Origin of the sequence: Saccharothrix sp. (assembly GCF_031180885.1) — a bacterium.
Classification (GTDB): Bacteria; Actinomycetota; Actinomycetes; order Mycobacteriales; family Pseudonocardiaceae; genus Actinosynnema.
The window spans coordinates 1-57,671 of sequence record NZ_JAPSLK010000010.1 but is presented as its reverse complement, the minus strand read 5'-3'; the positions used below and the strand labels follow the sequence as shown (position 1 = coordinate 57,671).

General features: G+C 69.5%; 47 protein-coding genes and 2 pseudogenes (1 of these 49 running past the window's edge). 29 read left to right on the top strand and 20 right to left on the bottom strand.

Features of this window, described 5'->3' with window-relative positions; genetic code table 11:
- A protein-coding gene (locus tag RIN75_RS15245) for a class I SAM-dependent methyltransferase (RefSeq protein ID WP_309112564.1) crosses the window boundary here: on the bottom strand, positions 1-209 show its start. The gene continues 529 nt to the left of window position 1, outside the view; only the first 209 of its 738 coding nucleotides appear in the window; the start codon lies at positions 207-209; its stop codon lies off the left edge, out of view.
- 153 nt (positions 210-362) lie between these two features.
- On the opposite strand from RIN75_RS15245, the gene RIN75_RS15240 reads away from it, so the two are divergent.
- A complete protein-coding gene (locus tag RIN75_RS15240) occupies positions 363-1,562 on the top strand; it encodes a cytochrome P450 (protein ID WP_309112563.1) in 1,200 nt (399 codons plus the stop codon).
- Here RIN75_RS15240 and RIN75_RS15235 read toward each other — a convergent pair.
- Complete coding sequence (locus RIN75_RS15235; protein WP_309112562.1) at positions 1,552-2,244, bottom strand: (2Fe-2S)-binding protein; 693 nt, start codon at positions 2,242-2,244, stop codon at positions 1,552-1,554. The two genes, RIN75_RS15240 and RIN75_RS15235, sit on opposite strands and share 11 nt — an antisense overlap.
- 215 nt (positions 2,245-2,459) lie before the next feature.
- Here RIN75_RS15235 and RIN75_RS15230 point away from each other — a divergent pair, with 215 nt between their 5' ends.
- Positions 2,460-4,343: a cytochrome c oxidase assembly protein gene (locus RIN75_RS15230; RefSeq protein ID WP_309112561.1), complete on the top strand. Its 1,884-nt coding sequence runs from the start codon at positions 2,460-2,462 to the stop codon at positions 4,341-4,343.
- Positions 4,340-6,580, top strand: a complete 2,241-nt coding sequence (locus RIN75_RS15225) for a heavy metal translocating P-type ATPase (protein ID WP_309112560.1) — start codon at positions 4,340-4,342, stop codon at positions 6,578-6,580. Before RIN75_RS15230 ends, RIN75_RS15225 begins: the two co-directional genes overlap by 4 nt.
- A 220-nt stretch (positions 6,581-6,800) precedes the next feature.
- Here the strand turns inward: RIN75_RS15225 and RIN75_RS15220 are convergent, their stop codons facing one another.
- Positions 6,801-8,006, bottom strand: coding sequence for a S8 family peptidase (locus tag RIN75_RS15220; protein WP_309112559.1), 1,206 nt, complete (start codon positions 8,004-8,006; stop codon positions 6,801-6,803).
- A gap of 154 nt (positions 8,007-8,160) precedes the next feature.
- A complete protein-coding gene (locus RIN75_RS15215) occupies positions 8,161-8,841 on the bottom strand; it encodes a triacylglycerol lipase (RefSeq protein ID WP_309112558.1) in 681 nt (226 codons plus the stop codon).
- A gap of 327 nt (positions 8,842-9,168) precedes the next feature.
- On the opposite strand from RIN75_RS15215, the gene RIN75_RS15210 reads away from it, so the two are divergent.
- The 3 genes from RIN75_RS15210 (at position 9,169) to RIN75_RS15200 (ending at position 14,048) form a co-directional block, all read left to right on the top strand.
- Positions 9,169-10,734, top strand: a complete 1,566-nt coding sequence (locus RIN75_RS15210; RefSeq protein WP_309112557.1) for a S8 family serine peptidase — start codon at positions 9,169-9,171, stop codon at positions 10,732-10,734.
- A gap of 295 nt (positions 10,735-11,029) precedes the next feature.
- Positions 11,030-12,181, top strand: coding sequence for an alkaline phosphatase PhoX (locus RIN75_RS15205; protein ID WP_309112556.1), 1,152 nt, complete (start codon positions 11,030-11,032; stop codon positions 12,179-12,181).
- 46 nt (positions 12,182-12,227) lie between these two features.
- On the top strand, positions 12,228-14,048 hold the full coding sequence (locus RIN75_RS15200) for an endonuclease/exonuclease/phosphatase family protein (protein ID WP_309112555.1): 1,821 nt from the start codon (positions 12,228-12,230) through the stop codon (positions 14,046-14,048).
- Between the two features lie 65 nt (positions 14,049-14,113).
- Here RIN75_RS15200 and RIN75_RS15195 read toward each other — a convergent pair whose 3' ends face one another.
- From RIN75_RS15195 to RIN75_RS15180, 4 genes are all read right to left on the bottom strand, one after another.
- Positions 14,114-14,923: an SAM-dependent methyltransferase gene (locus RIN75_RS15195; RefSeq protein WP_309112554.1), complete on the bottom strand. Its 810-nt coding sequence runs from the start codon at positions 14,921-14,923 to the stop codon at positions 14,114-14,116.
- 258 nt (positions 14,924-15,181) lie between these two features.
- Positions 15,182-16,198, bottom strand: coding sequence for a sporulation protein (locus RIN75_RS15190; protein WP_309112553.1), 1,017 nt, complete (start codon positions 16,196-16,198; stop codon positions 15,182-15,184).
- Positions 16,199-16,233: 35 nt separating this feature from the next.
- A complete protein-coding gene (locus tag RIN75_RS15185) occupies positions 16,234-17,277 on the bottom strand; it encodes a hemolysin family protein (protein ID WP_309112552.1) in 1,044 nt (347 codons plus the stop codon).
- On the bottom strand, positions 17,274-18,587 hold the full coding sequence (locus RIN75_RS15180; protein ID WP_309112551.1) for a hemolysin family protein: 1,314 nt from the start codon (positions 18,585-18,587) through the stop codon (positions 17,274-17,276). The genes RIN75_RS15185 and RIN75_RS15180 overlap by 4 nt, the downstream gene beginning before the upstream one ends.
- 144 nt (positions 18,588-18,731) lie before the next feature.
- On the opposite strand from RIN75_RS15180, the gene RIN75_RS15175 reads away from it, so the two are divergent.
- A complete protein-coding gene (locus RIN75_RS15175; protein ID WP_309112550.1) occupies positions 18,732-19,130 on the top strand; it encodes a MerR family transcriptional regulator in 399 nt (132 codons plus the stop codon).
- A gap of 19 nt (positions 19,131-19,149) precedes the next feature.
- Here the strand turns inward: RIN75_RS15175 and RIN75_RS15170 are convergent, their stop codons facing one another.
- From RIN75_RS15170 to RIN75_RS15150, 5 genes are all read right to left on the bottom strand, one after another.
- A complete protein-coding gene (locus RIN75_RS15170; protein ID WP_309112549.1) occupies positions 19,150-19,302 on the bottom strand; it encodes a hypothetical protein in 153 nt (50 codons plus the stop codon).
- On the bottom strand, positions 19,299-19,937 hold the full coding sequence (locus RIN75_RS15165) for a cellulose binding domain-containing protein (RefSeq protein ID WP_309112548.1): 639 nt from the start codon (positions 19,935-19,937) through the stop codon (positions 19,299-19,301). Before RIN75_RS15165 ends, RIN75_RS15170 begins: the two co-directional genes overlap by 4 nt.
- Positions 19,938-20,243: 306 nt before the next feature.
- Complete coding sequence (locus tag RIN75_RS15160; protein WP_309112679.1) at positions 20,244-20,477, bottom strand: hypothetical protein; 234 nt, start codon at positions 20,475-20,477, stop codon at positions 20,244-20,246.
- Positions 20,478-20,501: 24 nt separating this feature from the next.
- Complete coding sequence (locus RIN75_RS15155; RefSeq protein WP_309112547.1) at positions 20,502-21,950, bottom strand: non-reducing end alpha-L-arabinofuranosidase family hydrolase; 1,449 nt, start codon at positions 21,948-21,950, stop codon at positions 20,502-20,504.
- Between the two features lie 988 nt (positions 21,951-22,938).
- Positions 22,939-23,484 (bottom strand): N-acetyltransferase family protein, encoded by a 546-nt coding sequence (locus RIN75_RS15150; RefSeq protein ID WP_309112546.1) that lies wholly within the window; start codon positions 23,482-23,484, stop codon positions 22,939-22,941.
- Between the two features lie 17 nt (positions 23,485-23,501).
- Between RIN75_RS15150 and RIN75_RS15145 the strand changes: the two genes are divergently transcribed.
- Positions 23,502-24,062, top strand: coding sequence for an XRE family transcriptional regulator (locus RIN75_RS15145; RefSeq protein ID WP_309112545.1), 561 nt, complete (start codon positions 23,502-23,504; stop codon positions 24,060-24,062).
- A gap of 599 nt (positions 24,063-24,661) precedes the next feature.
- Here the strand turns inward: RIN75_RS15145 and RIN75_RS15140 are convergent.
- The 5 genes from RIN75_RS15140 to RIN75_RS15125 form a co-directional block, all read right to left on the bottom strand.
- On the bottom strand, positions 24,662-25,324 hold the full coding sequence (locus RIN75_RS15140; protein ID WP_309112544.1) for an endo-1,4-beta-xylanase: 663 nt from the start codon (positions 25,322-25,324) through the stop codon (positions 24,662-24,664).
- The gene (locus RIN75_RS44095) at positions 25,315-25,728 is read right to left on the bottom strand and encodes an alkaline phosphatase family protein (protein WP_375295970.1); all 414 of its coding nucleotides are present in this window, start codon (positions 25,726-25,728) and stop codon (positions 25,315-25,317) included. Before RIN75_RS44095 ends, RIN75_RS15140 begins: the two co-directional genes overlap by 10 nt.
- Positions 25,729-25,736: 8 nt before the next feature.
- Positions 25,737-25,862 (bottom strand): hypothetical protein, encoded by a 126-nt coding sequence (locus RIN75_RS44090; protein WP_375295962.1) that lies wholly within the window; start codon positions 25,860-25,862, stop codon positions 25,737-25,739.
- A 177-nt stretch (positions 25,863-26,039) separates the two neighbouring features.
- Positions 26,040-27,716, bottom strand: a complete 1,677-nt coding sequence (locus RIN75_RS15130; RefSeq protein WP_309112543.1) for an RICIN domain-containing protein — start codon at positions 27,714-27,716, stop codon at positions 26,040-26,042.
- Between the two features lie 827 nt (positions 27,717-28,543).
- Entirely contained in the window at positions 28,544-31,447 is a 2,904-nt protein-coding gene (locus RIN75_RS15125) for a BTAD domain-containing putative transcriptional regulator (RefSeq protein WP_309112542.1), read from the bottom strand.
- Between the two features lie 210 nt (positions 31,448-31,657).
- Here RIN75_RS15125 and RIN75_RS15120 point away from each other — a divergent pair, with 210 nt between their 5' ends.
- From RIN75_RS15120 to RIN75_RS15100, 5 genes and pseudogenes are all read left to right on the top strand, one after another.
- A complete protein-coding gene (locus RIN75_RS15120) occupies positions 31,658-36,322 on the top strand; it encodes a glycosyl hydrolase family 18 protein (protein WP_309112541.1) in 4,665 nt (1,554 codons plus the stop codon).
- Positions 36,323-36,451: 129 nt separating this feature from the next.
- Positions 36,452-36,723 (top strand): annotated as a pseudogene (locus tag RIN75_RS15115) (IS1380 family transposase); the annotation flags it as partial.
- A gap of 193 nt (positions 36,724-36,916) precedes the next feature.
- Complete coding sequence (locus RIN75_RS15110; protein WP_309112688.1) at positions 36,917-37,441, top strand: hypothetical protein; 525 nt, start codon at positions 36,917-36,919, stop codon at positions 37,439-37,441.
- A gap of 709 nt (positions 37,442-38,150) precedes the next feature.
- Positions 38,151-38,408 (top strand): hypothetical protein, encoded by a 258-nt coding sequence (locus RIN75_RS15105; protein WP_375295961.1) that lies wholly within the window; start codon positions 38,151-38,153, stop codon positions 38,406-38,408.
- 177 nt (positions 38,409-38,585) lie between these two features.
- Entirely contained in the window at positions 38,586-39,914 is a 1,329-nt protein-coding gene (locus RIN75_RS15100) for a hemolysin family protein (RefSeq protein ID WP_309112540.1), read from the top strand.
- Here the strand turns inward: RIN75_RS15100 and RIN75_RS15095 are convergent.
- Positions 39,864-40,262 carry a MerR family transcriptional regulator gene (locus RIN75_RS15095; protein ID WP_309112539.1) on the bottom strand — a complete coding sequence of 133 codons (399 nt, stop codon included), beginning with the start codon at positions 40,260-40,262 and terminating at the stop codon, positions 39,864-39,866. The two genes, RIN75_RS15100 and RIN75_RS15095, sit on opposite strands and share 51 nt — an antisense overlap.
- A 154-nt stretch (positions 40,263-40,416) precedes the next feature.
- Between RIN75_RS15095 and RIN75_RS15090 the strand changes: the two genes are divergently transcribed.
- The 13 genes and pseudogenes from RIN75_RS15090 to RIN75_RS15030 all read left to right on the top strand — a co-directional run bounded on the left by RIN75_RS15090 (position 40,417) and on the right by RIN75_RS15030 (position 53,116).
- A complete protein-coding gene (locus RIN75_RS15090; protein WP_309112538.1) occupies positions 40,417-41,730 on the top strand; it encodes a hemolysin family protein in 1,314 nt (437 codons plus the stop codon).
- Positions 41,727-42,803 carry a hemolysin family protein gene (locus RIN75_RS15085; RefSeq protein WP_309112537.1) on the top strand — a complete coding sequence of 359 codons (1,077 nt, stop codon included), beginning with the start codon at positions 41,727-41,729 and terminating at the stop codon, positions 42,801-42,803. The genes RIN75_RS15090 and RIN75_RS15085 overlap by 4 nt, the downstream gene beginning before the upstream one ends.
- On the top strand, positions 42,803-43,906 hold the full coding sequence (locus tag RIN75_RS15080; protein ID WP_309112536.1) for a sporulation protein: 1,104 nt from the start codon (positions 42,803-42,805) through the stop codon (positions 43,904-43,906). The genes RIN75_RS15085 and RIN75_RS15080 overlap by 1 nt, the downstream gene beginning before the upstream one ends.
- Before the next feature lie 54 nt (positions 43,907-43,960).
- A complete protein-coding gene (locus tag RIN75_RS15075) occupies positions 43,961-44,230 on the top strand; it encodes a GlsB/YeaQ/YmgE family stress response membrane protein (protein ID WP_309112535.1) in 270 nt (89 codons plus the stop codon).
- 287 nt (positions 44,231-44,517) lie between these two features.
- Positions 44,518-44,755, top strand: a pseudogene (locus RIN75_RS15070) (neutral zinc metallopeptidase); the annotation flags it as partial.
- A gap of 86 nt (positions 44,756-44,841) precedes the next feature.
- Positions 44,842-45,027, top strand: coding sequence for a PspC domain-containing protein (locus RIN75_RS15065; protein WP_309112534.1), 186 nt, complete (start codon positions 44,842-44,844; stop codon positions 45,025-45,027).
- A gap of 432 nt (positions 45,028-45,459) precedes the next feature.
- The gene (locus tag RIN75_RS15060; protein WP_309112533.1) at positions 45,460-46,719 is read left to right on the top strand and encodes a tyrosine-type recombinase/integrase; all 1,260 of its coding nucleotides are present in this window, start codon (positions 45,460-45,462) and stop codon (positions 46,717-46,719) included.
- Positions 46,716-48,683 (top strand): site-specific integrase, encoded by a 1,968-nt coding sequence (locus tag RIN75_RS15055; RefSeq protein ID WP_309112532.1) that lies wholly within the window; start codon positions 46,716-46,718, stop codon positions 48,681-48,683. Before RIN75_RS15060 ends, RIN75_RS15055 begins: the two co-directional genes overlap by 4 nt.
- Complete coding sequence (locus RIN75_RS15050; RefSeq protein WP_309112531.1) at positions 48,680-48,937, top strand: hypothetical protein; 258 nt, start codon at positions 48,680-48,682, stop codon at positions 48,935-48,937. The genes RIN75_RS15055 and RIN75_RS15050 overlap by 4 nt, the downstream gene beginning before the upstream one ends.
- Before the next feature lie 55 nt (positions 48,938-48,992).
- Complete coding sequence (locus RIN75_RS15045) at positions 48,993-49,202, top strand: hypothetical protein (protein WP_309112530.1); 210 nt, start codon at positions 48,993-48,995, stop codon at positions 49,200-49,202.
- A 217-nt stretch (positions 49,203-49,419) separates the two neighbouring features.
- Positions 49,420-50,685, top strand: a complete 1,266-nt coding sequence (gene fxlM, locus RIN75_RS15040) for a methyltransferase, FxLD system (RefSeq protein WP_309112529.1) — start codon at positions 49,420-49,422, stop codon at positions 50,683-50,685.
- Between the two features lie 9 nt (positions 50,686-50,694).
- Positions 50,695-50,901, top strand: coding sequence for an FxLD family lanthipeptide (locus RIN75_RS15035; protein WP_309112528.1), 207 nt, complete (start codon positions 50,695-50,697; stop codon positions 50,899-50,901).
- A gap of 79 nt (positions 50,902-50,980) precedes the next feature.
- Positions 50,981-53,116 (top strand): lantibiotic dehydratase family protein, encoded by a 2,136-nt coding sequence (locus RIN75_RS15030; protein ID WP_309112527.1) that lies wholly within the window; start codon positions 50,981-50,983, stop codon positions 53,114-53,116.
- A gap of 87 nt (positions 53,117-53,203) precedes the next feature.
- On the opposite strand, the gene RIN75_RS15025 is transcribed toward RIN75_RS15030, so the two are convergent.
- Entirely contained in the window at positions 53,204-53,647 is a 444-nt protein-coding gene (locus RIN75_RS15025) for a hypothetical protein (RefSeq protein ID WP_309112526.1), read from the bottom strand.
- A gap of 606 nt (positions 53,648-54,253) precedes the next feature.
- Here RIN75_RS15025 and RIN75_RS15020 point away from each other — a divergent pair.
- The 3 genes from RIN75_RS15020 to RIN75_RS15010 are packed head-to-tail and all read left to right on the top strand — an operon-like array spanning position 54,254 to position 57,550.
- Positions 54,254-55,105: a sugar transferase gene (locus tag RIN75_RS15020; RefSeq protein ID WP_309112525.1), complete on the top strand. Its 852-nt coding sequence runs from the start codon at positions 54,254-54,256 to the stop codon at positions 55,103-55,105.
- Positions 55,098-56,669, top strand: coding sequence for an oligosaccharide flippase family protein (locus tag RIN75_RS15015; RefSeq protein WP_309112524.1), 1,572 nt, complete (start codon positions 55,098-55,100; stop codon positions 56,667-56,669). Before RIN75_RS15020 ends, RIN75_RS15015 begins: the two co-directional genes overlap by 8 nt.
- Positions 56,666-57,550, top strand: a complete 885-nt coding sequence (locus tag RIN75_RS15010) for a class I SAM-dependent methyltransferase (protein WP_309112523.1) — start codon at positions 56,666-56,668, stop codon at positions 57,548-57,550. Before RIN75_RS15015 ends, RIN75_RS15010 begins: the two co-directional genes overlap by 4 nt.
- Positions 57,551-57,671: the final 121 nt, after the last annotated feature.

The following is a 57,671-nucleotide window of genomic DNA, read 5'->3' as shown; positions in this document are numbered from 1 at the left end:
AGGTCCACCCCCGTGACCGAAGCCCCCTGGCGGGCCAACGGCACGACGTGGGTCCCCGGCCCGCACGCGAGATCGAGCACCCGGTCACCCGGGGCGATCTTGAGCAACGGCGACGTGGCCGCCAAACGCTCCGCTTCCGCCGCCCGACGCGGCGGGAACATCACTTCGGCGAACCCCACCCAGACATCGTCGTCCTCGTACCAGTCCATGCCGCTCCAGCCGCGTCCTCGTGTGGGAATCGTCCTTATGGTCGGCTGCCGACGCTTGCTGGTTCCCGCGGCTCGGCCGGATCGGCGGGAACTTCCCGAGCCGCCGAGCCGACCAGTGGTGGTGGCAGGCCGGCTATCGGATGGGGGACACCGATGCGACCCACGCAGGCAGCACGCAGCTACCCGTTCCGCGAGCCGACCGCGCTGGAGCTGGAACCGGAGTACGCGCACCTGCGCGACCACGAACCGCTCAGCCGGATCACGCTGCCCTACGGCGGGGACGCCTGGCTGGCCGTGCGGCACGACGACGTGCGCACGGTTCTCAGCGACCCCCGTTTCAGCCGGGCCGCGCTGCTGGACCGCGACGTGCCCCGCGCCTCACCCCGCCGGCACACCGACGCCACCCTGCACACCGTGGACCCGCCCGAGCACACCCGCCTGCGCCGCCTGGTCGCCGCCGCGTTCAGCCCCCGACGCGTCGAGCACCTGGCCGAGCACGCCCAACGGGTCACCGACGAATTGCTCGACCGCATCGAGGACCAGGGACCGCCCGCCGACCTGATCGCGGGCTTCGCGGTCCCGGTGCCCGTCGCGGTCATCTGCCAGATGCTGGGCGTGCCGGTCGCCGACCGCGAGGAGTTCGCCGGCTGGATCGACGTCGCGCTGGCCACCACCGCGTTCTCCAGCGACGAGATCCACGCCGCGTTCGCGCGGCTGAAGGACTACGTGGCCGGTCTCGTGGCCGCTCGCCGCCGCGAACCGAGCGACGACCTGCTCGGTGCCCTGGTCCAGGCCCGGGACACCGGGGACCGGCTCAGCGAGGACGAGTTGGTCGTGCTCGGCGTGACCCTGCTCTACGCGGGCCTGGAGACCACGACCGGCGAACTCGGCAACGGCATCCACACCCTGCTCACCCACCCCGACCAGCTCGCCGCGCTGCGCGCCGACCCGACGCTGATCGACCGGGCGGTGGACGAACTGCTGCGCTTCAACCCCCTGGTGACCTCGGCGGGGTTCACCCGCATCGCCCTGGAGGACGTCGAACTCGGCGGCGTGCTGGTCCGCGCCGGCGACGCGGTGATGGTCCACCCCGACGCCGCCAACCGCGACGACCGCGTCTTCGACCACCCCGACGAACTGGACCTCACCCGCACACCCAACCCCCACCTGGCGTTCGGGTTCGGCGTGCACTACTGCGTCGCCGCACAGCTGGCCAAAGCGGAACTGCGCGTGGCCATCGGGACGCTGGTGCGCCGATTCCCCACCCTGCGGCTCGCCGTCGCCGAGGAGGAGTTGTCCTGGCGACGCGGCCGAATGGCACGCGGCCTGGACCGGCTGCCCGTCACCTGGTGACCGCTTGTCCCTCGCGTCGCGTCACGACGGCACCGGCGAGCGGGCAGGCACGGCACGTGTGGCCGCCGCGCGTGCGGTAGAACAGGCAGCAACTGCGGCGGATGCCGTCAGGGGACAGCGTTCCGCGCAACGGCGGAACAGCCGACAGGCGGTCACCGAGATCGCCCAGGCCGGGCAACGGTTTCAGCGCGCTACGCAGAGCCGCGGCGACGTTGCCCCACAACAACCCGTCGGCAACCTTCACCACCGCACGCAATCCGGTGTGAAAGGGCACCAACTGCTCCTCGACCACCATGCGCAGCAACAGCGGCACGGGGTCACCGGTGACGACCCACCCGCCGGGCTCGGGCAGCGACAGCCGCACACGGGCGTCCTCGTCGACCCGGTACCGAAGCCCGTCCAGGTCGGGCACCACACCGCCCACGGCCAGCGACCCCAGCGAGACCGACCACAACCCCAGCGCCACCAGGAACTGCGAGGTCGACGCGGCCACCCGCGCTTCGGCCGCCTCGAACTTCGCGCCGACCCGCCGCACAGCCTCCGCCATGGCACCGGAATCGAGGTGCAGCGACCCGCCGGCACCACCCCAGTCGACCGCCCAGTACGGGCTGATGACCACCTTCGACAACGCGGCGGCGACCTCGGCGGGCTCAGCGCGCCGGATCACTCCGATGGGCGTCACAGCTGCCTCCGGGATGGGGGGTGACCTCGTCCGGCGGCGACTGGTCGTTGGCTCTGCACAAGTGGTCGTGCGAGACCACGCACCAGTTCCTGTGACCCGCGCCACTCGGCCCGTGCGATGGGATTCCCTCAGGCGACCGTCACGGTGAGCGCGGCCGAGCGTTAGCCCGATGACATCCGGGAACCGCGCGCCGGTTCGATCCGACTCGGACTCACGTGAAGGGTGACAGGGCCGCCGCGCCGGCGCTCGCCGCCGCCGTGGCGTGCGTCGTGGCGACGGTGTTGGCGGCGGGTGATGTCCACGAACCGTTGGGTGACACCGACCCGGGCCGGGTGGCGTCGCTGGTGTTCGGCCTCGTGCGGCTGGTCGCCGACGGCGCCGGGTCGGTGGCGGTGGGCGCGCTGGCGTTCGCGGTGCTGGTGGTGCCCTCGGGGCGGGACGGCCGGTTGACCGCCGACGCGTACGCGGCGGTGCGCCTGGCGGCGGTGGCGGCGATGGCCTGGGCGGTGGCGGCGGTGTGCGCGGCGCCGCTGTCGGCGGGGGACGCCTCCGGGCAGCGGCCCGCGGTGGTGTGGGCGAACCTGGTCGAGCTGGTGTCGGCCACCGAAGAGCCCAAGGCGTGGCTGGCGGTGGTGGTCGCCGCCACCGTGGTCGCCGTCGGCGCCCGGGCGACGTTGACGTGGCGGGTCGCGGTGCTGTGGTCGGCCGTCGCGGTGGTGGGGCTGCTGCCCCCGGTGGTGTTCGGCCACGTGTCCGTCGGCGCCGGGCACGACGTGGCGACCAACGCGATGGTCTGGCACGTGCCGGCCGCGGCGGTGTGGGTCGGCGCGTTGGTGGCGTTGCGCGGTTTCCTGCGCCGGCCCACCGCTGCGCACCGGGACCGCGTGCTGCGGCGCTACCGCCTGCTGACCACGACGTGCCTGGTGGTGTTGGTGGTCAGCGGTGCGATCACCGGTGTGCTCCTGGGCGGCTTGGCGTCCGGGTACGGGTTCCTGCTGCTGGTCAAGCTCGCGGTGTGCGCGGTGGTGCCCTTGTGCCGGCGGTTCGGCACGCGGTGGCCGTTCGGAACCGAACTGGTGGCGCTCGGGGTCGGCGTGGGCGCGTCGGTCGGCTTGACCCACCTCGTGCCACCGGCGTGGCTCGCCGACCGGGCATCGGTCCAGGAAACGGTGCTGGGTTACGAACTCCCGTCGCCGCCTTCCTGGTCGGAACTGCTGTGGGGCTGGCGGCCGGACCTCGTGTTCGGGTTGGGCGCGGTGCTGGCGGCGTTGGCCTATGCGTCGGGTGTGCGCACCTTGCGGCGGCGTGGTGACACGTGGCCGGTCGGCCGGACCGTGGCGTGGCTCGCGGGGTGCGCCGTGGTGCTGGTCGTGACGTCGTCGGGTGTCGGCCGGTACGCGGCCGGGATGTTCAGCGTGCACATGGTGGCGCACATGGCGTTGAACATGCTCGCGCCCGTGCTGCTGGTGCTCGGCGGACCCGTCACCCTCGCCCTGCGCACCCTGCCGCGCGGTCCGCGGGAGTGGGTCGTGGCCCTGGTGCACAGCCGCGCCGCCGGGATCGTCGCGCACCCGGCGGTCGCCGCGATCGTCTTCGTCGCCTCCTTCTACGTCCTGTACTTCTCGGGGCTGTTCGGCGAGGCGATGCGCTACCACTGGGCGCACCAGGTGATGAACCTGCACTTCCTGGTGTCCGGGTACGTGTTCTACTGGCTGGTGATCGGGGTGGACCGGCCGCCGCGCCCGCTGCCGCACCTGGCCCGGCTCGGGCTGCTGTTCGCGGTGATGCCGTTCCACGCCTTCTTCGGCGTGATCCTGATGAACACCCAGACCGTGATCGCCGAGACGTTCTACCGCCACGTCTCGCTGACCTGGTTGCCCGACCTGCTCACCGACCAGCGGCTCGGTGGCGGCATCGCCTGGGCGGCGGGCGAGGTGCCGATGCTGGTCGTGGTGATCGCGCTGCTGCGGCAGTGGGCCGCCGCCGACCGCCGCGAGGCCGCCCGCCTCGACCGCGTCGATGACGACCGCCTGGCCGCCTACAACGCCATGCTCGCCGACCTGAGCGACCGAACCGACCTGCGGGGAACGACAAGATGACGACAACGGCGACCGAGCCGGTGGAACTGGCCGTGTCCGGCATGACGTGCGCGGCGTGCGCGTCGCGCATCGAGCGCAAGCTCAACAAGCTCGACGGCGTGCGGGCTTCGGTCAACTACGCCACCGAGCGCGCCACCGTCCACATCGGACCCGACGTGGACGCGCAGGACGTGATCGCGGCCGTCCGCAAGGCGGGCTACGACGCCGAGGTCCGCGACCGCGCCGAGTGGGACCACTCGGCGGCGGTCGCCGACCTGCGGCGGCGCCTCGTGGTCGCCGCGGTGCTCGCGATCCCGCTGGGCAACCTGTCGATCAGCCTGGCCCTGGTGCCCGCGCTGCGCTTCCCCGGCTGGCAAGCGCTGTGCGCGCTGCTGGCGCTGCCCGTCGTGGCGTACTCGGCGTGGCCGTTCCACCGGGCCGCGCTGCGCAACCTCCGGCACGGCTCGACCAGCATGGACACCCTGGTCTCGCTGGGCGTGCTGGCCTCGTTCGGCTGGGCCGTGTGGGCCCTGGTCCTCGGCTCCTCCGCGCCGGGCTATTGGCTGGGGTTCGGCGTCACCGCCGAGGGCGCGGACGCGGTCTACCTCGACGTCGCCGCGGGCGTCACCACGTTCCTGCTGGCGGGCCGCTACTTCGAGACCCGGTCACGCCGCAACGCCGTCGGGATGCTCACCGCGCTGGCCGACCTCGCCGCCAAGGACGCCCGCGTCCTGCGCGACGGCGTCGAACACCTCGTGCCCGCCGCGACGCTGCGGGTCGGCGACCTGTTCGTGGTCCGGCCCGGTGACGCGCTGCCCGCCGACGGCGTCGTCACCGAGGGCGCCTCCGCGGTCGACACCGCCACCATCACCGGCGAGCCCGTGCCGCACGACATCCGCCCCGGCGACCGCGTCGTGGGCGGCACGGTCAACCTCACCGGCCGTCTCGTGGTGCGCGCCACGCAGGTCGGCGCGCACACCCAGCTCGCGCAGATGAGCGCGTTGGCCGAGCAGGCCGCCCAGCGCAAGGCCGCCGTGCAGCGGCTGGTCGACCGGGTGTGCGGGGTGTTCGTGCCCGTCGTGCTCGTACTGGCCGCGCTGACCCTGGCGGGGTGGCTGGCCACCGGCCACGACACCCGGTCCGCGTTCACCGCCGCCGTGGCCGTGCTGATCATCGCCTGCCCGTGCGCCCTAGGGCTGGCCACGCCCACGGCGCTGATGGTCGGCGTCGCCCGCGCGGCGTCCCTGGGGGTGCTGGTCAAGGGTCCCGAAGCGCTGGAGGCCACGCGGGCGGTGGACACCGTGGTGTTCGACAAGACCGGAACGATCACCACCGGCCGCATGACCGTCGTGTCCACCACGGCGTTCGACGGCACCGAGCAGGACGTGCTGCGGTGGGCCGCGGCCGTCGAGTCGGCGTCCGAACACCCCGTCGCGCGGGCCATCGTGACCGCCGCGCCCGATGTGCCTCCCGCCGACGACTTCCACGCCGTGGTCGGCGGCGGAGCGCGCGGGGTGGTCGACGGCGTCGAGGTGGTGGTGGGCTCCGCGCGCCTGATGACCGACCTCGGCATCACCGTCCCGCCCGCCGCGCACCACTGGCAGGCCGACCTCGGCCCCGTGACCGCCGTGCTCGTCGCCCGAGCCGGCGTCGTCGTGGGCGCGATCGGCGTCCGCGACACCGTGCGGCCCTCCGCCGCGACCGCCGTCGCACGACTGCACAAGCTCGGTTTGCGCACCGTCCTGCTCACCGGGGACACGCGCGCCGTCGCCCATGCCGTCGCCACCGAGGTCGGCATCACCGACGTGGTGGCCGACGTGCGCCCCGCCGACAAGGTCGCCGCCGTCGAGGACCTGCGCGCCCGGGGTCACCGCGTCGCGATGGTCGGCGACGGCGTCAACGACGGCCCGGCGCTGGCCACCGCCGACCTGGGCATGGCCATCGCCCGCGGCAGCGACGTCGCCGCGCACGCCGCCGACGTGATCCTCGTCCGCGAGGACCTCGACGCCGTGCCCGACGCCGTCGAACTGGCCAACCGCACCCTGGCCACCATCCGCGGCAACCTCGCCTGGGCCTTCGCCTACAACACCGCCGCGATCCCCCTGGCGGCTCTCGGCCTGCTCAACCCCCTCATCGCCGGCGCCGCCATGTCGCTGTCGTCGGTCCTGGTCGTCACCAACAGCATGAGGCTGCGCGGCTACCGCCCCGGCGGCGCGACCATCCCGGGAACCGACAGCGCATCGCATCCGACCACCTGAGTACCGGTCACCGCTCCTGGGACCGGAGGGATGGAACCCGAGGGCGGCCTACAGGGGCGCCGCCCTCGGACCAACCTCCCGGTTCCCACGTCGGCAGCCGGGCCCGACTGACCCGCGGGCGTGCCGGTCGGCGAAGTCGCCCGGCGACGTGGGCTTCGAACTGGTGGCAGACCGCCCCGACGGCGGTGGGGGCGGTCTGCCGGCTCTTGGCCCTTCCGGATCAGAAGGTGGCGACGTTGAGCAGCGGTTCGTGCGTGGAGTCCGGGTCGGTCGCGGTGTTCCACTGGCTGGTGCCGGCCGCCTGGAGGGCGGACTTCACGGTGCCGGGCGAGGCGCTGGGGTGCGTGGCCTTGTAGAGGGCCGCGCCGCCGGCGACGTGCGGGCTGGCCATCGAGGTGCCGGAGATCGTGTCGTAGCCGCCACCCTTCCAAGTGGACAGGATGCACACGCCGAGCGCGATCAGGTCGACATCGGCTCCGTAGTTGGAGAAGTCGGCGAAGGTGTCGTCCACATCGGACCGGCAGGTGGCCGCGGCGCCGCCGCCGGGTTGGCCGTTGAAGTCGGCCAGGGCGCTGACCGTGATCACCTCGTCGTAGGCGGCGGGCACGAAGGTCGACGAATCGGCGGCGCTGTTGCCGGCGGCCACGACGTAGGTGACACCGGCGGCGACGGAGCGGCAGATCGCTTCGTGCATGGCATCCTTGTTGGTGCCGCAGGCGCTGTCGGTGCCGGACCCGCCCAGGCTCATGTTCGCGACCTCGATCTCGGCGGCGTGCGCGGTGACGTAGTCGATGCCGCAGATGACGTCCGACCACGAGCCGCTGCCGCTGTTGCTGAGCACGCGCACCGGCCAGATGCGCGCGCCCGGCGCGACACCGACGACGCCGTCTCCGTTGTCCAGCGCGCCGATCGTGCCGGCGACGTGGGTGCCGTGGCCGTTGCCGTCGTCGGCGGTCCTGCCGGTGGAGCAGTTCTTGGCTCCGGCGGTGTAGACGTTGAGGTCGGGGTGGTCGAGGTCGACGCCGGTGTCGATGACGGCGACGTCCACGGAGACGCGCTGGTCACCGCCGTCGATGCGGGCGGTGGGGCTGAGTTCGGCGTCCACGCGGTCGATGCCGGTGGGCATGGTCTGCGCGGCGGTGGTCGCGACACCGTCCGGTTGGACGAGGGCGACGCGCGGGTCGCGGGCCAGGCGGGCCGCGGCGGCGGCGGTCATGCGGCCCGAGTAGCCGCGCACGGCGCTGTCGTAGACGTGGTGGACGGTGGTGCCGTGGTCGGCGGCCACCGAGGACACGGACGAGGCGTGGACGCCGTCGGCGAGCAGGACGATGTAGGCGTTCGTCGGTGTGTCGGCGCCGGCCGGGGCAGGGAGGACGGCGGAGACCAGGAGGGCAGCGAACAAGGACGTGCCGAAGACGCGTGGCATGACGCTCCTACAGGGCGGCGGGTTGCAGGGACCCCGATCGTCGCACCAGTCGGTACACCATCGCACTGCGCCGATCAGGCGACATCAACGGGCGGTCCTTTGTGGACACGCGATGGGCGGCCGTCCCTGCCGAGGGAGACGGCCGCCCTTGGGGTCAGGCGTTGACGAAGTCGCGTGTCTGCGCGTATACCTTGGCGTCGGTCAGCAGCGCGCTGTGGCTGATGCACGCCGTCTTGGTGTTCTGGGCCCCGGACAGCACGGTGCTGTCCTGCGGGTCGATGACGGTGTCGCAGGGCGACCACCAGGTGCCGTAGCCGGGGCTGCCCGGTGTCTCGTCACCGGAGTTGAGCGCGTTCAGGAAGTCCGAGCCGATCCGCATCTCCACGCACGAGGTCTGGAAGCAGCTGTTCGCCGTCGTCGTGCCGTGGTTGGGGCCGCCGAGGGACACCCAGCGGTCGACCTCCCCGGTGCCACCGAGGTTCTTGAGGTAGTAGCGGGACGACAGCCCGCCCATCGAGTGGGTGATCACGTCGACCTGGCTAGCGCCGGTTTCGGCGCGCAGCCGATCGGCTTCCTGGTTGACGAGGTCGGCCGTGGTGGCGTTGGACTTGCTGGTGTCGTAGGAGAAGGCGCGCAGGTGGCCGGCCGGCCAGCCGTCGGCCTTGAAGCGGTCGATCATGGTGTTCCAGGCCGAGGCGCTGGAGTTCCAGCCGTGGACGAACAGGATCGGGTTGCTGGACGGGGTGAAGCCGGAGGCCGCCCCGGCGGGGGCGGGCGCCAGCACGGCGACGGTTACGGCGGCGGCAAGCGCGCACCGCTGGCGGAGTGACTTCACAGGCGGACCTTCCGACGTACGAGGCGGGGTCGAACGCGGGCGGACCGGATCCGGTTGCAGGGCGGTGACCAGGATGCTACCCGCGGGTAACGCCCTGCCGTCAACACTCGGCGCTGGTCGTTTCGGGTGGACCGGGGCCGTGTCCTCGGTGCTGTACCGATTCTTTTGACACCTCCGGCAATTCTGTGGAGAAGCCGCGGGACTCCCTTTCACGATCAGGGATTGCGGCGTGCGTGCGCGGACAACTATCAACAGTCGTAGCGCGCACGACCCGGCGTCAGCCGCGACGCCGGTGCGGGCGCGTCCCTGCGATAGGAGATCCCTGCCATGCGAAACGTTCGCGAAACCTGGAAGAAGCGGCTGACCCGCATAGGGTTGGCCACCGGGACGGTCTTCGCCGTGTCCGCGGCGACGACCACGCTCGGCGCCGCCGCCGCGGCCGAGGGCGACATCCGCGGCCAAGGGGCGAGCAACGCGATCAAGGATAGCTACATCGTGGTGCTCAAGGACGCGAGCACCGCCGGTGTGGCCGCCTTGAGCAACAAGTACGACGCGAAGGTCAAGCACACCTACAGCCACGCGCTGCGCGGCTTCTCCGCCACCATGAGCGAGGCGCAGGCGCGCAGGATCGCGGCCGACCCGGCGGTGGCCTACGTCGAGCAGGACGGCGTGGTCTCGATCTCGGGCACGCAGTCCCCCGTCCCGTCATGGGGTCTGGACCGGATCGACCAGGCCGCGCTGCCGCTGGACAACTCCTACACCTACCCGAACGAGGGCTCGGGGGTGAACGCCTACATCATCGACACGGGCATCCGGGTCACGCACACCGACTTCGGCGGTCGTGCGGTGCACGGCCGGGACACGGTGGACAACGACAACGACGCCACCGACTGCAACGGCCACGGCACGCACGTCGCCGGCACGACCGGCGGCACCGCGTACGGCGTGGCCAAGAAGGTCAAGCTGATCGGCGTCCGCGTGCTCGACTGCGCCGGTTCCGGCAGCTACGCCGGTGTCATCGCGGGCGTGGACTGGGTCACCGCGAACGCCGTCAAGCCCGCCGTGGCCAACATGAGCCTCGGCGGAGGCGCATCCTCCACTGTGGACGATGCGGTGCGCAGGTCGATCGCGTCGGGCGTGACCTACGCCGTCGCGGCGGGCAACAGCAACGCCGACGCGTGCAACTACTCACCGGCGCGCACGGCCGAGGCGATCACGGTCGGCGCGACCACGAGCAGCGACGCCCGCGCCTCGTACTCGAACTACGGCACCTGCCTGGACATCTTCGCGCCGGGTTCGAGCATCACCTCCGCCTGGCACACCAGCGACACGGCCACCAACACCATCAGCGGCACGTCGATGGCCTCGCCGCACGTGGCGGGCGCGGCGGCGGTCTACCTGGCCGCCAACACCTCCGCCACCCCGCAGCAGGTCCGCGACGCGCTGGTCAACGCCGCGACCTCGGGCGTGGTCACCAGCCCGGGCACCGGTTCGCCGAACAAGCTGCTGCGGGTGACCGGGGGCGGCACCACGCCGCCGCCCAGCGGGTGCGCGGCCGTGACCAACGGCACCGACGTGGCCATCCCCGACGGGGGCACCGCCACCAGCACGATCTCCATCGCCGACTGCACGGGCTACGCCGGCTCCACGGCCACGGTCGAGGTGCACATCAAGCACACCTACCGCGGCGACCTGGTGATCGACCTGCTCGCGCCGGACGGCTCGGCGTACCGGCTGAAGAACTCCTCCTCCAGCGACTCGGCGGACAACGTGGACGCCACCTACACGGTGAACCTGTCCGCCGAGACCGCCGCCGGCTCCTGGAAGCTCCAGGTGCGCGACGTCTACAGCTACGACACCGGCTACATCGACAGCTGGACGCTCGACCTGTGACCTCCGGCTGACACGCTCCTCGCACGACGGTGGCCCCCACCAACCCGGTGGGGGCCACCCGGCGCACACCTGTCCACAGTGGACTATCAGTGGCGAATGCGTGTCAACCGGGGAAAATTCCTGTCCTTGAAGGAATTTCGCGTCATCCCGGCCACCACGGTTGGGCATCTGTTGGGGATTGGTTCACGAACGGCCCCGCCCGGAGTTCACCTCCGCCCGCTTCCCTGTCCCGACACGTCGAGTGGAGCAACGCCGGTTCCGCCGCGGACCACTCCCTCGACGGGAAGGAGCAGTCGTGGAACGTCGTACCTTCCTGCGCGCCGCCGTCGCCGGCGGCGGTTCGATGGCCTTCGGCTTCACGCTGTGGAGCGAGGCCCTGGCCTACCCGGCACAGACCGGCCCCAGCCCCTACGGCAGCCTCCAGACCGCCGACGCCAACGGCATCCAACTGCCGTCCGGGTTCACCAGCCGGGTGATCGCCCGCTCCACCCAGACCGTGCCGGGCACGAGCTTCACCTGGCACAGCGCCCCGGACGGCGGTGCGTGCTTCGCCGACGGCACCGGCTGGATCTACGTGTCCAACGCCGAGATGGGCAGCGGCGCGGGTGGCGCGAGCGCGATCCGGTTCAACTCCAGCGGCGGCATCACCGGCGCGTACAGCATCCTGACCGGCACCAACCGCAACTGCGCCGGCGGCGACACCCCGTGGAACACCTGGCTGTCCTGCGAGGAGGTCGACCTCGGCTACGTCTACGAGACCTACCCGTTCGGCGGCCAGGCCGCGGTCCGCCGGGCCGCGATGGGCCGGTTCAAGCACGAGGCCGCCGCGTGCGACCCGGACCGGAAGGTGATCTACCTGACCGAGGACGAGTCCGACGGCTGCTTCTACCGGTTCGTCCCCACCACCTGGGGCGACCTGTCGTCCGGAACGTTGCAGGTGCTCAAGGAGGTCAGCGGCGTGCTGTCCTGGGCCAACGTGCCCGACCCGGACGGCAGCCCGACCCGCACCCGCAAGCAGGTCTCCGGCGCGAAGGTGTTCAACGGCGGCGAAGGCGCCTACTACCGCAACGGAACCTGCTTCTTCACCACCAAGGGCGACAACCGCGTCTGGGCCTACAACGCGGTCAACAACACGATCGCCATCGCCTACGACGACAACCTGACCAGCAACCCGCCGCTGACCGGCGTCGACAACATCACCGGGGCCACTGTCGGCGACCTTTACGTCGCCGAGGACGGCGGCAACATGGAGATCTGCATCATCACCCCGGACGACATTGTCGCCCCCTTCCTGCGCGTCACCAACCAAAGCTCCTCCGAGCTGTGCGGCGTCGCGTTCAATCCCGCCGGCAACCGCCTGTACTTCTCCTCCCAGCGCGGCACCAGCGGCTCCAGCAGCGGCGGCATCACCTACGAGGTCACCGGACCGTTCCGCACGTCGCTGTGACGCCACACCGCTCTTCCTCGAATCCCGCCCATTCCAGGAGTGCCCGGTGAACCGCTCCACCACGGTGATCCTCACCGCCCTGCTCGCCACCACCGCAGGCGTCGTGGTCGCGCCCACCGCCTCGGCCGACACCTGCGCCTACCCCTCCACCCGCATCCGCCAGATCCAGGGCGCGGCCCACCTCTCCCCGCTCTCCGGCGCCTCGGTCACCGACGTCCGCGGTGTCGTCACCGCCGTCGCGACCACCGGGTTCCGGTTCCAGGACCCGTGCCCGGACACCAACCCCGCCACCTCCGAAGGCTTGTTCGTCTACACCTCCAGCGCCCCGACCGTGAAGGTGGGCGAGGAGATCTCCGTCCGGGGCAAGGTCACCGAATACCGCCCCGGCGGCAGCAGCACCGCGAACCTCACCACCACCGAGATCACCTCACCCCGCATCACCAAGCTCGGCACCAAGCCCGTGCCCACCGCCACCGTGATCGGCTCCGCCGGTCGCGTCCCACCGGCCGCGGTCATCGACGACGACGCCACCGGCAGCGTCGAGACCTCCGGCACGTTCGACGCCGCCACCGACGGCATCGACTTCTACGAGTCCCTGGAAGGGATGCGCGTCCAACTGGACAAGCCGGTCGCCGTCGCACCCACCAACGCCTACGGCGAGATCGCCGTGCTCGGCGACGACGGCGCCACCGCGTCGGTGCGCACCGCGCGCGGCGGCATCGTCCTGCGGCAGGGCGACGCCAACCCCGAACGCGTCCTGCTCGACAACGCCGTCACCCCCGGCACCACCCCGACCGTCGACACCGGCGACCACTTCTCCGCCCCGGCGGTCGGCGTCCTGGACTACAGCTTCGGCAACTTCAAGCTCCAGCTCACCGCACCGCTGTCCCGGGTCTCCGGCTCCCTCGCCCCGGAGAGCACCACCGCACCCGCCTCCGGCCAACTCGCCGTGGCCACCATGAACGTGCACAACCTCGACGCCAAGGACCCGCAAGCCACCTTCGACGCCCTCGCCCGGCAGATCGTCACCAACCTCGCCGCGCCCGGGATCGTCGCCCTGCAAGAGGTCCAGGACGACAACGGCCCCGACACCGGCACCACCTCCGCCAGCCAGACCTGGGCCAAGCTGATCGCCGCGATCAGCGCCGCCGGCGGCCCCGCCTACGACTACCGGCAGATCGACCCGGTGAACAACGCCGACGGCGGCGAACCCAACGGCAACATCCGGGTCGGCTTCCTGTTCCGCACCGACCGGGTCTCCTTCGCCCCGGGCACCCACGGCGACGCCACCACCGCCGTCCAGGCCCACGACAGCGGCGTGACCGGCGACCGCGTCGCCCTCACCCTCAACCCCGGCCGCATCGACCCGAACAACACCGCGTTCGACAACAGCCGCAAACCGCTGATCGGCAAGTTCCACGTCGACGGCAAACCTCTGTTCGTCATCGCCAACCACTTCAACTCCAAAGGCGGCGACGACCCCCTGTTCGGCCGCCACCAACCGCCCCGCTACCCCAGCGAAACCCAACGCACCCAGCAGGCCCGCACCGTCGCCGACTTCCACCGCGCCATCACCGCCATCGACCCCAACGCCCGCGTCGTCGTCGCCGGCGACCTCAACGACTTCGAGTTCTCCACCGCGCTCGGCGAACTGACCGCCGCCGGCCTGCGCGACCTCCCCGCCGAACTACCCGACACCGACCGGTACAGCTACGTCTACGACGGCAACTCCCAGATCCTCGACCACCTGCTCCTCTCACCCGCGCTCGTCGCCACCGGCTACGAGTTCGACGTCATCCACGCCAACAGCGAGTTCGCCACCCGCCCCACCGACCACGACCCGCAGGTCGTCCGCCTACGACCCTGACCGCGCGCGACGTGCCGCCAGCCCGACCGGCGGCACGTCACCGCCTGCACGTCACCGCCTGCACGTCACCGCCTGCGCGCCACCGCCGCAAGACCGGTGAACCGCTCCGGGTGCTCGTCGACCTCGTCCAGCGACTCCGGCCGCCACAGCGGCAGGTACACCACACCGGGATCGACCACGTCGAACCCGTCTAGCAGACCGCGCACCTCGGCCTTGGACCGCATCGTCATCGGGGTGGCGGTGCGTCGGTACAGCTCCCGGTGCTCGTCGGCCTTGTCCGGACGCCCTTCGTGGGTGGCGTGCGAGAGCACCAAGAAGCTGCCGGGCGCCATGGCGTCCCGGTAGCCGGCGAGGACCTTCGCGGGCTCGTCGGTGTCGGGCACGAAGTGCAGCACCGCGACCATCATCACCGCGACCGGCTGGTCGAAGTCCAGCAGCGACCGCACCTCGGGCCGGTCCAGCAGCAGGTCCGGGCGGCGCAGGTCGGCCTGGACGACTCTGGTCAGCGGGTCGTCGCCGAGGATCATCCGGCTGTGCGTCACCGCGACCGGGTCCATGTCGACGTAGACCACACGGGCGTCCGGAGCGGCGTTGCGGGCCACCTCGTGCACGTTGCCGACCGTGGGGATGCCCGAGCCGAGGTCGAGGAACTGCCGCACCCCCGCGGCCACGCAGTACCGCACCGCCCGCCGCAGGAACGCCCGGTTGGCCTGCATGATCAACGGCAGGTCCGGCCACATCGCCACGGCCCGCTCGGCCATCTCCCGGTCGACGGCGAAGTTGTGCGCGCCACCGAGGTAGTAGTCGTAGACCCGCGCGGCACTGGGCCGGGTCAGGTCGATCTCGTCCGGCACACCCTCAGACCGCTCGACCATGCCGTGCCCCTCTCCGTACTGGCGTCGCGCGACTGCGCGGAGCGTAACGCCGCCGAGAGATCGTGGGACGCGGGGTCGATGTGCCGCCTCCGACGGGGCACAGGCGGTTGAACCCCGCGGATCGCGCCGTCCGGTGCGGATCGTGGGTCATTCAACGCGGCAACGGGCGTGGCCCGGCGGGGAAGCGCGGCGGACGGTGGGGTTGTGGACGTCCGCCGCGCCGATCCGGGAGGTGTCAGCCGAGCTGTTCGCGGGGGCTCACTCCTCGAAGGCGAAGTCCTCGCCGCCGCCGTCGTCCTCGAAGACCTCTTCGACGACCTCGCCGAGGATCATGCCGCCGACGACGCCGGCCGCCGCGCCCGCCACAACGCCACCGACGCCGGAACCCCGGTGGTGGTCGTGGTGGTCGTACCCGTGCTGGCCGTAGCCGGGCTGGTGCCCGTACTGGTGCTGGCCGTACGCGGGCTGGCCGCCGAAGGCCGGATTGCCATAGGCCGCGTGGCCGCCGCGTTCGGCGACCTGGGCCAGCCACTGGTTGATCGCCGAGGCCCAGTCGGTGTTCAGCGCGTCCTGGTGGGACACGTGGAAACGGCCGAACGCGTCGCCGCCGGAGCTGAACAGCCCGCCGCGCTTGTCCGCCTCCAGCACCACGACCAGTTCGTGCGGGTTGGTGACGAACGTCAACTCGACCTGGTTGATCCGACCCGCGTACTGGCCCGGCGGGAAGAACTCGATCTCCTGGTAGAAGCCGAGTTCCTGGTGCACGCCGGCGATGCGGCCGGCTTCCACGTCCACGGAGCGGAACTGGAACCCCAGCTGCCCGAACGCGTCGAGCACGCGGTCCTGCGAGGGCAGCGGGCCGACCAGGACCGGGTCCAGGTCGCCCTTGTCGGGCGCGCCGGAGATCACCAGTTCCGTGCGCACGCCGACGGTCATGCCGGGCAGCGGCTGCCCGCCCACGGCGGTGATCGGGGTCTCCCACGGCAGCGGGAGCTGGAACGGCACCGACACCGGCTGCCCGGCGGCCACCCGCACGGCCTGTGCCACCGACAGGCGCAGGAACTCCGAGACACCGCCGAACTCGTGGTCGCCGTGCTCGACCTCGACGCGCGTGACGAGGGACAGCACGATCTGGTCGATGTGGGCGTCGGCGCTGCCGCCCTGGATGCGGACCTGGCCGGTGATCACCTGGCCGGGCGTGGCGTGCGGTGAGTCCAGGACGGTGTCGACGGAGGGTCCGCCGACGCCGAAGGCGCTGAGCATCCGCTTGAACATCAGGTCTCTTCCTCCGGGAAGGGGTGTGGGGATTCTCAGGAGGTGCGAACTACCGGGTCGGTCTCGTCCTCGAAGTCGCCGATCAGCTCTTCGAGGAGGTCTTCCAGCGCCGCGATGCCCACGACGTGGTCGCTGTCGGCCACGAGTGCGAGTTGGGCGCGGCTGCCGCGCATGGCGGTCACCGCCTGGGCGACGGGCAGGTCCACGGGCAGGGTAAGCGGGGTGGTCATCAGGTCGCGGGCCTTCCTCGGCTCGCCGGCCGCGATTGCCCGCACGGCTTCCCGGATGTGCACCAGGCCGACGTAACGGCCGTGCATGTCCATCACGGGGAAGCGCGACCGCCCGGACTCGCGGCTGCGCCGCTCGACCGCCGCCGCGCCGGTGTGCTCGGTGACGCTGACGGCCTGCTCGATCGGCACCATCACCTGGGCCACGGTGGTCTGCTGGAGCTGCAACATGCGGGTCAACAGCTTCTGCTGGCCCTCGGGGATCAGGCCGTGCTCGGCGGACTGGCGGACCAGCATCCGCAGGTCCTCCGGCCGGTGCGCCTGCGCCAGCTCGTCCTGCGGCTGCACCTTCAGCAGCCGCAGCAAGCCGTTCGTGGTGTGGTTCAGTCCACTGAGGACCCACCGCACCGACCGGGCGAACCCGCGGAACGGCAGCGCCAGCAACAGCGCCGACCGCTCGGGGTGCGAGATCGCCCAGGATTTCGGCGCCATTTCGCCGACCACCATGTGCAGGAACACCACCAGCATCAGGCTCAACGCGAACGCGATCCCGTACGCCACGCCGTCCGGCAGCCCCGTCGCCCGCAACAACGGGTCGAACAGATCGGCCACGGCGGGCTTGGCCAACGCGCCCAAACCCAGCGTGCACAGGGTGATGCCCAACTGCGCACCGGCCAGCATCAACGACAGCTCACGCACACCGGCCACCGCCGCCCGCGCGGCCCGGCTGTCCTCGGCCGCCGCCTCCAAGCGGTGCCGCTTGGCCGCGACCAGCGCGAATTCGGCGGCGACGAAGAAGGCGTTGGCCACCAACAGGAACACCGACACCAGGAGGGACCAGGTCGTGCTCATCGGGCTTCCTCCCGGTCCCGCGCCCGCTCGGTCAGCACAACCGCCGCGGGCACGTTGCGGGCGACCTCCACGACCCGGATCGACACGCCGTCCAGCTCCAGCTGGTCACCGACGGACGCGGTGCGGCCCAGTTGGTGCAGCACGAGCCCGGAGACGGTGTCGTAGCTGTCGTGGGCGGGCAGCTCGACGTCGGTGGCGTCGGCGACCTCGTCCACCCGCATCCGCCCCGGCACCCGCCACACGTGCTCGCTCAGCGGCTCGATGGCGTCCTGCACCAGATCGTCCTCGTCGTGGATCTCCCCGACCAGCTCCTCGGCCAGGTCTTCCAGCGACACCACGCCGGCGAACCCGCCGAACTCGTCCACCACGCACGCCAACTGCCGGTGCTCGGCGCGCAGCCGCTCCAGCACGGCCGGCAACGGCAACGTCGTCGGCACCACCAGCGCCGGCGAGGCGATGTCGCCGACCGGGGTGTCCGCACGCTTGTCCGGTTCGACGGTCAGCACTTCGGCCAACCCGACCACGCCACGCAGGTCGTCCAGGTCGTCGCCCACCACCGGAAAGCGGGAGTGCCCGGTGTCCAACAGCTCGACCACGCGCGACACCGGCTCCCCGGCCTGGATCGTGTGCACCGAGACCCGCGGCGTCATGGCCTGCTCGGCCACCAACTCGCGGAACCCCAGCCCGCGCTCCAACAACTGCGACAACTCGGGATCAAGGTGCCCCTGCTCGTTCGCGTCACCGATGATCTGCCTCAGGTCCTCGGAAGTGGCGCCCTGCGGCAGCTCCTCGACCGGCTCGATGCCCACCGACCGCAGCAACTTGTTCGCCGCCGCGTCGAACAGCCGGATCAACGGCCCCGCGACCTTCAAGTACACCAACGTGGACGAACTGAGCGCCGTGGCCAGGACCTCCGGCTTGGCGATCGCGAAGTTCTTGGGGAACAACTCACCCAGCACCATCTGCACCACGGTCGCGAACACCAGCGCCAACGCCATCGACAGCGACACCGCAACCGCCGTCGGCAGCCCGGTCACGCCCAACACGCCCGCCAACCCCGTACCCAGCAACGGCTCGGCCACGTACCCGGCCAACAACGCGGTCACGGTGATGCCGAACTGCGCGCCGGAGAGCATGAACGACAGGCGCTGCGTGACCCGGTAGGCCCGCTCGGCGCCCTTGTCGCCCGCCTCCGCCATCTGCCGCAGCCGGCCCCGGTCCACGGCCATGTAGGCGAACTCCTGGGCCACGAAGTACCCGGTGGCCGCGGTGAGGGCCACGATCGCCAACAACCCGGAAAAGATCAACACGGCGCAACCGCCGTGGAAGAGGAGTTCAGCCGGGCCCCACCCGGCCGACTACTGCAACCGTCTATGTCGGTTCCATCAGGCACACTTCATACTAACACGTACAACTGTACGGTTCACTGTGAGTGTTCGACGGAGGGGGCCTGTGTGACCGACGTCCTGCTCAAGATCGGCGAACTCGCCGCACGCGCCCAGGTCAGCCCGCGCACCGTGGACTACTACACCACCCTGGGCCTGCTCACGCCCGCCAAGCGCACCGCCGGCAACTACCGGCTCTACCACCCCACCGACGTCGACCGCATCCACCTCGTCCAACGCCTGGAGGTCCAGGGAGTTCCTCTAGAGGAGATTTCCACCGCACTCACCGCCGGCCGGACCGACATCACCGAGATCATGGAGCGCATCGACGAGGACCTGCGCACCCTCCAGGCCGCCGCCGAGACCGCCTCCCCGGAGATGCACGGCCTGCTCGCCGCGATCGCCACCCGCATCCACTCACTGATCACCGTCGCACTCCAGATCCCGCCGGATCTCCCCCTCCCCTGACCGCATCTGACCACGCAGGTCATCGAACGTCGCCGAGCCCGTGTCGGGCACGCCGGGTGACGGGACTGTCGTCGGCACAGGCGGCGATCACGACACCGGAGGCCAGCCCCAGCAGCTCCGCCCCGCCCGCCCCGCACAGGCAGACCAGCACGAGCCACAGCAGCAACCTCATGGACCCAAGCTAGCCACCAAAGGCGAGACTACGTCGGGTTCGGCACGACCCGGCCGCCACCTTCGCCGGAACACCGCACGCCTGCTCACGAAGGGACGATCGTGGCCCGCGGGCGCGTCGATGATCACGTTCTCGATCGTGCCGCCGTTGGCCACCACGAACATCGGGTCCTGGCTCTCACCCTGACCACCGTCACCGATGCCGTAGTACCGCTTCATCCCACCGTTGAAGTACGACCCGGTCTCACGGGTGTCGGTGATCTTCACGCTGCCGGTGTCGCTCGGCCACGGGCCGCTGCCGTCACCACCGCCCGGCTGCTGGGACGTCGTGGTGGTAGTAGTAGTGGTCGACGTTGGGGTTGAGGTGCTGGTGCCGGTGGACGAGCCAGTGCACACCACGCCGTTGAGCTTGAACGACGACGGGGCCGGGTTCGACCCCGACCAGGAGCCGTTGAAGCCCGGCGTGACCGACGCGCCCGTGGCCAGCGAGCCGTTGTAGCTCGCGTTGCGCACCGTCACCGCACTGCCGGACTGGGAGAATTCGCCACCCCACAGTTGCGTCACCTTCTGCCCCGCCGGGAACGACCACTCCAGCGTCCAGCCCGACACCGCGTCGCCCAGGTTGGTCACCGTCACGTTGGCACCGAAACCGCCCTGCCACTGATTTGGTCACGGTGTAGTCCACTCGGCACCCGACCGCCGCGTTGGCATTGGTGCCGACCGCCATCACCAAGCCTCCGGTCAGAGCCGCCACCGACACGGCCGCGGCAATACCGGCGGTCCGACTTCTGGTGTGCTTGCCCATGCGCAGAATCATGCGTCGCCTCCTTGCGAACAGCACTGTTGGGCAACGGTCCAAACGACGCCGACCGCGGCGGACTGGCGGAATCAGCAGCGCGCGTCATGTCCGGGAACGCCCCCAAGCAGTCCGGAACCAGTTGTTCATGGTGTAGAACTCGTTTTGTAGAACTCGTTGTAGTCGACCCAGACGTTGGTGCTGTTCTTCTGGACGGTGATGCCGTCCCTCTCGCCCGTGTCGACGTGGTGGATGGTCGGGTTACGGATGACGATGTTGCACGAGGTGTTGTTCCGGAACACCGAGGAGCCGCCGAAGTCGAAGCCACGGGCCGTTCGGTGAGGACGCCCGTCGCGAGCAGTGTCAACCTCAGCGTTGATCCTCCTCGGTGACCGCGGCGGCGGTCAGCAGGTGGAGTTCGTCTGCGTCAGCACACCCAGGCGCCATGGCAGGAAGTTGTAGGAGTCGTTCGCGTTGGGGTCCTTGCCCTGGTACATGTAGCGCAGGTTGCACGAACTGATGGTCATCGTCTGGTCGATGCCGTTGCGGATCATCTCGCCGTGGCTGATGTCCCTGGTCCACGCGGTGCCGTCGAAGGCGACGTTGTTCGACCGGGCGAAGGGGTTGGCCTCGGTGTCGGCGAGCGCGGTCCACGACCCCGTGATCGTGGGCGAGGTCCAGGACCGGAAGTAGCGCTTGCCGTCCGAGCCGATCGCCTCGTTGACCAGCAGGTAGCTGTCGCTGCCCGTCACCTTGTAGACGTTGGGTGCCTCGAACAGCTTGAACTTCGTGTCCTGCAAGGCGATCACGGTGTTGGTCATCCCGTTCGGGAAGTTGGCGACCGTGGTCTCCGAGCGGTACAGGTGCCCGTTGTCGTCGCTGGAGAACAGGTGGCACTTCGTGCTGTCGCAGATCACCCAGAAGTCGACCCAGTAGCCGTCGCCGATGTTGTCCCGGATGATCTGCGGCATCCCGTTGGCGTAAAACTTCTTCGGCGCACTCCACGACTGCGGGTTCGAGATGTCCGATGTCGTCGAGTACGCCGCGTTGTCACCGGTCTGGAAGACCAGGCACCACAGGCGCTGCGGCGCGAAGTAGAACACGTGCGGCGCCGCCTTGTACCCGCCACCGATCGCGGTCCGGTCCAGGTAGTGGTGCTGTGCCGAGCCCGCCTGCGACCAGTCCGTGAAGTTCAGGTACACCACGCTGTACCCGCCGTTGTTGTTGGTGGTGCTGGCGAACACGTGGTAGCGGCCGTTGTGGTGAACGACCGACGGGTCCTTCACGGCGCGGATGTTGTGCGTGGCGTCCGACTTCGGCCCGATGAGCACACCGCTGGACCGCCACTGGAAGCTGCTCGGCAGATTGGCTCCCACCTCGACGTCGAGGTGGTCCAGGTTCGGCAGACCGGCCGAGGTGATCGGGTCCAGCCGGATGGTGTTGCCGCCCGATCTCAGGGTGACGGTCACCGTCTTAGTGAGCCAGGTGCTCCACGCGCCCGTGCTCTCGAACGACGGCGACGCGACCGTGGAGTCGTTGACGACCAGGTTCACCGGCCGCGCGGTCCTGCCACCGTTGGCGAACCGGATGCCGACCGCCGCAGTGCGCGCGCTGGAGGCGTTGACGGTGAACTGCGCGTACGCCCCGATGGCGTTGTCGCCGTTGCAGAAGCCGGAACCGGTGTACCCGGACCAGTTCGTGTCGATGGTGCCGGCGCACGCCGCCGGTGAGGTCTCGGCTTCGTACCTGGTGGGCGCCGCGTGCACCGGACTGGCCGACAAGGCGGCGAGCACGGCCGTGACCAGCACGGCGAGGGCGGATTTGCGGAAATGGCCACCACTGCGCGAACCCATGCACACCTCCTTGCGGGCAAATAGGTCACCAACGCAACCGGTCCACCGCTGTTCACGCCTCTGAACGGCGGAACCTTAGCTGGGAACGCTCCCAGTGGGCGACGTTAACGCAGCTTCCCGGAGCGCGCAATAGTCGTCGTAAAACCACTTCGAGTTCACCACGGTGAACAAATGTGCTATCGAATGTTCATGGTGATGAACGCGGAAATAGTAACTTGGCGACCGATCAAAGGATCGTCCGGGGCGGGCGCGGGGTGCCGGACCGTAGAGCCTGGGCGGGCTTCAACGGCGCCAGGGTGCACACGGCGATCTACGGCTCGGCGGTGGCATCCGGGACCTGTCAACCGGTGTCGGTCTTCCTGTCGCGGTGAGGGCCCACCGCGCGACGCTGCTTGCAAGACTCGATTTGACCTGGACGTTCGGGGCGCGGTCTCCGCATCGGACGGAACGCCCCGAGCGTGATGTCGTACGAACCTTGGCCCGCTTCGACGCCGAGCCGAGTAGCGGCCGGACAGTGAGGAACAGTCGAGCTCCCCGGTCGGCGTCGGCATCCGCGGTGAACGTCATCCTGGGGGCGCCGCCGTCGAACCCGTAGGACGAGCACGGATGACCGACGTGTCCTACCGGATGGTCCGTGGTTACGTCGCGGTCCGGCGACCGGAGATCAAGGTGGAGGCAAGGCGGGCGGTTCGTGCCGCACGCGCACTGGCCGGACGCGGAGGCGGCCGAACCCGATACCTACTCGTGGCCGCCGGCATGACCGGCAGCGCGTTCGTACCGGATTCGGAACCTGACTCCTCGACCGGAGCCACTTGCGCGGCGCACCACACGTCGTCACCTCGTCCCGCAGGAGGCCGAGCAGCCTCCCGCGCGGCTCCGCGCCCAACGCAGACTCCGTCCTCTGTCGGCTGGCGCGATATCCACGGCGGCGCAGATCGAGGGGCTCGGTGCTGCGCAACAACGCCGAAGAAGCCGGACTCGCCACCTTCTAAGCGGGCGTTCGCCTGGCGAGAACTCCGCCGCCGGACAGGTGCCGCTGCATCAGTACCGTGTCCAGTGTCTCGCCGTGCTTCACGCCGACGCCACGCAGGCGACCGGCGACGGTGAAACCGCACCGCCGGTGCAGCCGCTGCGATGCCGGGTTGCCGTTGTCCACGATCACCGCGATCACCTCGCGCACACCCGCGTCGGCACAGCGGTCGAGCAGCCCTTCCAGCAGCGCGGTGCCGATTCCGCGCCCTGCCGCGCGTGGGCTGAGGTAGATCGAACTCTCCACGGTGAAGCGGTACGCGCTCTTGGTCTTCCACGGCGAGCAGAACGCCATGCCCACGACCTCGCCCGCCAGTTCGGCGACGAGGAACGGCAGCCCTCGGCCGGCGAGATCCCAGTACCGCTCGCCCCACCGGGCTCTCGTCGGAGGTGCCTCGGCGAGCGACACGGTGGTCTCCAGCACGTAGCCCGCGTAGATCGCGGTGACCGCGTCCAGGTCCGACGGCCACGCCTCGCGAACTTCGATTTCCACTATAGTGTTCATAGTTCTACTATAGCGCTATGTTTGAGCTGACGGAACTCGCCGACCGCATCCAACGTCTGCGCGGTGAGCGACGCCTCACCCTGTCCGCCCTCGCCGAACGGTGTTCGGTCAGCGTGAGCATGCTGTCAGCGGTGGAGCGCGCGGAGAAGGCGCCGACCGTGACAGTGCTGGCCCGGATCGCCGAGGGGTTGGACGTTCCGCTGATCGCACTGCTGGAGGACATCGGCGACCGCAGGGTGGTGGTCCGCCGCCGCGCGGACCAGGAACGAACGGTGCACGCGGCGGGCTGGGAACGCGTCGTTGTCTCGCCGGTGGTCGCCGGGGTGAACTTCGAACTGGTGCGCGTGACCCTGCCGGCGGGCTGCGACGCGGGCGCGTTTCCGGCGTACGCCAGGGGGTCGCACGAGTACGTCGCGGTCGAGCAGGGCACACTTCGGCTCACTGTGGGCGGCCGGGTGATCGACCTCGCGGTAGGGGACTCGACCTACTTCGAAGCAGACCAGGCGCACGGGTTCGCCAACACCACCGACGAGGTCTGCGCCTACTACGTGGCCGCACTGATCATGCGCCCGCGCTGACCCCTGATGAAGGATGGCGTTCGCCCTGGCAGAGCCGACGGCCAGTCCGCCGAAGGCCACCTCGACCTCCTGGACCGCCTTCGAGGGCACTGGGGCAACGTCGATGTCAAAGGACCCAGTCGTCCGCCGCCGATCGCAGTGATCAACAGGTACGGAGGACAGCAGCTCGCGGGTGTAGGGGTGGGTGGGTACGCCGCACACTTGGCGAGGCCACGTTCCGGTGCGGGCGGCTGCGCACCGAGTCCGACGAAGCTCAGGGACGCGACGCGCTGGCCGTGCTCGGTCGCATCCCCGACCGGCCCGGCGACACTGTTCATGGTCTCGGGTGTGGCGCATCGAGGTGGCCTGGCCAGAACCCGCCTCTGGCGCGACATCCGCGTTGCTCCCAGTGCGTTCGATCGCTTCTCGCTATAGCTCCAGCATCACGCACTACCCCGCGGAGGGAGTTGTTCACCCTCCGCGGGATGTGCTGGGCCGTCGTGGACGGTGGGGTCAACAAGGTGAGTTGGTTTGCGTGAGCAGGCCCATTCGCCAGGGCCACCGGATGTAGTCGCCGCCGGCGCCTTCCCCCTCGTCGTTGAGGTCTTCTGATGGTGTTGTCAGCCGATGAGGTCGAACTGTTCCCACGGTCCGATCGTGGTGCGGTTGGCGATCAACGGGCTGCCACCCGCGTCGTCCGCGGCAACGATCCTGCCGTTGGCGTGCGCACGCAGGCTGACAACCCGTGACGGGAGGTCACCGGTGCCGTTCAACGTGGCGAGCACCGCGCCGTAGGCAGCCTTCTTGTTGCCGCTGCCGTCGAACAGCAGCGGTTTCTCGCGCACGCGCCAGGAGTCGCTGTCCCGGATGCCCCAGACGGTGATGCCGGTGCAGCGCGACACGTTCAGGCAGGTCTGGACGGTGTTGGCGTAGGCGCTCGACGGCGCGTCCTTGATGTCGAGTTCGGTGATCTGGACGTCCACGCCGAGCGCGGCGAAGTTGGCCAACGTCGTCTGGAAGCTGCTGGGCTGCCCGCCACTTCCGAAGTGCGCCTGGAATCCGACGCAGTCGATCGGTACGCCGCGCGACTTGACGTCGTGGACCATGTTGTACGTGCCTTGCGTCTTGGCCGCGTTCCAGTCCTCGATGTTGTAGTCGTTGTAGCAGAGCTTGGCGGCGGGGTCCGCGGAGCGCGCTGTGCGGAACGCCTCCTCGATGAACCCGGTGCCGGGCACGTTGCGGAACACCGAGGAGCGGAGCTGGTTGCTGCGGATCAAGTGCATGCCTCGTCTGGGCAGGAGGACGTCTCGGATGGCGGTGGCGGGCAGGTGGCCGGTGCGTTCGACGACGGTCGGGGAGTTGGTGTCGGAGGACAGCAGGACGGGTCCGTGTTCGGGGTGTCGTGTCGGGTAGGCGGCCGTGGGTGCCGCCGATCCACTCGCTGGAACGCAAGCCGGCGGTGGGTCCCCGGTACTGGAACAGCGGGAACCCACCCAGTTCGGCGACCAGGTCGTCGTGCAGCACGGGCGGGCGCACGCCGCCGCGCGGTCTCCCACAGCTTCTCACCGCCGACGAGCCGGTTGTGCTGCCGCCACAGCGACACCTCACCCAGGTCGCGGAAGTACCAGCCGTTGCCGACGATCCCGTGCCGTGCCGGGGTGAGCCCGGTGAGGAACGTCGACTGCACCGAGCACGTCACGGCGGGCAGTACGGTGCCCAACCCGGCCCGCCACCCCGATCCCCCGGTGCGCTCAGGTTCGGCATGTGCGGCAGCAGGGCGGGCGTCATGCCCGCCACGTTCAGCACCACGAGCGGCTTCACGCGAGTTCTCCCAGGCGGTGTGCCGCCCAACGCAGTTCCGCCGCGATCCCGGCGGCGAGGCCGTCCACGCCCTCGGGCAGGACGGACCACGTACAGATCTCCGCCTCGACGTCCGGTGCGGCACCGGGTCGGGCCAGTACGGCACCGTACTGGCCCGACCCGTCGAACCCGGTCCGGCTACAGCGTGACCGGCTTGCCGCCGAGGGTCACGGCGAGGCGGCCGTCGGAGGCGTAGGACCAGCCCAGGGCACCGGTGTAGTTGGCGCACCGGGAACCGTTGGAGCCCATCCAGAACTGGTTGGAGGTGTCGGAGTTGCCGACGATGCGGTCGTTGGTCCCGCTGCCGCTGCGGCAGGACGTGTTGTTGCGGAACACCGAGGAGCCGCCGTCGAAGGTGAAGTTGCGCTCGGCGTTGTCGATGCTCAGGTTGTTCGACACGGTCATCGTGCCCAGGTTGCGGTTGTAGGTGAACCCGTGCTTGCCGTTGTCGTAGGCGATGTTGCGGCGGATCACGTGGTTGACCCCGATGTCCTCGCCGCCCAGCTTGTAGCCGTTGCGGTCACCGTTGCCCGCCTGACCGCCGTTGCTCAACGTGCCGTTCTCGTACGCCAACGAATCCTCGATCGTCACCACACCGATCGGACCCGTGTCCGTCTTGGTGAACAGATCCCAACCATCGTCGATGTTGTTGTGCGCCACCGCGTACCGGAACACGTTGCCCGGACCCGACGTCAGCTTCGCGGCGAACCCGTCCGCGTCCTCACCATCGGAGTCCGCGTTGTCGTGCGACTCCGCACTCAGGATCAGGTTGTTCGCCGGCCACTGGTCCTTCGGCGTGCTCGACAGCATCCGCGACAGTTGCAGGCCCGTGTCCCGGTTGAAGCGCGTGATCGTGCGCTCGAAGATGTTGTTACTGCCACCGACGAAGATCCCGTTGTCACCGGCCCGCTCGACGATGATGCCGCGGACGTGCCAGTAGTTGCCGTTCACCGCGAGCCCGCGGTTGGCCGGGTCCTCGGCCTGTGCCGAGAAGTTCAACACCGGCGTCTCACCGGGGTACGCGAACAACTCCGTACGATCACCCGACATACCGTTGTTGCCCTGCGGAATCATCACCGTCTGCGAGAACCGATACGTCCCACCACGCATCAGAATCGTCCCACCGGAGCCGACACGGCCGATCGCCGAAGTGAGGGTGGTCGGAGCCGACACCGTCCCCGCCGCACTGTCGCTGCCGTTCGGCGACACGTACAGCGCGGAGCCCGGCGGCGTGGTGGTAGTCGTGGTGGTCGTCGTTGTCGTGGTCGTGCTGGTCGTCGTGCTGGTGCTGGTGGTGGTCGAGGTCGGCCCGCCGGTGGTCGGGGTGAACGTCCACTGCTTGGTGGCGACGCTGTCGCAGGAGTTGGTCTGCACCAACGCGCCGGCCGACGTGGAGTTGTCCTTGATGTTCATGCACTTGCCACCGTTGGCGTTGACCACCCGGTAGTTGCTACCGCTCGCGGTCACCGCCCAGGTCTGGCTGGCGGCGCCGGTGCACGCCTCCAACTGGATCGGCTTGCCCGCACTGGTCGACGCGTCCCGCACACCGACGCACAGGCCACCGACGGCCAACGCGATCCGGAACCCGCCGCTGACCGCGGTCAGCGTCCACTCCTGGCCACTACCGCCGGCGCACGCCTGCTGCTGGAGCTGCACACCACTCGTCGGGCTCGACCCCGGCGCGTCGAGACACTGCCCACTGCCCCCGTTCTTCACCGTGTACGTCCCCGCGCCGACCGCTGCGTCCGCCGGCGTGGCGTTCGGCCACGCCGCGAGCGTGGCGGCCAGCGCGGTCGCGGCCGCCGCCGCGATCAATCCCCTGCGGATGCCACGCGGTCTTGCTAACCGCGTGCCTGCAGGCTGCTCCGGTGTACCCATGACAACTCCACTTCTCAACGCTCTGGGGGAGAAGGTGCTCGACCGTGGCCCTTTATGCGCGGCGGAGCATTGCGGGCATCGATCGGGTTCACTGGCGCAGGAATGCGACCCTGACGAAAGCAAGAAACGCCAGAGTGCGTCGACCCCGACCTGAACCGGCCGACGGGAAAGCGACAAACACGGTGCCCCCTGGGTGCTTCGTTGCGCCATTCGGACAGGAAACCGTTTGCCCGCCGAATGCTATGAGGTCCGCCGGGCCAGGTCAACGGCTAATTCTGGGGTAGCGACCTGCAATGAGGCATCGAATCAATCGAACGCCCAGGTCAGCGCCGCCCAAACTGATCACGAAACTGCCCTGGGGGCTTCAGCGAAGAATACGGCCCGGTCATACTTGTGAACAAAATCAGCGCGCACTGGTCATACTTGTGAACAAGTGGGCACGCCACCGGATGCCATCGGCACCCACGCGCGCACCGGACACCATTTCTTTCGGATCTCCCACCTCGGCCACGCAGTGATCACACCACCAGCGTTGAACTGCTCGTTACCGGGGGTAACGCTTGCGGCGAACACCGCAGCCAGTCCGAGAACGTTGCGCGGTGTCGGCATTGGTGGCCTCTCGTTCACGGGCCCGCGGTCCGGATCGTCATGCGGATTCCCGGAGGACGAGGCGCGGTTGCACCGCCGTCACCACGTCCGGATCGAGGCCCTGTCCGTCGAGGAACCGCCGGATACAGGTCAACCCAGGTCGGCAGTGTTCTGGTTTATGTACCGACGGAGTTGTCTTTGGGTGGATGGTCGAGGTTGTCGAGTTGGTGTTGTACGCGTGCGGCGTCGTTGTGGCGGCCTTGTTCCCGGTACAGCTGGACGGCTTCGCGCCACACGGTGCGGGCGGTCTCGGTGTGGCCGAGTGCGGCGTGGGGGTGGCCGAGGTCGTCGAGGGTGTCGGCGACTTCGTAGGTGTTGCCGAGGTCGCGGAGGAGGGTGAGGGCGTTGCGGTAGTGGGTGATGGCTTGGGTGTGGTGGCCGGTGTGGTGGTCGATGTAGCCGAGGCTGTCCAGGGTGGCCGCTTCGCCAATGAGGTTGTGGTGGTGTCGGTGGAGGGTGAGGGCGGATTGGCAGTGGTCGCGGGCGGTGTCGTGGTCGCCGAGGCGGGCTGCGTACCAACCCAGAGCGCTGAGTGCGCGGGCCTCCCCCACCGGGTTGTCGAGGTTCCGGTAGAGGTCGAGAGCGGCACGGGCGTGGTCGAGTGCTGTGCGGTCGTCCCCCTGTTGCCCCAAGGCCAACCCGAGCGCGATGTGGATGTGGGCCTGCTCGAGGAGGCTGTGGTGGTGTTCGGCCAGGGCAAGGGCCTGGTGCAGGTGGTCGAGGGCGTGCTCGTGGTGACCCAACTCGGCGTGGGCGAGGCCGAGGTGCTGGTGGGCGAGGGTGTGGGTGGTGGGGTCGGGGAGGTGGGTGGCGGCGTCGGCGGCGGCCTGCCACACGGCGAGTCGGTTGTGGCGGTGGCCCCGCCAGTAGTGGAAGGTGTGCAGGTTCCAGGCGAGGTGCCAGACGGTGGCGTGCCAGTCGAGCGTGGTGGCGGTGTGGTGGGCGGCGAGCAGGCAGGCGTGTTCGGTGTCGAACCAGGCCAGCGCCGCCGAAACGTCGGGCAGTGGGTGGGGGTGGACGTCTGGGGTTGGCGGGTCGAACGGGACGGGGTCGCGTTGGGGGTGCAGGAGTCGGTCGGCGGTGCGGGCGGTGTGGGTGTAGAAGTCGAGGATCCTTCGCAGCGCTGTCTGCGGCACCGTGGCCGGCAGGTTGTCGGCGGTGGTGGTGGCATAGGCGCGGACGAGGTCGTGCATGGCGTAGCGATTGCCGGGGAGGCGGTGGATGAGGGAGGCGTCGGTCAGGGCTCGCAGCGCCGCGTGGGTGTCTCGTTCGGGTAGATCGAGGAGGTGGGTGGCGGCGGGGAGGCCGGTGTCGGGGCCGGGGGCGATGCCCAGGAGGGCGAACAGTTGGCGTTGCTGGGTGGTGAGGTGGTGCAGTGACCAGGAGAGCACAGTGGGGAGGCTGGCGGAGGGATCGTCGGCGTCGAGAGCGTCCAGGCCGAGGGTGCGGAGCTCGGTGATGATGTCGGCGAGGGGTAGGTGGGGGTTGGCGGTGATGCGAGCGGCGATCAACCCCAGCGCCAGGGGGAACCCGCCGCACAATGCGATCAGCTCTGCCACCGCGGGTGCGTCGGCCGCAGTTCGGTCGGCCCCGAGAGCAGTGGTGAGCAAGGTGTGGGCCTCGGTGTCGGTGAGGACGTCCAGGCGGATCGGGCGGGCGCCGTGGCGGGCGACGAGCCCGCGCAAGTGGTTGCGGCTGGTCACCACGACCGTGCAGTGACCGCTGCCGGGTAGCAGTGGGGTGATCTGATCGGTGGCGACAGCGTTGTCCAGCACGATCAGCATCCGCTTGTCGGCCACCAGGCTCCGGTACAGCTCGCTGCGGCGGTCCAGGTCGGTGGGTTGGCGGTCGCGGTCGACGCCGAGCGCGTCGAGGAACCCGCTGAGCACGTCGGCGGGATGTGCTGGTTGGCCGGTGGGTGTGAAGCCGTGCAGGTCGGCGAACAACTGGCCGTCGGGAAACCGATCCAGGTTGCGGTGAGCCCAGGTCAGGGCGAGCCAGGTCTTACCGATCCCCCCGGCGCCGCCGATCGCCGAGATCACCGTTATCCTGCCGCCCGGCACCTCCTCCGAGGTGGCAGTGGGTGGAGCAGGGGTCCCCGACGACGACAACGCAACCGACGCTGGTGGTGGCGGGATGGTGGCGAGTGCGGCGTCGAGGTGGTCCAGTTCGTCGTGGCGGCCGACGAACCGCGTGGGTGGGGCAGGCAGTTGCCGAGGTGTCACCACCGGCTCGACCATCGCGTCCGCGGATGCGGTCACGGTGTCCGCGGGTGTGGGGATCAGGCGCGGATCGGCTGCCAGGATCTGCCGATGCAGGTCCTGCAACGCGACACCGGGATCCGTGCCCAACTCCTCGGCCAACCGCTCCCGAAGTCGCTGGAAGTGGTCCAAGGCATCCGCTGTACGACCAGCACGGTGCAGCGCCACCATGTACTGGCCGGCCACCCGTTCGTCCAACCGGTGCTGCGAGGTCCGCGCCGACAGTCGCGCGACCAACTCCTCTCCCTGACCGAGGCGTAGCGCAGCGTCGACCAGGTCCTGCTCCGCGGCCCATCGTTCCTGCTGCCACCGGTCACGCTCGCTCTCCACCCACTCCCCGCCCAAACCGGTCAACGGATCGCCACTCCACAACCCCAACGCCTCGGTGAGCAGCACCACCTTCCGGCTGTCCTGCCCAGCGGTGCGGGCTTGGTCCCGCAGCGAGCGGAACAGGAGCAGGTCCACCACCCGCTCCGCCTGCTCTACCTCCAGGAGGTAACCGTCCGAGCGATGCACAATCGCCGCCGCCCCGGCGAACACGCCACGCAACCGGGAAATGTGGCTCTGCAACGCCGTTCGTCCCCGTCGCGGGGTGTCGGCACCCCACACCCGCCCTACCAACCGATCCGCCGGCACAACCTGGCCGGCATCCACCGCAAGCGCCACGAACACACACCGCTGCCGCGAAGGCCCCAGATCCACCACCCGCTCATCGACCCGGGCGGCCACCTCACCCAGCAACAGGATCTCCACGGCCATCCACGCGCCTCCTCCGGCGTGACTTCCTCCCCGGTCACAGCAGTAGCGCACTGGCCAGGCCAGTACAGCAGTCGGCAAGCGATTCACACGAACGGTCGACCACCATGACACCCACGCGGCCCGACGAAGATCGCGCAGAGGGAGTGAGCCGCCAGTTTTCCAACGTGAGAAAGGGGAGGACCCTTGTTCCGCCGATCAATACTCGCAGCGGTGGTGATAGTCGGGCTGGCAGGGTCACTTGTCGTTCCGGTCGCCGCCGCCGCCGATTTCCCCGCGGCCACCACGCCCATGATCACCTGGAACATGCAGGGGGGCAACAACCAAGCACAGAACGACAGCAAGTGGTACAACACGGTCCGGCGGCTGGCGCTGCAGGTGCCGATCCTGATGCTTCAGGAGGTCGGCCCGCACCCGCCCCTCGCCAGCTTCGCAGAGCCTGACCAGACCTTCACCACGATCGACAGCCAGGGCAACCCGCACCAGTTCACCGTGCTGCACCGCACCTGGGTCGTCGACACCGACCGCAATGACAGGCCTCTGACCCGTCAGGTCTACTTCCTGCAGACCGCCGACGACGCGACCAACCCGCGCCGGATCGGCGGCCGGGTCAACATCGCGCTCGTCCTGACCGAGGTGCCCGACGAGCTGATCGTCGTCGGCAACCCGATCGACGCCGGCCGCAACGCGCTCGGTGCGCGGTTCGGCGACGAGTGGTACTTCACCATGCACGGCCTGACCAACGGTGGCGGTGACTCGGGGCCGATGCTGGACGCCATCGACGACCGGATCGAAGCCCTCGGGAACCAGCGCGGCCGCACCTACAACGCGACGGTCGGTGGCGACTTCAACGTGGACCCGGAGGACCTCGAAGGCCGGGACAGCTTCCCGCCGAACCTGCGGATCCACAACGCGGATCAGGCGACCCACCAGGAAGGTGGTGAGCTGGACTACTTCGTCACCACCCACTTCTTCGACCAACCGCTGACGGTCACGGTCCGGCCCGAGGGCAACTCCGACCACCGGCCGGTCCAGGCCGGCCAGATCCGGGCGGCCGGCCCCACCCCGTCGATCGACGAGCTCCGGGTGATGCCGACCGGTGACGGGATCACGGCCGGTGTGCACAGCATCGATGGCGTTGGCTTCCGCGACTACCTGAACAAGATTCTGAAGGGCCTGACCGCCGTCGCGGTGGTCGGTGGCACGGCGGCCGCTTCCCTCTTCAAGCGCACGGATTTCGTCGGTGAGCTGAGGAACGGCGAGCAGGGCGACCCCGACCACATGGGGTTCGACGGCAAGGGCATCGACGACATCAAGGCCGAGTCGATCCCCGCGCTGCGGACACTGCGGCCGAACCTGATGACCCTGGTCGCCGGCACGGTCGACTTGGCCGGCGGTGCCGACGGCACGGCGACGGCTGGGAAGATGCGGAGCTTCCTGGACGCAATCCACCAGACCTCGCCGACGACCACGGTCCTGCTCGGGACCCTGCCGCCGTCGACGAACCCGACGTACCAGGCCCGGATCGACGCCTACAACAGCGCGCTGCGCACGATCGCCTACGCCAAGATCAGGGACGGCGCACGGCTGGTGCTGGTCGAGCTGGGCTCGGTCACCCCGGAGGACATCACCCACGAGATCTACCCGACCGACGCCGGTCACCGGAAGATCGCGGAGGCCTTCGCCGAAGGCGTGCGGATCGCGGTCCTGCAGCGCTTGATCAGCGGCCGCTCGTACGTCTGGGAGCCGATCGGCACGATCCTGGAGGCCGCCGCGACCGGCTCGAAGATCGGCTTTCCCGACCTGGACGGCGACGGCAAGGCCGACTACGCGGTGGTCGGTGCGGACGGCGGGGTCACCGGCTGGCGCAACCACGACCCGCGCGAGGACGCGGTACCGCTGGGCGACATCAGCCCGGCCGACCGCGGGAACGACCCGGCGCGGGTCTACTTCGCCGACCTGGACGGTGACGGCAAGGACGACTACATCCGGATCCTGCCGGAGGCCGACTCGCCGACCGGCATCCCCGCGATGCGGATGTCGCGGAACACCAGTAGTGGCGGCGAGGTCAGCTGGGGCAGCGCGACGATCGTCGCGAACGACCTCACCTACTGGCCGGAGCTGTACTTCACCGATCTCGACGGTGACGGCCGCGACGACCTGATCACGCTGAACCGGCTGCTCTTCCCGAGCGCCTGGCGGAACGAGGGCGAGGGAATGCCGACTCCGGGCGGGTGGGGCAAGGTCGAGGGTTTCGCCACTCCGGGTCAGTCGCCCGGTGCGCAGGTCGCCTTCCCCGACATCACCGGTGACGGCAAGGCCGACACGGTCCGGGTCGAGTACGTCACCGGTGAGGTCCGGGCCTGGCAGAACACCGGCGCTCCGTGGAGCGTCAGCGAGGGCTGGCAGTCGCTGGGCGTGATCCGCGCCGACGATCCGTTCCAGGGCACCTTCGGGGCCTTCGCCGACCTGAACGGCGACGGGATCGAGGACTTCGCCCTGACCCGCTCCGGTACCACGGCGAGCACCGCCGACCAGGCGGCCGTGGCCAGTGAAGCCGGCGATACCGAGGGCTGGCTGGTGCCGAGCTACGGCGAGGACGGCCGCAGCGACGGCGGCGCCGGTGATCTCGGGGTCAACGGTGGTGTCGGTGACCCGATGGAGTCGCACCCCGGTGGCGACGACGGCGGATCGCGGCCGGGTGCGTCCGGCGACTGCCGGCCGGACGGTCTGGCGGCCACGCCGGGCGTGGCGACGCCGTACTGCAAGGTCTATCAGAGTGACGGCCGGGAATGGCTCGGTCAGGGCCGGAACCGCCGGGTCGTCGGCTACTTCAACGGTGGCCGCACGGGCGCCGACGGCACGCCGCACTACCTGGTGAAGAACATCCCGTGGTCGAAGGTGACCCACCTCAACTACGCGTTCGCGTCGGTGGAGAACAACCAGATCAAGGTCGACTCGAACGCCACCCGGTTGGAGTGGCCCGGCGAGGTCGGTGCCGAGATGGATCCCTCTCTGCCCTACAAGGGGCACTTCAACCTGCTGACGAAGTACAAACGCCTGCACCCGCGGGTGAAGACGCTGATCTCCGTCGGTGGCTGGGCCGGTTCCGGTGGCTTCTACGCGATGACCACCAACGCCGACGGCTCGGTCAACCAGAGCGGGATCGACACGTTCTCGAGCTCGGTCGTGAACTTCCTGCGAACCTACGGGTTCGACGGTGTCGACATCGACTTCGAGTACCCCACGGTCCTCGAGGACACCGGCAATCCGAACGACTGGGCGGTGTCGAACCCGCGCCGCAAGGGTCTGCCCACGGCGTACACCGCGTTGATGAAGACGCTGCGGGACTCGCTGAACCGGGCTTCGGTCGCGGACGACAAGTACTACCTGCTCACCTCGGCGTCGTCGGCCTCCGGCTACCTGACCCGCGGGATGGCCAACCAGACCGCGCTGGACTACCAGGACTTCACCAACCTGATGGCCTACGACTACCACGGCACCTGGAACAACGTCGTGGGTCCGAACGCGGCGCTGTTCGACGACGGCAAGGACCCGGAACTGGCCGATCAGTACGCCACTCCGGAGTACGGGAACATCGGGTACTTCAACACCGATTGGGCGATGAAGTACATGCGTGGCGCGATGCAGGCCGGGCGCGTCAACATCGGAGTGCCCTACTACACGCGCGGCTGGCGGAACGTCACCGGCGGCACCAACGGTCTGTGGGGCACCTCGCAGAAGCCGAGCGGCTGCGAGCCGGGCACGGGCGTCGTACGGCCGTGTGGTGACGGTGCCATCGGCATCGACAACATCTGGCACGACAAGACCACCAACGGCACCGAGCTCGGCTCCGGGACGAACCCGCTGTGGCACACCAAGAACCTGGAGAAGAACATCACGCCGATCTACGCACGCAGAGTCGGGCTGACGCCGGAGACCGACCTCACCGACCGGCGCACGGGCCACTACACCAGGTACTGGGACGACACCACGAAGACGTCGTGGCTGTGGAACGACCAGAAGAAGGTGTTCCTGTCGACCGAGGACGAGCAGGGCATCGACGCGGTCGCCGATCTGGTCAGGTCGACCGGTGCGGGCGGCGTGATGATGTGGGAGCTCGGCGGCGACTACTCCTGCCCGGCGGACATCCAGCCGGACCTCCCGTGCGGGATGGGGTACACGCTGACCACCCGGCTGAACGAGAAGCTGGGCAACATCGGTGCCTACGACACCAGCCTGCGCACCGGCAGCGCTGGTGTCGCGCCGACGGTGACCGTCAACCTGAGCGTCGAGATGGTCAACTACCCGACCGCCACGGCGAACCTGTGGCCGTTGCAGCCGACCGTCCGGATCACCAACAACACCGGGCGCACGCTGGGCGGTGGCAAGGACACGAAGCTGTCGTTCGACATTCCGGCCTCGACGTCACCGCTGGTCAAGGACGCCAACTGGCAGACCGATGCCCAAGGTGGCCAGTGGAAACTGACGCCCGGCACGACGTTCCACCGGGTCAGCACGACGCTGGACTACTGCCAGATCATCCCGGCCGGGAAGTCGCTCGACCTGCCGATCATCTACTTCCTCCCGATCACCGGTCCGGTGAACACGAGTCTGTCGATCGGCGGTACGGCGTACGCGCCGGCGACCGACAACCTCAAGGGACTCGGTACGGCAACCCCGCCGGCTGGTGGCTGCAGCGCCGGGAACTGGGACGCGACCAAGATCTACTCCCCGGCCACCCAGCCGATCGAGCAGACCACGGTCAAGTACAACGGCAAGGTCTGGAAGGCCAAGTGGGAGACGAAGGGCAGTGCCCCAGGCACCGGGGCCGACGCCGACCACGAGCCCTGGAAGCTGATCGGCGACGCCGGCTGACCGTCCTCAACCACCCATCCCTGACACTCCACATCGTGATCAAATAACCCGAGAGAGTGCTTCTGAACTGCAACGACGGGACTTGTCCATGGTCCTGTCGCCTGCACGGAAAGAAGCACTCTCCACGGGTTGTACCCGCGTGTTCGTGTCGAGGGCAGTAGCAGTGGGTGGTCTCGCAGGCTGGGGCGATGCTGTTGGTCGAGACGGTCCGCAAGGTGGACCTGGACACCGCGATATCGGCGGCGCCCGCGCCGTGGCGCAAGCCGCGGACGGTGCACGACCCGGGCAAGGTCCTGCTGGATATCGCGCTCGCGACGGCCCTGGGCGGGGGGGACTGCCTGGCCGACGTCGCCATGCGTCGTGCTTGGACGGTGGCTGCGGTCCCGGATGTTGGTCGTGTTCCGGCAGGTTCGGGTGTGTTCGTAGGGCGGTCGGGCGAATTGGCGCGGCTGGAGGCCGCCGTCATGCGGTCGGGCCGGGCAGGGACCGGTTCGCAAGGGGGCGTGACGAGACACGAGGTACCGGAGAGGTCGTCCGCTTCCGTAGCGTACGTCGCGGCGGTGCGAGTCGGGCGTGATGGTGCAGGATCGTCCCGTGGACCACCAGTTACCGCTCGCCGCAGGCCGGGCCGCCGAAGTCCCGGTCGATCGGATCGGCGCGCCGGCCGCAGACCACGTCATCGAGGTGATGGGGCAGTCCGGCACGGTGTCGGGCACCGGCACGGTGGTGCAGGCCGGTCGGGACGCCCGGGTGCATGTCGGTGACGTGAACCTGCGGACCGGCGCGGTGGTGCGGACCCGCTACCGGTTCCAGGTGGAGCGCATCGCGCCGGCGGAGCTGGTCGGGCGCGAGGCGGAGCTCGCCGAGTTGGACGCGTTCTGCACCGACCCGTCCACAGCCGGGAGCTACCGGTGGTGGCGTGCGGGGGCGTGGGCGGGCAAGTCGGCACTGCTGTCGTGGTTTGTGCTCTACCCGCCGCGGGGAGTGCGGGTGGTGTCGTTCTTCGTCACCGCCCGTCTGGCGGGCCAGTCGGATCGGACCGCGTTCATCGACAACGTGCTGGAGCAGCTGCTGGTGCTGCTCGACGAGGACGTGCCGGCGTTGTTGACGCCCGTCTGAGGAGTTCGCCGTGGGCGTGCGAGGAATCCGCGGGCGGTTGGTCCACGATGTGTAGAGGTAGGTCACCGCGCCGACGACGAGGAAGACCCCGAGGGCACGGCGGCTCCACGGAGGGATGTCCGGGATCGGCTGAAGCAGGAACACGACGATCGGGCCTGCGAGTGCGAAGACACTGCCGAGTTGCGTGAGCAGTGTCCCGGTGACACTTCGCGCGTAGCCGCCTTGGAACCGGGCGTTGTCGGCGTCGTGGCGGCTGAGTTCCACGGCGCGGGCGAACACCTCGGCCGGGTCAGCTTGAGAGTGGTGCTCTGCCAGGATTCGGCGCACCAGGTCCAGATCCGTAGCAGCTACGGACATACCCGATTGCTGGTTCTCCACATCTTGGGCATCCGAGGGTGGTGCGGGCATCGCGAGATGATTCCTCCTGCTCGTGCGTCGTTGACGGAAGACGGGTTCTCACGGAAGGACAGTTCAGTGGTTGGCGGCGCGCGTGCCGCCACGACCCCGCAGCAGGACGCCGGATTCGGTGAGAATGCTTAACCGGACTACGGCTGCGAGGGTGTGCTCTCGGTTGTGGCCATGCTTGGTGGGACGTCGTGCCGTGGGGTCGATGCGCCGCGTGGGTCCGGTGCTCCATCCCGGTGGTCGTGCGTGTCGATCCGGTCATAGGCGGCGAAGCGGACGTCGAGCCCGATAGGGTGGCTTGGTCATGATCGACTACGAGCGTGAGGGGAAGTCACCAGTGGCTGTTTCCGTGGACTTGGCCAAGCAGCTGGACAAGGCGTACGAGGGGCTGACCGTGGCCGAGGTCCTCGACGCGCCGGTCGCGGCGTTGGCCGGGGTCAGCGAGGGTGACGCGGAGAAGTTGGCCGCGGCCTTCGGGATCAAGACCGTGCGGGACTTGGGGACCAGCAAGTACTTCAAGCTCGCCGCGGCGCTGGTGGACCTGGACCAGGCCGCCAAGTAGAGCGGCTCGCGGGTAGCTGATTCGACGGGGTGCGGGCCTTCGGGCCCGCACCCCGTCGGGCTTTCACAGGCCTGCGGGGCGCCGGGTGGAGGTGACGGACGCGACGTGGGCTCCGCCCGGTGGGCGGGGTGTGCGCGCAGTAGCGTTTCGCCACTCGGTCGGGGATGCGGAGTGGGTGTGGACGGCTACGGTTTCACCATCGCGTTGCTCGCGGTGTTGGTGCTGCTCAATGCGGTGTTCGCGGGCAGCGAAATGGCGTTGATCTCGCTGCGCGAGGGGCAGCTGCGCACGTTGGAGCGTGACGGCCGGGCCGGGGCGCGCACGTTGGTGCGGCTGGCCCGTGACTCGAACCGGTTCCTGGCCACGATCCAGATCGGGATCACGCTGGCGGGGTTTCTGGCCTCGGCGACGGCGGCGGTGTCGCTGGCCGAGCCGCTGGTGCCGCTGCTGGGGTTCCTGGGCGGCGCGGCGGGTCCGGTGGCGATCGCGCTGGTGACGGTGGTGTTGACGTTCCTGACGCTGGTGTTCGGCGAGCTGGCGTCCAAGCGGCTGGCGATGCAGAACGCGCTGCGCTGGGCGCTGCTGGTGGCCCGGCCGCTGGATCTGCTCTCGACGGTCTCGCGTCCGGCGGTGTGGGCGCTGAGTGCCTCGACGAACCTGGTGGTGCGTTTGTTCGGCGGCCGGCCGGAGGCCGAGTCGGAACAGATGTCGCCGGAGGAGCTGCGGGAGCTGGTGGCGGCGCAGCGTGGGCTGAACGCCGAGCAGCGGACGATCATCTCCGGTGCGTTGGAGATCCACGAGCGCCGTCTGCGGGAGGTGCTGGTGCCGCGCCGGTCGGTGGTGACCCTGGCCGCGGAGCTGGACGTGGCCTCGGCGCGGGCGGAACTGGCGGCTTCGGGCCACTCGCGGGCTCCGGTGGCCCGCGGTGGGCATCTGGACGACCTGGTCGGTGTGGTGCATCTGCGGGACCTGTTGGTCGACGACGTGCAGTTGGCGCGGGTGACCCGTGAGGCGCTGGTGTTCCCGGACACGGTGCGGGTGTCGGACGCGCTGCGCCGGTTCAAGGCCGAGCGGGAGCAGATGGCGCTGGTGGTCGACGAGCACGGCGCGGTGGCGGGCATGGTCACCCTGGAGGACCTGCTGGAGGAGATCGTCGGGGAGATCTACGACGAGACCGACCGCGACGTGATGGCGGTGCGCGCCGGCGAGGACGGCTCGCTGGTGCTGCCCGGCACCTTCCCCGTGCACGATCTGGTCGATCTCGGGGTGGAGTTGCCCGACGCGCCCGAGGGCGACTACGCGACCATCGCCGGCCTAGTCCTGGTCGTGCTGGGCAGGATCCCCGACGGGCCGGGTGACCGGGTGACGGTGTCGGGGTGGTCGATCGAGGTGTTGGGGGTGGAGCACCACGCGATCACCGAGGTGCGGCTACAACGCGCGCCGGAGGGGCCGGGGTCAGGGCAGCAGCAGGTCCGGGGGGATCTGCAGGGCGACGGTGATCAGTGAGTGGACCCTGGTGGCGATGGCGGCCAGCAGGCCCTGCAGCTCGGGCGAGGCGGTCTCCGAGGCGGCTTGCAGGGCGCGCAGGTCGGTGTCGATGCGGTCCAGGATCGAGGCGACGTCGACCCGGCCGGTGGTCAGGGCGGCGGCGATCTCCTCCAGGGGAACTCCCTGGACCTCCAGACGTTGGACCAGGTGGATGCGGTCGACGTCGGCGGGGACGTAGAGGCGGTAGTTGCTCGCGGTGCGCTTGGCCGGGGTGAGCAGCCCCAGGCTGGTGTAGTAGTCGACGGTGCGGGGGCTGACCTGGGCTCGGGCGGCGAGTTCGCCGATCTTGAGCAGAACCTCGGACACTGCCACCTCCTCTTCCGGGGCACTCACCGTCAACCGTACAGTGCCGCGTGCTACTGTGAAGCATGCCTGATGGTGCAGACATAGAGCCTTGTAGTAGTCGGCCGGGTGCGACGACCCGGCTGATCATAGTTTCCCCGCGTGTGGCGGGTGCGCCGTGTTGATCTTCACCGGCCTGTTCGCGATCGTGGCCCTCACCGTGGCCACGGGGTATTTCGTGGCCCAGGAGTTCGCCTACATGGCGGTGGACCGGAGCCGGCTTCAACAGATGGCCGAGGGCGGCGACAAGGCCGCCGAGCGGGCCCTGCGGGTGACGCAGAAGTTGTCGTTCATGCTCTCCGGCGCGCAGTTCGGCATCACGGTGACCGCGCTGCTCGCCGGCTATGTGGCCGAGCCGCTGCTGGGCACCGGTCTGGCGGATCTGCTCGGGTTGACCGGTTTGTCCCCGGCGGTGGCGGTGTCGCTGTCGATGGCCGTGGCGCTGGTGTTCGCCACGGTGGTGCAGATGGTGCTGGGCGAGCTGCTGCCCAAGAACTTCGCCATCGCCCGGCCGGAGCCGCTGGCCAAGGCGCTGTCCGCCTCCACCCTGGCCTACCTCAAGGTCGCCGGGCCGGTGATCCGGCTGTTCGACGCGGCGGCCAACCGGTTGCTGCGCGCGGTCGGGATCGAGCCGGTGGAGGAGTTGCCGCAGGGCGCCACGCCGGAGGACCTGCGCCAGATCGTCACCGACGCCGGTGCCGGGGGCCATCTGGACGCCGAGCTGTCCCGGCTGCTGGACCGCGGGCTGGGCTTCCGGGATCTGGTGGCCGAGCAGGCCATGACCCCGCGCGTGATGGTGCACACCGTGCGTGCCGACGAGCCCGTCGTCCGGGTGGTGGAGCTGCTGGACACCGGCCACTCCCGCTTCCCGGTCTTCGGCGAGGACCTGGACGACCTGCGCGGCGTGGTCGGGTTGGCGGAGGTGTTGACCGTGGAGCCGGAGCGGCGCGCGGACGTGCTGATCGGCGAGGTCGCCTCGCCGGCTCTCGTGGTGCCCGCCTCGCTGCCGCTGCCCGCGGTGTTGGAACGGCTGCGGGCCGAGCGGCGGCAGTTGGCGTGCGTGGTGGACGAGTTCGGCGGTTTCGCGGGCGTGGTGTCGCTGGAGGACCTGGCCGAGGAGCTGGTCGGGGAGATCCACGACGAGGACGATCCGGTCGAGGACGTCATCGAACCGCTGGGCGAAGGCACGTGGCGGGTGCCGGGGCGGATGCGGGTGGACGAGATCGCCGACGCCACCGGCGTGGAACTGCCCGAGCACGACACCTACGACACCGTGTCGGGGCTCGTGCTCAGCAGGCTCGGGCGCATCGCGCGGGTGGGCGACGAGATCACCCTGGACGGGGTGTCGCTGCGGGTCACCGGGGTCGCGCGCAACGTGCCCGACAGCGTCCTGCTCGCCACCCGCACCCCGGAACGGGAGGACGCCCGATGAGCACCGCCTGGTCGTTGCTGATCTCCCTGGTGTTGTTGGTGGCCAACGCGTTCTTCGTCGCAGCCGAGTTCGCCCTGATCGCCGCCAAGCGGCACCGCCTGGAACAGGATGCCGAGACCAGTCGTGCCGCCCGCGCGGCCGTGGCCGGAATCCGCGAGCTGTCGCTGATGCTGGCCGGGGCGCAGCTGGGCCTCACGCTGTGCACGCTGGGCCTGGGTGCGTTGGCCAAGCCGGCGGTGGCCGACCTGGTCGATCCGCTGCTGCTCGCGGTCGGCCTGCCCTCAAGGGTGTCCTACGGGATCGCGTTCACCCTCAGCCTGGTGCTGGTGGTGTTCCTGCACATGGTGGTCGGCGAGATGGCCCCGAAGTCCTGGGCGATCTCCCACCCCGAGCGCTCCGCGCTGCTGCTGGCGTTGCCGTTCCGGGCGTTCGCGCACTCCGTGCGGTGGGTCCTCAGCGGCCTCAACCGCACCACCAACGCGTTGCTGCGGTTGATGAAGGTGCAGCCGCAGGACGAGCTGGCGCAGGCCCATCGGCCCGAGGACCTGCGGATGCTGGTGCGGCAGTCCGCCGAGCACGGCCTGATCCCCGAGGGGCAGCAGCGGCTGCTGACCCGGATGCTCCAAGTGCAGAACACCACCCTGGCCCAGGTGATGGTGCCGATCGAGGACGCGTTGAGCGTGTCCGAGCACAGCAGCGCGATCGCGGTCGAACGCCGCAGCCGCGAATCGGGACGTTCCCGGTTCCCGGTGATGGACGTGCACGGCCACTACGTCGGCCTGGTCCACATCCGCGAGGCCGTGCGCGCCGCGGCAGCCGGCCACCGCAGGACCGCCCGCGAGATGATGGGCCCGGTGCTGACACTGCCCGCCGCCATGCCGGTGGCGAGCGCGGTCACCGCGATGCGCGCCGAGCGCGCCCAGTTGGCGTTGGTGTCCGACGCACAGGACCGCGTGATCGGAATCGCCGCCTTGGAAGACCTCCTCGAAGAGCTGATCGGCGACTTCGAGGACGAGACCGACACCCCGCTTCGCACCACCCGCACACCCGCACCCTCCGGAAGGAAGCTCTGATGTTCAAACGGATGCTCAGCGCCTTCGGCGTCGGCGGCCCGTCCGTCGACACCGTCCTGGACACCCCGCACGCCCAGCCCGGCCAGGTGATCACCGGGCAGGTGCGCATCCAGGGCGGCAGCAACGACGCCCACATCGACCAGATCGTGCTCTCGCTGGTCACCCGCGTCGAGGTCGAGCACGGCGACCACGAATACGGCGGCGTGTCGGAGTTCCTGCGCGTCGCCGTCGCCCAGGGCGTCCGCGTGGCGGCCGGCCAGCCGATGTCGGTGCCGTTCCAGCTGCCGATCCCGTGGGAGACGCCGATCACCGCGGTGGGCGGGCAGCAACTGCCCGGCATGACCGTCGGCGTCCGCACCGAACTGGTCATCTCCGGCGCCCCCGACAAGGGCGACCTCGACCCCGTCCTCGTCGGCCCGCTGCCCTCGCAGGACCGCGTGCTCGACGCCTTCGGGCAACTCGGCTTCCAGTTCCGCTCCGCCGACGTCGAGGCCGGCCGCATCCACGGCGTCAACCAGGAACTCGGCTTCTACCAGGAGATCGAGTTCTTCCCGCCCGGCCAGTACGCGGGCCGGATCAACCAGGTCGAGCTGACCTTCGTCACCAACCCCCACGAACTCGTGGTGGTACTGGAAGCCGACAAGCGCGGCGGCCTGTTCTCCTCCGGCTCGGACGCCTTCGGCCGCTTCCACGTGTCACACCAAGACGCGATGAACACCGACTGGGCGGGCGCGATCAACCAGTGGATGGCGCAGGTCGCCGAACGCGGCGGCCACGGAGCCTTCGGCGGCCACGGCGCGGGCCACCCGCAGCACGGCAACCCCGCCTTCGGCGGCCAGCCCGGCTACGGTCAGCCCGGTTACGGTCAGCCCGGTTACGGCCACCAGCCCGCCTATGGTCAGCCCGGTTACGGCCAGCCGGGCTACGGGCACCACGGCGGCCACTACGACGACCACCACGGTCATCACCGGGGTTCGGGCATGGGCGGTGTCGTCGCCGGCGCGGCGGCGGGCGTGGTCGGCGGGATGATCCTCGGCGAGGTCCTCGACGACGCGTTCGGGGACGACGAGGGCGGCGGCGAGGACATGGCCTTCGAGGAGTAACCCGGTCGCCGATCGGGTAAGTGCGGCTCACCCAACCTCGCGCAAGGAGTGGACATGCCCGTCTCCGGAATCATCAGCGCACTGATCGTGGGTCTGATCATCGGCGCGCTGGGCAGGCTCGTCGTGCCCGGCAAGCAGAACATCCCGATCTGGCTGACCATGCTCATCGGCGTGATCGCCGCGATCATCGGCACGTTCATCGCCAACGCCCTCGGCGTCGGCGACACCCGCGGCATCGACTGGATCGAGATCATCATCCAGGTCGCCCTCGCCGCGGGCGGCGTCGCCCTGGCCGCCGGCATGTACGGCCGCAAACGGATCTGACCCACCCCCAGGACCGGCGCGGCAGGCGGCCACTCCCCCCTCAACTGCCTGCCGCGCCGCCCCACAATCAACCCGGCACACGACACGACACCGGGCAGGACACCAGGCGTACCAAGGGCTACGCGTACGACCCGTCGCCTCTCGCCGTCCTGGTGGAGTTCCTCAACCCCCGCGCCCGCACCAACGCGAGAAGCAACCCGTGCACCTGCACCCCGCCAACGTCAAGAACGGCTACACGACCGCGCAGGACTGACCACACGCCGACCGCACCACGCCAAGCGGACACCACCGCCTCCGGCGAAACCCTCATCCCCGGCGTCACCGACCAGGACATCGCCAACGCCTTCGACGCCGCCTCCCGCATCGGCGACGACTACATCCAGCGCGAACTCGGCGGCGGCCCGCATCGACACCACCCGGTTCAGCCACGGCACCTCCACCCAACGCCAGAAGTGGTGCACCACGGGCTACCGGACCGGTGACCCCGCCCGCTGCAACACCTTCGACACCGACAACCTCGGCTGACCCCGATCGCAACCGGCTCGCCCGGCCCCCGATCACGGCGGGGGTGGCACCGCGGACATCCCACGACCCACGACGGAGATGACGACATGACGAGCTCGACGTTGAGCCGGCCACGCGACAACCGCAGGATCGCCGGCATGTGCGCCGGACTGGCCCGGCGATGGGGGATGAAGCCCGGGACGGTGCGGCTGCTGTTCGTGGTGTCCTGCTTGCTGCCCGGCCCCCAGTTCCTGATCTACATCGCCCTCTGGATCATCCTGCCCTTCCGCTGACCACCGCCGGGCACCAACGACCAGGCACGGGCGATCGCCGCGATCGCGCCTGTCCACCTGGTCCGGTCCTGCGAGGCTCGCTCGGACCGCTCGGTCGGGCATCGCAGGCGACGTCAAGTCCTGGTGATCAGCGGGATGCCCAGGGACACCGGACTCTGCCGCGTGTCGCGGTCGGCCATGCGGTCGAGCGCGGTGAGTTTACGGGCGGCTTCGTCGAGGCTGGTCCGGAGCCCTTGGACTTCGCCGAGCCAGCCGTTGAGGCGGGCCTCCTGGATGCGGTCGCGCAGGTTGGCGATGATCTCGACCAGCCGTGGCCGGGCACGGGGGTCCAGGCGCAGGCTCGGACAGCGGATGCACCGTTGACTGAACTAACCCCAGGGTTTAGGCAGGTCGAAGCGGCCTGGGTCGAGCTGTGTCGCTACCTTGCCCGCCGTGATCAACTCGGAGGAGAACACTCGCGGTCTTGCGAGTTTGAGGGTGCCCTGCACAGGTCGTCTGGTGTCGACCGGCGACGACACGGAGCCGTACCGTCTGGTGGACGCCGATGGCGGGGTGGTCGAGCCGGTGGCCGTGTTCCTGCGGGAGCTGTCGGCGGCAGGGCGGTCGGCGGCAACACTGCGCTCGTATGGCATGGACTTGTTGCGGTGGTGGCGATTCCTGCGCGCGGTGAATGTCGTCTGGGATCGGGCGTCCCGGTTGGAGGCTCGCGATTTCAGTTGCTGGATACAGCAGACGGTGAAGCAGCGTCGTCTCGTGAGCGGTCGCAGCGACGCCGGAAGCGGCAACGTGTCCGTTGCAGGAGCGCCGAATCCGGTCACCGGCAAGCCCGTGTTGGGAGATCGGTACGCGCCGGCGACTGTGGCGCACAGCGAGACGGTGCTGCGTGGCTTCTACGACTTCCACCGGGACGCGGGCACCGGCCCGATTTTGAACCCGTTTCCGCTCGACTTGTCCCGCAAGTCGCGGCGCGCGCACGCGCATCACAACCCGATGGACGGGTGGGCGCGCGAGCGGGTGGGACGCTATCGGCCGAAGGTGCCGCAGCGGATTCCCCGTGCGATTCCCGACCAGCTGTTCAACGAACTGTTCGCCGCGCTGCCGTCCAACCGGGACCGGGCGCTGGTGGCGTTCTGGATCTCGACCGGAGTGCGCGCATCCGAGCTGCTGGGGACGCGGCAGTGCGACATCGACCCTGGCCAACAGTTGATCACCGTGGTGCGCAAGGGAAGCCGGGCCGTCCAGCAGGTCGCGGCCTCGGCGGACGCGTTCGTGTGGTTGCGCTTGTATCAGGAGGAGTTGCACGGTCAGATCCCCCGGGGCCGGATCCAACCGGTGTGGTGGACGTTGCGCCGACCGCGGCGGCCGTTGAACTACCACGCCGCCCACCAAATGTTCGAGCGCGCCAACGCCGTACTCGGGTCGGACTGGACCTTGCACGACTTGCGGCACAGCGCGGCGGCGAGAATGGCCCGCGACCCGCAACTGACGCTCAGCGACGTGCAGCTCGTCATGGGCCACGCGCACCTGTCCACCACCGAGATCTACCTCACGCCCAACAGGGGCGAGGTGATCGCCGGTGTCCTGGCCCATCACGCCCGCGCCGCCGAACAGCGCGAGAAGCCGGTGCCCCCACCGCCGGCGCCAGGCTACGACCCGCAGGCGTTGAGCGTGCTGTTCGGGAGGACGCTGTGACCTCCCTCGTTAAGCACAGCACCCGCAAACCGCTGCCCGCAGTCACCTTGGTCGCCGCCGAGCAGCGATTGCGGAACCGTCAGCTGCGCACCGAGTTTCCGCCACGATCGGCCGAGAAACGGTGGCCACACACTGCGGCGACGGCCGAGCAGGTGCAGCAGCGGTTGACCGCTGCGCCCTTCGCTGCTGCAGCGAATGGCACCCAGGCTGCGCGACGGCGCGGAGCGACCAAATTGCTGCGCTGGCTGTCAACCTTCCCGGGCGACACCTGGCAGGACCGCTGGCTGGCCAGCGGCGCCGATGAGCACCCCGGAGCGGGATGGATCGAGCTGCCGATGAAGTGGCTGGCAGCGCACGGCGGAGCGGTGTCCTACGACTCCACGGACCTGCCGTCCGGCCTGCTGATGCTGATCTGCGGCGACGTCATTCGCCCCGGCCTGCCATGGATGCTCACCCGCACCCATCGATATCTGGCTTCGGTAATGGCGCAGGTCAGGGATCCGGCCGGGTTCGCAAGGCTGGCAGAGCTGGCCGCCGCCGAACCGGCCAGCTCCCAGGGCGACGCGAAAATCGCGACGACCCGGATCGCCACGATCCTGGCCTGCAAGGGCGGCACCATCACCGACATCACCGTCGGCGACTGCGTCGAACTGGTCGAGACGATGCGACGCGTCCATACCCGCGGCGGACAGAAGAAAGTCGACTTCTACCTACGGCTGCGCGCCCTGGGTGTCCTCCCTGGGGGCGCGCCGCACAGCATCCGCGCGTTCGGCCTGGCCGGCGGGAAGTTGACGATCGAGCAGTTGGTCGACCGGTATCGCATACAGTGCCGGCCAATCCGGGACCTGCTTGTCGACTACCTGCGGGAGCGCCAACCATCACTGGACTTGGTCAGCCTGGACGCCATCTCGCGGACACTGGCCGGGCTGTTCTGGGCCCGCGTCGAGGCCCTCGCGCCCGGCATCGACTCCCTGCGGCTCCCACCCGCGGTCGTCCGCGCCTGGAAGGACGAGCTGAGCACGGTCAAACGCGCCACGACCAACGCGGCCGGCGACCGGATCGAGGTGTCGACCCCTCGTCTGAACGCCAAGGACGAGCTGATGCGCGTCCGGGCGCTCTATCTCGACATCGCGCACTGGGCCGTCGAGGACCCAGCCCGCTGGGGGCCGTGGGTCGCGCCCTGCCCGATCAGCGACGACGAGGTCCAGAAAGCCAAGGAGCGCAAGCACCGCAAGGCCCGCATGGATCAACGCACCCGTGAGCGGCTGCCCGTCCTGCCCGTGCTGGTGCGCACCGCCAACGACCGGCGCCTCGCCGCCGCGCGCCTCCTGGCCGCAGCACAAGCCACCGAACGGGGCGAGGTCATTGACAGCACCGACGGGACACTGCGACGGGCCGTCGCCCCCAAGGCCATCGGTCGCCTTGTCTGGGCCGAGGACGTCATCACCGGCAGGCGACGTAATCTGTCCTATGAGGACGAGGAGGCATTCTGGGCGTTCGCCACCATCGAAGTTCTGAGGCTGACCGGCATTCGCTGCGAGGAACTGCTCGAACTCAGCCACCACAGCATCACCGAATACCAATTGCCCAGCACCGGTGAACTGGTGCCGCTGCTGCAGATCGCCCCGTCCAAGACTGACACCGAACGGCTGCTGCTGGTCAGCCCCGAACTGGCTGACGTCCTCAGCGCCATCGTCCAGCGGTTGCGCACCCCCGAACGGCCTGTCCCGCTGGTGGTCTCCCACGACATCCGGGAGAAGATCTGGCACCCACCGATGCCGCTGCTGTTCCAGCGAGGCATCGGTAACGAGCGCCGCGCGTTCACCCCCTCAGCCATCCGCAAGCTGCTCATCACCGCGCTCGCGGCGACAGGGCTTACCGACGCCACCGGCAACCCACTGATGTTCCAAGCCCACGACTTCCGAAGGATCTTCGTCACAGACGCCATCATGAACACATCATGAACGGGTTGCCGCCGCATATCGCTCAGGTCATCTGCGGGCACAAGACGATCGACACCACCATGGGCTACAAAGCCGTCTATCCCGCCGAGACGATCGAAGCGCATCGAGCGTTCATCGCCCGCCGCCGGGCTACCAGGCCGAGCGAGGAATACCGGACCCCGACCGACGAGGAATGGGAATCCTTCCTCGCTCACTTCGAGAAAAGGAAAGTGTCAGTAGGGACCTGCGCGCTTCGGATCACCCTGCGTCCATGAACACGCTTGTGTGAGGTGCTCGCTCCTGCGGCCGGACCCCGCGCAACGTGCCAGGTTGGAAGAGATCCGCGACAATCTGGAGGCCCGCATCATCGAGGCCAAACGGGAAGGCTGGCACGGTGAAGTCGAAGGACTCCAAGTCAGCTACAGCGGTGTCAAAGACAAACTGGCCCAAGTCGATGCCACCCTCCAACGGGCATCCACCGCCACCGACCTAGGCATGCCGCCCTTCGGATCGATCTCCGGAAGGGCCTCTGCCCCATGAAAATCAAGTTCAGAAAAGTTGGGTCCGATGTCTACTCGCCTCCGCTCACGGACCCGTTCAGCAGCACCACCCGACAACCACATGACAACGCACCCTTGACCACGCCTCCCTGCCGCAGCAGCGCCTGGAACGCCCGCCGCCTCCGACACTTCGGTCCGCTGGCTCGGCGAGGTCAGCAGCAACACCACCATGAAGCATGACCGTTTAAGGAGACTCCGTGACTGGAACGACGCCGGGTGAGCGGGCTACCCAGCTGCGCAACCAGACCGTCGATGTGCTCAAGGAGGCGGGCACGATCCTCTCCGCCCGTGTCGAGGCCGTGATGCGAGCGGTTCCGCGTGAGATCTTCGCCCCGGAGGCCGATCTCGACGCGGTCTACGAGCCGTGGAACGGGCTGGTGACGAAGAGGGACGACAACGGGCGGGCGTTGAGTTCGCTGTCCGCGCCGGACGCGCAGGCGCACATGCTGGAGCAGGCGCGGATCGAGCCGGGGATGAAGGTGCTGGAGATCGGCTCCGGCGGGATGAACGCCGCCTACCTCTCCGAGATGGTCGGGCCGACCGGTCGGGTGACGACCGTCGACATCGACAAGTTCGTGACCGACCGGACCTCCCGGTTCCTCGACCAGGCCGGGTACTCGCGGGTCACCGTGGTGCTGGCCGACGCCGAGTACGGCGTGCCGGACCACGCGCCCTACGACCGGATCCTGGTCACCGTGGGGTCGTGGGACGTGCCGCCGGCCTGGATCGACCAGCTCGTGGACGGCGGTCTGCTCGTGGTTCCGCTGAAGGTCATGGGGCTGATGCGCACCGTGGCCCTGGTGCGCGAGGGTGATCGGCTGGTCAGCGAGTCGGCCCGGCTGTTCGGGTTCGTGCCGATGCAGGGCGCCGGCGCCCACGACAGCACCGAGCTGGTGCTGCGCGACGGCGCGGTCAGGCTGGTCTTCGACGAACAGCCCCCGGCCGACCTGTCACGGCTGGACGGTGTCCTGGAGTACGAGCCGCTGGTGGTGGACAGCGGTGCCGGGCTTCGCCTTGGGGAGCCGTGGGCGACCATGCAGATGTGGCTGGCCACCACGGTTCCCGGCTTCTGTCGCATCATGGTCGACCGCGACGCGAACGAGGCATCCCCCCGGCCGCTGGGCGGTATCCACACCGGGATGGCGGCCGTCGACGGTGCCAACCTGGCGTACGTGGCCTCCCGCCGGCTCGGCGGGGACGACCTCACGCTGGAGGTCCACGCCTACGGCCCGAACCCCACTGCTCTGGCCGAGGTCGTCGCCGAGCAGCTCCGGATCTGGGACCGTGACCACCGCGGCGGCCCGGGGCCGCAGTACCTCGTCTACCCGACGGCGACCCCGGACGAGCAGCTGCCCGCGGCGGACTTCGTCGTCGGCAAGCGCCACAGCCGGGTCCTGATCTCGTGGCCACGACCCGGGAACACGGCCGGCCACGACGTCCTGCATCACCCCAATCACCAGTAGAGGAGAACCGTGACCGTAGTAGCGATCGAGCCGTCCGGCGGTGCGACAGCGCTGCTGGAGGTGCCGGGCGAGGACGAGTTCGAGCTGGACATCCGCCCGGTGCTCTCGCACCAGGCGGTGCCGCACAGCGGCAACTGCCCCACCGACGACGGGTGCGGCATCACCTGCGCCAACGGCGCGAGCGCGTGCACCTCGCAGAACAACAACCAGTTCTGATCTGCACCCCTCCCGGCCGTCGCGGTGTGCCGCGACGGCCGGGAGGCAGTGCGGTCGACATCGGATCAAGGGGACGATCGTGGGGTTGGCAGCAGGGTGGCAGTGGGGCGGCGTAGGCCTGCTGCGGGTCAGTACCGACCCCTGCGGCCTCGACGTGCCGGATGACCTCGACCTGTCCGACGCTGTGTCAGCGTCGGCGTGGATGACGCGGGTGTGGGACCGCGGCGACATCCGCAGGGCCCTCTCCGCTGTCAGCCCGGCGCTGTGCCGCCAAATCGACGCCATCCTCGCCGCCCCTCACCCCGACGCCTCGCGAGTCCGCCGCGCTGCCACCGCGCTGGCGGCCTACTTGCTGCGCTGGCAGCGACGCCCGACGCCACTGGGGCCGCTCGCTGGCATCGGGACCGTCAGTATAGGCAGCCAGGACAAGGTTCGGACCGGGACCGGGCACCGCCTGTCGGTCCGCGCGGACAGCGGCTGGATCGCTGACGTGACCGCAGGGCTGCACCGCTGCCGGGAGCTGCTGGAAGGGCTGCCGGTGGTCACGAACAACGCGACCTCCATGCGCGGCGGGCGACTGGTCGTGCCCGGTCTGCCGCCCAATGACACCCCGAGCGCCGAAGCGCTCACCGAGGTCTCGGTGCGCGCCACGCGTCCCGCGATCGCGGCGCTGAGGGCCGCCACCGCGCCGATCGTCTTCGGTGACCTCCGGCGGCAGTTGGCGGACATGTTCCCGACGGCCACCTTCGCGCAGATCGGCACCGTCCTGCACGGCCTGGTCGATCAGCAGTTCCTGATTACCGCGCTGCACATCCCGATGACGGAACCCGACGCGCTCGACGCGGTGTGCGGCGTGCTGCACGCCGCCGACGCCGAGGACATCCCGGAGATCGCGGAGCTGGTCGTCGAGCTGTACGGGATCCGCGACGCATTGACCGGCGGTCTGGTCGCGGCCGTGCCCCCTGGGGTGGCCGACCGGATGACGGCGATCACCCCGGCGCAGCGTACGCCGCTGCTGGTCGACACGGTCGCCGATTGCGAGGCGGTGTTACCCGAGGCGGTGGCGCGCGAGGCCCGGGACGCGGTGGACGTGTTGTACCGATTATCGCCTCACCTGGGTGGGTTCCCGGCCTGGCGTGAGTACCAGACCGCGTTCCGAGCCAGGTACGGCACCGGCGCGCTGGTCCCGGTCCTGGACCTGGTCGCCGACAGCGGGCTGGGGCTACCGGCCGGCTACATCGGTTCCGGACGCGAACGCGGGCCCCGGCAGCTGTCCGAGCGCGACGACAAGCTGCTGGCCCTGGTCCAGCAGGCGACCATGACCGGCGGCGAGATCGTCCTCACCACCGACCTCGTCGAACACCTGGCCAGCGCACCCCTCGACCCCCAGCGGTTGCCGGCACGCACCGAGGTGGCCTTCACCATCCGCGCCGGCAGTCCGGAGGACGTGTCGGCCGGAAGGTTCGTGCTGGAGCTGACCGGCACCCCCCGTCCGGCCAGCAGCATGGCCGGACGGACGGCTCACCTTCTTCCCGAGGCCGACGTCGCCGAGATCCGCCGAACCTTCGAGGCCCCCGGATCGGACACCGTCACAGCGCAGCTGTCCTTCGCCCCCCGCTGGCGGCGCAGCGAGAACGTCGCCCGCACGAGCATGCTCGCCCCGGCCGTGATCCCGATCGCCGAGCACCGTACGCCCGGTCCGGACGTGATCGACCTGGCTGATCTCGCGGTGACCGCCGACGGCCCGGACCTGCACCTGATCCAGATTTCCACCGGCAGGCGGGTCATCCCGTACGTCGCCAGCGCGCTGGAGGCCGCCAACCACACCGCGCCGCCGGCCCGGTTCCTGTCCGAAGTCGCCAACGCGTGCTTCCCGACCTACGGCACCTTCGCGTTCGGCGCGGCCAGCACGCTGCCCTACCTGCCGCGCGTCCGCTACCGCCGCACCATCCTGTCTCCGGCTCGCTGGCAGATCACAGCAGAGCAGCTGCCCACCCGCGATTTCGACTGGGGCCGGTGGGACTCCGAGCTGTCGACATGGCTGGCGCGCTGGAGGGTTCCTGACCACGTCGCCGTCGTCGACCACGACCGCGTTCAGCCGATCGATCTCCGGCACCGTGCGCACCGGATGCTGTTGCGCGCACGTCTGGCCCGCGGTGGCCGCCTGGAGCTGCGCGCGAAGCGGGCCTGTCGGCCAAGCGGTCGTCGATCATGACGTTGAGTGTGGTCAGAAGGGTATTCAGGTCGGTCGTCACAAACTGATCTTGAACACCCTTCATCCGTCTCCGACTACCGCCTCGACTTACGCATTACCGGGTCGTGAGTTGTTGATTCGATGGCGGTATCGGGCGAGGTTGTCGAAGATGTCGTCGGCGGTCTTGGTCCAGACGAACGGCTTGGGATGGTCGTTCCAGGCGTCGATCCACTGCTCGGCATCGGCTTCGAGTCCGGCGACGCCGCGGTGGGCGCTGCGGCGGAGCGACCGCCTCGAGGAGGACGGTGACGGCGGCCCGGTGCCTGGCCGGCGCACTACCGGCCAGGCATGGATTGCGAAGCCGAGTCGCCGGTGAATGATCTCGGCGTAGGCCAATGGGCAGGCGGGCAGCGGGGTAAGCAGCGGCCCCCCGGTCTCCGGCCGCTGACGCTGTGGCACATCGCACTCGGGGCGAGTGCCGTTCGGGTGTTGATGCGCAGGCCAAATGCCACTTGAACGGGATGCGATGTCGATCTCCGGACCCTGAGTCATCCCTCATTTTGGGATCGCTGGAAGCGGTAATTACCGCCGAGTTCAATGGAACGAGCGCGTCGCACTGGTCACAGTGGTGGCGTGACAGCCATTCCTCTCATCCCGGCGGCGGCTGCGTCGGCCCCTGCGCCCGACGCGCCGCCGTCGTCGTTCCCGCTCACCACCGCCCAGGTGGGCGGCACCGCAGGCCGCCCGGACGACCTCCGGTGCCGCTCCCTCCTCCTTCCACGCGACGACCGTCCGACGCGGTCAGGGCAGGTGTGGCGTGGGCTTTCGCCGGTGGTCGCATCGACGAGATGAAGGGATGCCTATTGCCTGGGTCGACGTCCCTCAACCCGATTTCCGGGTGATCACGAGCAGGGTCGAGAAGACCAGGCTTCGTCACGGTCCGCAATATCACCGGCGAGACCGGGCCTTTTCCGACCGCTGAGCGTGACAGCCTGTGGATCGTGACCGAAGTGGTGGACGTCCTTCGGAGGCACACAGATGACGACGGAAATACCTGCGGCGATCGTCGACGACGACGTTCGGCGCACTCAGGCCGTCCAGGCGTCGGCTTCCGAGCGTCGGCGGGCGGTGGTCATCGAGGACGTCCGGCGAGGACCCGTGAGCGATCGCTTGGCTGAGGAGCTGCATGTCCTCGCGCGGCTGCCGCTGCAACGGGACCTGTCCCAGCTCCGCGCGGTGATCGCAGTCGGTCGGCCCGCGGTGGTGCTCGTGAAGGCCCCGCTGGAGAATCTGGACTTCCGCCTCGTACGGCTGTGCGCGGCGCATCGCGTGGATGTCCTGGTGTTGGCGCACCCCGGCTACGGGTTGCTCGGTTCCGCGCGTCCGCGTCGACTGGGAGGATTGCCTTGGCTGCGCTTGCGGTGGCCGCACCAGCGTACGGGGATGCGGGCCAAGCGCGCCGTCGACGTCCTACTGGTCCTGCTCAGCGCGCCCGTACTGATGCCGCTGGTGCTCGTGCTGTGCGCGGCTGTGTGCTGGGATGGTCCGCCGCTGTACTTCCAGACCCGTGTGGGCCGAGGTGGGCGCCTGTTCCGCTTGGTCAAGATCCGTACCATGCGCGTGGGCGTGGAGCGGGCCACCGGCCCGACGCTGACACGCCCTGATGCCCCCGGGATCACGTCGATCGGTCGGGTGCTGCGGCGGTACCACCTCGACGAACTCCCGCAGTTGTGGAATGTCCTGCGTGGCGAGATGAGCTTGGTCGGGCCACGGCCCGAACGCCCGGAGTTCGTGTCCGGATTTCGCCGACGCCTGCCGCTGTACGACCTCCGTCATCTGCTGTGCCCCGGCATCACCGGCATCGCGCAGCTCACCAACGGCTACACGGCCGCAGTGGACGACAAGCTGCGGTGCGACCTGCTCTACGTCAGCAGCCGGTCGTTGCGCATGGACCTCACCTTGCTCGCCCTCACCGTCGGTGATCTGATGCGGGGGTTCCCTCGTGACTAGGCCGGTGGCGCAACCGTTGGGGCGAGTGGTTCGAAACAGCGGGTTCCTGTTCGCGGGAACCGCGGTCACGGCCGTGACGAGCCTGGTGTCGGTGCCGGTCGTCTACGACCGACTCGGCGAGCAGGCATACGGCGTGTGGGCGGTGCTGACCGGCCTGGTCGCTGTGGTGGCACTGGCGGACATGGGGCTGGGCGCCGTGCAGGTCCGCGAGGTCGCCTTGACAGCCGGCGGCGGTGACCACCGGCGTGCCCGCGCCGTGCTCGCCCTCGGGTGGCTCGGTGGCGCCGGCGTCGGTGCGCTGGCGCTGGCGGCGACCGCCGTCTGCTGGTCCGGGGTGGCGTGGGTGTTCGAACTGGGCAGGCTGGCCGATGAGGCATTCGGTGCGGTGTCGCTGATGTTGCTCGGTCTTCTGGTCGACAGCACGTCGATGCCGTGGCGGGCCGTGCTGGAAGGCCGGCAACACTACGGGCCGGTGGGCGTGATCATAGGGGTGACCGCGGTGTTGGGCACGGGTTTGACCGTGCTGGCCGCGTTGCGGGGTGGCGGGTTGGTATGGCTCGGCGCGTCGGTTGCCGCAACCAGCGTGGTGCGGTCGGCGCTGTTGGTCGGTGCTGCCCGCCGGTGTGTCCCCGAGCTGTCGCCCCGGCTCGGTGAGGTCCGGTGGTCTGATCTCACCGCGGTGGCGAGTTTCGGCATTCGAGTCCAGGCGTCGAACGCGGGCGCTGTGGTCAACAACCAAGCGGACCGACTTGTGCTCGGTGGTTTCTTCGACCTGCGCACGGTCGCCGAATTCGATATCGGGAGCCGGTTGGTGAACACACTGCGGATGCTGCCGTCGTTCGTGTTGACCGCCTTCTTCCCCGCTGCGGCGACCATGGCCGGTGCGGAGGAGACACACCGATTGGACCGGCTATACGTGGCGATGACCCGGTATCTGGCCGCGTTCGCCGCTATCGGTGCGGCAGCGCTGGTGGTCGCGGCCGATCCGCTGGTACGGCTGTGGCTTGGCCGGCCGGCACCGATCGCTGCGGCGACGATCATGGTGCTGGCCCCGGGATACGCGGTCACCATGGCGGCCGGCGCCGCGGCGATGCTGACGAGAGCGGAGGGCTGCCCGGGCCGTGAGACGCGGTCCACCGTGCTCGCCGCGGTGCTCAACGTGGCACTCACGATTCCGCTGATGCTCCTGATGGGGCCGATGGGCGTGCCACTGGCGACAACGCTGGCGCTGTCGTTGGTCACCGCATATTTCGTCCTCCACTTCCACCGCAGTTCCAGGCGGCCGATCGCGCCGGTCGTGCGGGTGTTCTGGCCGCCGGTCGTCGCTGCCGTCGTGGCCGGCGGCGTCACCTGGCTGCTGCGGTCCGATCTGCCCGATGGACCGGGCCGAGCCGCAGCGGGCGCGGCGGTGGCGTGCCGGTGTGGTCTGACGTTGTCGGTCGCCGCTGTCGTCTTGGCGGCACTGGGTTTCTTCCGCTTCCCCGGTCGAACCCGGCTGCCCACGACCGCATCCGGGCCAACGCCTCGTGCCGCACTACACGCGATCAGGAGGATGCGTCGGTGAGTGCCGCGTTCGAGGAACCCGTGCGCTGCCTGCTCTGTCGGCAGCGGGTCGGTGCGGAGCCGGTGTTCGGCGGACGGCTTCGGCGCTGCGTGGCCTGCGGCTTCACGTGGACGGTCCAAGCTCCCGTTCCCGGTCCGACCGCCGCCGACCTCTACGACGAAACGTATTTCCGCGAGGGCGGTTATCGCAACTACTTCGAGGAACACGCTCAGCGACGTCATGAGGCGAGGTTGCGGTTGCGGTGGTTGTGGTCGGTGGTGAGGCCGCGGTCTGTTGTGGAGGCCGGTTCGGCGGGTGGGTTCTTCCTGGAGCAGGCGCAGCGGGCGGGTATCCGGGTGGAGGGTGTCGAGCCTTCGGGGGTTTGTGTGGGTTTTGCCCGGGATCGTCTTGGTGTGTCGGTGCGGCAGGGGACTTTCGAGACGTATTCTGCGGGTTTCGCGGTGGACGCGGTATGTGCTTTTCATGTTCTGGAGCACGTGGAGGATCCGCACGGGTTTCTCGCCGCTGCGCGGCGGGCTCTGGTGCCTGGGGGGTGGTTGGCGTTGGAGGTGCCGAACATCGCCTCGGTCGGTGCTCGTCGGCATGGTGTGTCGTGGCACGGGTTGCAGCCCGACTTCCACCGCTGGCACTTCTCGCCGGAGTCGTTGCGACGACTGGTGCACGACCACGGCTTCCACATCCGGCACTGCGACACCGTCTCGGTCAGCTACTACCTGAGGCCGCGGTACTGGCTGAGTCCGCGGGGAAGCCTGATGCTGCTGAAGGAATGGGCCGCTGACGGCAATCCGCTGATGGCCGATCCCGAGCGTTTCGACCTCCTCAGGCTCCTCGCCCGGCTGCCGCGGTACCGGCGAAGGCGTGAATCGAGCCGCCATGACTAGTGTCCTGCGCCGGGAATTCGATCAAGATATGAGGCGAGGCGGTCGAGGATCTCGTCCGCGTCCTTGGTCCAGACGAAGGGCTTGGGGTCCTCGTTCCAGGCCTTGATCCAGTCGCGGATGT

Coding starts and splice junctions, on each gene's coding strand:
- RIN75_RS15105 (WP_375295961.1), top strand. CDS start 38,151: ATGATCGACTACGAGCGTGAGGGGAAGTCACCAGTGGCTGTTTCCGTG.
- RIN75_RS15155 (WP_309112547.1), bottom strand. CDS start 21,950: ATGGGTTCGCGCAGTGGTGGCCATTTCCGCAAATCCGCCCTCGCCGTG.
- RIN75_RS15195 (WP_309112554.1), bottom strand. CDS start 14,923: ATGGTCGAGCGGTCTGAGGGTGTGCCGGACGAGATCGACCTGACCCGG.
- RIN75_RS15140 (WP_309112544.1), bottom strand. CDS start 25,324: ATGCACTTGATCCGCAGCAACCAGCTCCGCTCCTCGGTGTTCCGCAAC.
- RIN75_RS15220 (WP_309112559.1), bottom strand. CDS start 8,006: ATGCCACGCGTCTTCGGCACGTCCTTGTTCGCTGCCCTCCTGGTCTCC.
- RIN75_RS15225 (WP_309112560.1), top strand. CDS start 4,340: ATGACGACAACGGCGACCGAGCCGGTGGAACTGGCCGTGTCCGGCATG.
- RIN75_RS15080 (WP_309112536.1), top strand. CDS start 42,803: ATGTTCAAACGGATGCTCAGCGCCTTCGGCGTCGGCGGCCCGTCCGTC.
- RIN75_RS15185 (WP_309112552.1), bottom strand. CDS start 17,277: ATGAGCACGACCTGGTCCCTCCTGGTGTCGGTGTTCCTGTTGGTGGCC.
- RIN75_RS15050 (WP_309112531.1), top strand. CDS start 48,680: ATGAACGGGTTGCCGCCGCATATCGCTCAGGTCATCTGCGGGCACAAG.
- RIN75_RS15085 (WP_309112537.1), top strand. CDS start 41,727: ATGAGCACCGCCTGGTCGTTGCTGATCTCCCTGGTGTTGTTGGTGGCC.
- RIN75_RS15210 (WP_309112557.1), top strand. CDS start 9,169: ATGCGAAACGTTCGCGAAACCTGGAAGAAGCGGCTGACCCGCATAGGG.
- RIN75_RS15065 (WP_309112534.1), top strand. CDS start 44,842: ATGACGAGCTCGACGTTGAGCCGGCCACGCGACAACCGCAGGATCGCC.
- RIN75_RS15025 (WP_309112526.1), bottom strand. CDS start 53,647: ATGACTCAGGGTCCGGAGATCGACATCGCATCCCGTTCAAGTGGCATT.
- RIN75_RS15125 (WP_309112542.1), bottom strand. CDS start 31,447: ATGGCCGTGGAGATCCTGTTGCTGGGTGAGGTGGCCGCCCGGGTCGAT.
- RIN75_RS15150 (WP_309112546.1), bottom strand. CDS start 23,484: ATGAACACTATAGTGGAAATCGAAGTTCGCGAGGCGTGGCCGTCGGAC.
- RIN75_RS15145 (WP_309112545.1), top strand. CDS start 23,502: ATGTTTGAGCTGACGGAACTCGCCGACCGCATCCAACGTCTGCGCGGT.
- RIN75_RS15190 (WP_309112553.1), bottom strand. CDS start 16,198: ATGTTCAAGCGGATGCTCAGCGCCTTCGGCGTCGGCGGACCCTCCGTC.
- RIN75_RS15170 (WP_309112549.1), bottom strand. CDS start 19,302: ATGAGGTTGCTGCTGTGGCTCGTGCTGGTCTGCCTGTGCGGGGCGGGC.
- RIN75_RS15240 (WP_309112563.1), top strand. CDS start 363: ATGCGACCCACGCAGGCAGCACGCAGCTACCCGTTCCGCGAGCCGACC.
- RIN75_RS15075 (WP_309112535.1), top strand. CDS start 43,961: ATGCCCGTCTCCGGAATCATCAGCGCACTGATCGTGGGTCTGATCATC.